48 protein-coding genes (1 of these 48 running past the window's edge) are annotated in these 57,671 nt (G+C 70.6%); 28 read left to right on the top strand and 20 right to left on the bottom strand.

Going from position 1 to position 57,671, the window contains the following annotated elements; genetic code table 11:
• A protein-coding gene (gene ppk2, locus ACY34J_RS06395) for a polyphosphate kinase 2 (protein ID WP_462725728.1) crosses the window boundary here: on the top strand, positions 1-616 show its 3' portion. It extends 224 nt beyond the left edge of the window; the window shows 616 of its 840 coding nt (coding positions 225-840); its start codon lies beyond the left edge, outside the window; the stop codon is at positions 614-616.
• A 25-nt stretch (positions 617-641) separates the two neighbouring features.
• Here ppk2 and ACY34J_RS06390 read toward each other — a convergent pair whose 3' ends face one another.
• From ACY34J_RS06390 to ACY34J_RS06380, 3 genes are all read right to left on the bottom strand, one after another.
• The gene (locus ACY34J_RS06390) at positions 642-1,109 is read right to left on the bottom strand and encodes a pyridoxamine 5'-phosphate oxidase family protein (RefSeq protein ID WP_462725659.1); all 468 of its coding nucleotides are present in this window, start codon (positions 1,107-1,109) and stop codon (positions 642-644) included.
• A 361-nt stretch (positions 1,110-1,470) separates the two neighbouring features.
• The gene (locus ACY34J_RS06385) at positions 1,471-2,835 is read right to left on the bottom strand and encodes a nicotinate phosphoribosyltransferase (RefSeq protein WP_462725658.1); all 1,365 of its coding nucleotides are present in this window, start codon (positions 2,833-2,835) and stop codon (positions 1,471-1,473) included.
• Positions 2,836-2,904: 69 nt separating this feature from the next.
• Positions 2,905-3,729, bottom strand: a complete 825-nt coding sequence (locus ACY34J_RS06380; protein ID WP_462725657.1) for a universal stress protein — start codon at positions 3,727-3,729, stop codon at positions 2,905-2,907.
• A 554-nt stretch (positions 3,730-4,283) separates the two neighbouring features.
• On the opposite strand from ACY34J_RS06380, the gene ACY34J_RS06375 reads away from it, so the two are divergent.
• From ACY34J_RS06375 to ACY34J_RS06325, 11 genes are all read left to right on the top strand, one after another.
• The gene (locus tag ACY34J_RS06375) at positions 4,284-4,766 is read left to right on the top strand and encodes a hypothetical protein (protein WP_462725656.1); all 483 of its coding nucleotides are present in this window, start codon (positions 4,284-4,286) and stop codon (positions 4,764-4,766) included.
• An 80-nt stretch (positions 4,767-4,846) separates the two neighbouring features.
• Entirely contained in the window at positions 4,847-5,698 is an 852-nt protein-coding gene (locus tag ACY34J_RS06370; protein ID WP_462725655.1) for a hypothetical protein, read from the top strand.
• Between the two features lie 19 nt (positions 5,699-5,717).
• Positions 5,718-7,091, top strand: coding sequence for a V-type ATPase 116kDa subunit family protein (locus ACY34J_RS06365; RefSeq protein WP_462725654.1), 1,374 nt, complete (start codon positions 5,718-5,720; stop codon positions 7,089-7,091).
• The gene (locus tag ACY34J_RS06360; protein WP_462725653.1) at positions 7,088-7,510 is read left to right on the top strand and encodes an ATP synthase subunit C; all 423 of its coding nucleotides are present in this window, start codon (positions 7,088-7,090) and stop codon (positions 7,508-7,510) included. The genes ACY34J_RS06365 and ACY34J_RS06360 overlap by 4 nt, the downstream gene beginning before the upstream one ends.
• Position 7,511: 1 nt before the next feature.
• Positions 7,512-7,733: a V-type ATP synthase subunit F gene (locus ACY34J_RS06355; RefSeq protein ID WP_462725652.1), complete on the top strand. Its 222-nt coding sequence runs from the start codon at positions 7,512-7,514 to the stop codon at positions 7,731-7,733.
• Positions 7,730-8,257 carry a V-type ATP synthase subunit E family protein gene (locus ACY34J_RS06350; protein ID WP_462725651.1) on the top strand — a complete coding sequence of 176 codons (528 nt, stop codon included), beginning with the start codon at positions 7,730-7,732 and terminating at the stop codon, positions 8,255-8,257. Before ACY34J_RS06355 ends, ACY34J_RS06350 begins: the two co-directional genes overlap by 4 nt.
• A complete protein-coding gene (locus ACY34J_RS06345) occupies positions 8,245-10,026 on the top strand; it encodes a V-type ATP synthase subunit A (protein ID WP_462725650.1) in 1,782 nt (593 codons plus the stop codon). Before ACY34J_RS06350 ends, ACY34J_RS06345 begins: the two co-directional genes overlap by 13 nt.
• Before the next feature lie 64 nt (positions 10,027-10,090).
• Positions 10,091-11,500 carry a V-type ATP synthase subunit B gene (locus ACY34J_RS06340; RefSeq protein ID WP_462725649.1) on the top strand — a complete coding sequence of 470 codons (1,410 nt, stop codon included), beginning with the start codon at positions 10,091-10,093 and terminating at the stop codon, positions 11,498-11,500.
• Positions 11,497-12,117, top strand: coding sequence for a V-type ATP synthase subunit D (locus ACY34J_RS06335; protein WP_462725648.1), 621 nt, complete (start codon positions 11,497-11,499; stop codon positions 12,115-12,117). Before ACY34J_RS06340 ends, ACY34J_RS06335 begins: the two co-directional genes overlap by 4 nt.
• A 191-nt stretch (positions 12,118-12,308) precedes the next feature.
• Positions 12,309-13,181, top strand: coding sequence for a universal stress protein (locus ACY34J_RS06330; RefSeq protein ID WP_462725647.1), 873 nt, complete (start codon positions 12,309-12,311; stop codon positions 13,179-13,181).
• A 206-nt stretch (positions 13,182-13,387) separates the two neighbouring features.
• Complete coding sequence (locus ACY34J_RS06325; RefSeq protein WP_462725646.1) at positions 13,388-14,566, top strand: CBS domain-containing protein; 1,179 nt, start codon at positions 13,388-13,390, stop codon at positions 14,564-14,566.
• A 61-nt stretch (positions 14,567-14,627) separates the two neighbouring features.
• Here ACY34J_RS06325 and ACY34J_RS06320 read toward each other — a convergent pair whose 3' ends face one another.
• Genes ACY34J_RS06320 through ACY34J_RS06310 form a run of 3 tightly spaced genes read right to left on the bottom strand, consistent with a single transcriptional unit; the run spans position 14,628 to position 18,851 of the window.
• On the bottom strand, positions 14,628-17,228 hold the full coding sequence (locus ACY34J_RS06320; protein WP_462725645.1) for a cation-translocating P-type ATPase: 2,601 nt from the start codon (positions 17,226-17,228) through the stop codon (positions 14,628-14,630).
• Positions 17,229-17,268: 40 nt separating this feature from the next.
• Positions 17,269-18,135: a universal stress protein gene (locus ACY34J_RS06315; protein WP_462725644.1), complete on the bottom strand. Its 867-nt coding sequence runs from the start codon at positions 18,133-18,135 to the stop codon at positions 17,269-17,271.
• Between the two features lie 35 nt (positions 18,136-18,170).
• A complete protein-coding gene (locus tag ACY34J_RS06310) occupies positions 18,171-18,851 on the bottom strand; it encodes a CBS domain-containing protein (RefSeq protein WP_462725643.1) in 681 nt (226 codons plus the stop codon).
• A gap of 213 nt (positions 18,852-19,064) precedes the next feature.
• Between ACY34J_RS06310 and ACY34J_RS06305 the strand changes: the two genes are divergently transcribed.
• The 8 genes from ACY34J_RS06305 to ACY34J_RS06270 all read left to right on the top strand — a co-directional run bounded on the left by ACY34J_RS06305 (position 19,065) and on the right by ACY34J_RS06270 (position 28,263).
• Complete coding sequence (locus ACY34J_RS06305) at positions 19,065-19,940, top strand: universal stress protein (protein WP_462725642.1); 876 nt, start codon at positions 19,065-19,067, stop codon at positions 19,938-19,940.
• 63 nt (positions 19,941-20,003) lie between these two features.
• On the top strand, positions 20,004-22,406 hold the full coding sequence (locus ACY34J_RS06300; protein ID WP_462725641.1) for a glycoside hydrolase family 65 protein: 2,403 nt from the start codon (positions 20,004-20,006) through the stop codon (positions 22,404-22,406).
• 108 nt (positions 22,407-22,514) lie between these two features.
• Positions 22,515-24,308, top strand: coding sequence for an acetate--CoA ligase (gene acsA, locus ACY34J_RS06295; protein WP_462725640.1), 1,794 nt, complete (start codon positions 22,515-22,517; stop codon positions 24,306-24,308).
• Complete coding sequence (pdhA, locus tag ACY34J_RS06290; protein ID WP_462725639.1) at positions 24,305-25,402, top strand: pyruvate dehydrogenase (acetyl-transferring) E1 component subunit alpha; 1,098 nt, start codon at positions 24,305-24,307, stop codon at positions 25,400-25,402. The genes acsA and pdhA overlap by 4 nt, the downstream gene beginning before the upstream one ends.
• A 2-nt stretch (positions 25,403-25,404) precedes the next feature.
• Positions 25,405-26,400 carry an alpha-ketoacid dehydrogenase subunit beta gene (locus tag ACY34J_RS06285; RefSeq protein ID WP_462725638.1) on the top strand — a complete coding sequence of 332 codons (996 nt, stop codon included), beginning with the start codon at positions 25,405-25,407 and terminating at the stop codon, positions 26,398-26,400.
• A 2-nt stretch (positions 26,401-26,402) separates the two neighbouring features.
• Complete coding sequence (locus ACY34J_RS06280; RefSeq protein WP_462725637.1) at positions 26,403-27,770, top strand: dihydrolipoamide acetyltransferase family protein; 1,368 nt, start codon at positions 26,403-26,405, stop codon at positions 27,768-27,770.
• Positions 27,767-28,009: an acyl carrier protein gene (locus ACY34J_RS06275; protein WP_462725636.1), complete on the top strand. Its 243-nt coding sequence runs from the start codon at positions 27,767-27,769 to the stop codon at positions 28,007-28,009. Before ACY34J_RS06280 ends, ACY34J_RS06275 begins: the two co-directional genes overlap by 4 nt.
• A 14-nt stretch (positions 28,010-28,023) precedes the next feature.
• Entirely contained in the window at positions 28,024-28,263 is a 240-nt protein-coding gene (locus ACY34J_RS06270; protein WP_462725635.1) for a hypothetical protein, read from the top strand.
• Between the two features lie 106 nt (positions 28,264-28,369).
• On the opposite strand, the gene ACY34J_RS06265 is transcribed toward ACY34J_RS06270, so the two are convergent.
• The 3 genes from ACY34J_RS06265 to ACY34J_RS06255 all read right to left on the bottom strand — a co-directional run bounded on the left by ACY34J_RS06265 (position 28,370) and on the right by ACY34J_RS06255 (position 31,287).
• Complete coding sequence (locus tag ACY34J_RS06265) at positions 28,370-29,587, bottom strand: MFS transporter (protein ID WP_462725634.1); 1,218 nt, start codon at positions 29,585-29,587, stop codon at positions 28,370-28,372.
• A 214-nt stretch (positions 29,588-29,801) separates the two neighbouring features.
• Positions 29,802-30,545: a CBS domain-containing protein gene (locus ACY34J_RS06260; protein ID WP_462725633.1), complete on the bottom strand. Its 744-nt coding sequence runs from the start codon at positions 30,543-30,545 to the stop codon at positions 29,802-29,804.
• A gap of 226 nt (positions 30,546-30,771) precedes the next feature.
• Positions 30,772-31,287 carry a hydrogenase maturation protease gene (locus tag ACY34J_RS06255; protein ID WP_462725632.1) on the bottom strand — a complete coding sequence of 172 codons (516 nt, stop codon included), beginning with the start codon at positions 31,285-31,287 and terminating at the stop codon, positions 30,772-30,774.
• A gap of 410 nt (positions 31,288-31,697) precedes the next feature.
• Between ACY34J_RS06255 and ACY34J_RS06250 the strand changes: the two genes are divergently transcribed.
• Complete coding sequence (locus ACY34J_RS06250) at positions 31,698-33,416, top strand: sensor histidine kinase (protein WP_462725631.1); 1,719 nt, start codon at positions 31,698-31,700, stop codon at positions 33,414-33,416.
• Positions 33,417-33,419: 3 nt separating this feature from the next.
• On the opposite strand, the gene ACY34J_RS06245 is transcribed toward ACY34J_RS06250, so the two are convergent.
• The 4 genes from ACY34J_RS06245 to ACY34J_RS06230 all read right to left on the bottom strand — a co-directional run bounded on the left by ACY34J_RS06245 (position 33,420) and on the right by ACY34J_RS06230 (position 37,843).
• Positions 33,420-34,109, bottom strand: coding sequence for a response regulator (locus tag ACY34J_RS06245; RefSeq protein WP_462725630.1), 690 nt, complete (start codon positions 34,107-34,109; stop codon positions 33,420-33,422).
• Between the two features lie 299 nt (positions 34,110-34,408).
• Positions 34,409-35,047: a hypothetical protein gene (locus ACY34J_RS06240; RefSeq protein ID WP_462725629.1), complete on the bottom strand. Its 639-nt coding sequence runs from the start codon at positions 35,045-35,047 to the stop codon at positions 34,409-34,411.
• A 186-nt stretch (positions 35,048-35,233) separates the two neighbouring features.
• Positions 35,234-36,430, bottom strand: coding sequence for a M20 metallopeptidase family protein (locus ACY34J_RS06235; RefSeq protein ID WP_462725628.1), 1,197 nt, complete (start codon positions 36,428-36,430; stop codon positions 35,234-35,236).
• Between the two features lie 81 nt (positions 36,431-36,511).
• Positions 36,512-37,843, bottom strand: a complete 1,332-nt coding sequence (locus ACY34J_RS06230; protein ID WP_462725627.1) for an MFS transporter — start codon at positions 37,841-37,843, stop codon at positions 36,512-36,514.
• A gap of 102 nt (positions 37,844-37,945) precedes the next feature.
• On the opposite strand from ACY34J_RS06230, the gene ACY34J_RS06225 reads away from it, so the two are divergent.
• Positions 37,946-39,028, top strand: a complete 1,083-nt coding sequence (locus ACY34J_RS06225; RefSeq protein ID WP_462725626.1) for an Lrp/AsnC family transcriptional regulator — start codon at positions 37,946-37,948, stop codon at positions 39,026-39,028.
• A gap of 182 nt (positions 39,029-39,210) precedes the next feature.
• Here the strand turns inward: ACY34J_RS06225 and oxc are convergent, their stop codons facing one another.
• A complete protein-coding gene (gene oxc / locus ACY34J_RS06220; protein WP_462725625.1) occupies positions 39,211-40,944 on the bottom strand; it encodes an oxalyl-CoA decarboxylase in 1,734 nt (577 codons plus the stop codon).
• Between the two features lie 299 nt (positions 40,945-41,243).
• Positions 41,244-42,092: a formate dehydrogenase accessory sulfurtransferase FdhD gene (fdhD, locus tag ACY34J_RS06215; RefSeq protein WP_462725624.1), complete on the bottom strand. Its 849-nt coding sequence runs from the start codon at positions 42,090-42,092 to the stop codon at positions 41,244-41,246.
• 531 nt (positions 42,093-42,623) lie between these two features.
• Here fdhD and ACY34J_RS06210 point away from each other — a divergent pair.
• Positions 42,624-43,307 (top strand): GntR family transcriptional regulator, encoded by a 684-nt coding sequence (locus ACY34J_RS06210; protein ID WP_462725623.1) that lies wholly within the window; start codon positions 42,624-42,626, stop codon positions 43,305-43,307.
• A gap of 102 nt (positions 43,308-43,409) precedes the next feature.
• On the opposite strand, the gene ACY34J_RS06205 is transcribed toward ACY34J_RS06210, so the two are convergent.
• From ACY34J_RS06205 to frc, 3 genes are all read right to left on the bottom strand, one after another.
• Entirely contained in the window at positions 43,410-44,798 is a 1,389-nt protein-coding gene (locus ACY34J_RS06205; protein WP_462725622.1) for an OFA family MFS transporter, read from the bottom strand.
• Positions 44,799-44,903: 105 nt separating this feature from the next.
• Entirely contained in the window at positions 44,904-47,060 is a 2,157-nt protein-coding gene (locus ACY34J_RS06200; protein WP_462725621.1) for an acetate--CoA ligase family protein, read from the bottom strand.
• Between the two features lie 3 nt (positions 47,061-47,063).
• Entirely contained in the window at positions 47,064-48,296 is a 1,233-nt protein-coding gene (gene frc, locus ACY34J_RS06195; RefSeq protein ID WP_462725620.1) for a formyl-CoA transferase, read from the bottom strand.
• Positions 48,297-49,000: 704 nt separating this feature from the next.
• On the opposite strand from frc, the gene ACY34J_RS06190 reads away from it, so the two are divergent.
• The 5 genes from ACY34J_RS06190 to ACY34J_RS06170 all read left to right on the top strand — a co-directional run bounded on the left by ACY34J_RS06190 (position 49,001) and on the right by ACY34J_RS06170 (position 55,119).
• Positions 49,001-49,750 (top strand): acyl-CoA dehydrogenase family protein, encoded by a 750-nt coding sequence (locus tag ACY34J_RS06190; RefSeq protein ID WP_462725619.1) that lies wholly within the window; start codon positions 49,001-49,003, stop codon positions 49,748-49,750.
• Between the two features lie 234 nt (positions 49,751-49,984).
• Positions 49,985-50,467, top strand: a complete 483-nt coding sequence (locus tag ACY34J_RS06185; protein ID WP_462725618.1) for a formate dehydrogenase subunit gamma — start codon at positions 49,985-49,987, stop codon at positions 50,465-50,467.
• Entirely contained in the window at positions 50,464-52,077 is a 1,614-nt protein-coding gene (locus ACY34J_RS06180) for a formate dehydrogenase beta subunit (RefSeq protein ID WP_462725617.1), read from the top strand. The genes ACY34J_RS06185 and ACY34J_RS06180 overlap by 4 nt, the downstream gene beginning before the upstream one ends.
• On the top strand, positions 52,074-54,890 hold the full coding sequence (gene fdhF / locus ACY34J_RS06175; RefSeq protein WP_462725616.1) for a formate dehydrogenase subunit alpha: 2,817 nt from the start codon (positions 52,074-52,076) through the stop codon (positions 54,888-54,890). Before ACY34J_RS06180 ends, fdhF begins: the two co-directional genes overlap by 4 nt.
• Position 54,891: 1 nt before the next feature.
• On the top strand, positions 54,892-55,119 hold the full coding sequence (locus tag ACY34J_RS06170; protein WP_462725615.1) for a formate dehydrogenase subunit delta: 228 nt from the start codon (positions 54,892-54,894) through the stop codon (positions 55,117-55,119).
• A gap of 461 nt (positions 55,120-55,580) precedes the next feature.
• Here ACY34J_RS06170 and ACY34J_RS06165 read toward each other — a convergent pair whose 3' ends face one another.
• Both ACY34J_RS06165 and ACY34J_RS06160 read right to left on the bottom strand, forming a co-directional pair.
• Positions 55,581-56,261 (bottom strand): carbonic anhydrase, encoded by a 681-nt coding sequence (locus tag ACY34J_RS06165; protein WP_462725614.1) that lies wholly within the window; start codon positions 56,259-56,261, stop codon positions 55,581-55,583.
• Between the two features lie 93 nt (positions 56,262-56,354).
• Complete coding sequence (locus ACY34J_RS06160; protein WP_462725613.1) at positions 56,355-57,368, bottom strand: 2-dehydropantoate 2-reductase; 1,014 nt, start codon at positions 57,366-57,368, stop codon at positions 56,355-56,357.
• Positions 57,369-57,671: the final 303 nt, after the last annotated feature.

Here is a 57,671-nt window from a genome sequence, read left to right as displayed (position 1 = left end):
ACTGCCGGTGCCGACCGAGCGTGAGCGCACCCAGTGGTACTTCCAGCGCTACGTCGAGCACCTGCCCGCCGCCGGCGAGATCGTTCTGTTCGACCGCAGCTGGTACAACCGCGCCGGCGTCGAGCGGGTCATGGGATTCTGCACCACCGATGAGCACCAGAGGTTCCTCCACCAGTGCCCCACCTTCGAGCGGATGCTCGTGGAGGACGGGATCCTGCTGCGCAAGTACTGGTTCTCGGTGAGCGATGCCGTGCAAGAGGAGCGTTTCCGCAAGAGGCTGGAAGACCCCACGCGGCGCTGGAAGCTCTCCGCGATGGATCTGGAGTCCATCACCCGCTGGGAGGCGTACTCCAAGGCCAAGGACGAGATGTTCGCGCACACCGACATTCCCGAGGCGCCCTTGTACGTCGTGGAGAGCGACGACAAGCGCGCCGCGCGTATCAACATGATCGCCCACCTGCTGTCGACCGTGCCGTACAAGGACGTCCGGCAGCCTGATCTCCGGCTGCCGCCCCGCCCGCCGTCCACCGGGTACAAGCGTCCCCCGAGGCAGCTCCAGACCTTCGTGCCAGATCACGCCGCCGCGCTTGTGAGCCAGTCCGAGCCTGCGCCGTAGCGCGGTCGAGCCCGGAGCGGGACGGTCACTGACCACTCTTGGGACGCCCGCCAGGGGCGGCCTGTCCCACATGGCTTCCCTGCCCGCTGCCGCCAAGGACGCGCCCCGTCACCAGGTCGGGAGCGATCCGGATGAAGGCCTCCTCCAGCGCAGGCACCCATGCGCGCAGTCCGACCTCCCGGAGCTGTTCCCGTTCCCGCTGATCCGTCACCAGGTCGGCCCGGCCGGTCACCAGCACGCTCCACCCGGTGTGCGTCGACTCGTCGAACCGGTCCGCCTCGAAGGCCACCGTGGCCCCGTCGACGGCACGGGCCATACGGGATGTGGCAGAGGTGCGCAGGACTACGGAGAAGTCATGGTCCAGGGCGAAATACACCGGCAGGGCGACAGGCAGCGCGCCGTCCGTGTAGACGATCCGACCGATGGGCACGAGCGTCAACAGGCGCAGGCACTCCTGCCGGCCCACTTCCCGCAGACCATGTTGGCGGTCCATGCCCTCATTGTCGGTACGGTCTGCCCGCCAGCGGTAGAAACCAACTGGGGGAAGCACAGAGCGTGTGCAGCAACGAGTGCCGACGGGTTCGGTGGCGGCCCGCCTGCCCCGGGCGGTGGAAGGCATGGTGGACGTCGAGTGCCATGTCACCGGTGAATACGGCGTCGCGGACCGGCCGGCGGGAAGCGTGTCCTTACGGCAACAGTGCCGATGTCCAGCCGGCGTGGATACGGCGTCCCGTGAGGCGTTTGGGTTCGATGGACACCCAGAGCGGGCAGTCGCCTCCGGCCCACGGCGGGGTGTGGGCTCGCTCGGCCAGCCGTCGCAACTTAGGCTCGGGCCGACGCGGTTCAGGCGCGGTTCACTCCCGGGCGGGGCTGTGCCGCCGTGCGGTGGCCGGAGCCAGGACTTCCTCCGCGATGCGCCGGCGTACCCGGTCGGTGAGTGCGGCCAGCCGCTCGGAGGGAACCGCCCGCGGGGCGACCGGGTCCTTGATCAGCCGGGCCGCTTGGGGAAGTTCGGTCAGATCGGCGGCGAACCGGGCCCGTGCCTCGTCCAGCGCGGGGCGCTCGCCGGTGCGCTGTCCCTCCCGCATCACCGTCTCCAGCAGCGGTCGGCCGCCTGGCGGCGGGTGCTCGTCGCTGAGGCAGATCACGTCGGCGTATCCGGGGCACCGGAAGACTTGTTTGGGCCCTGGTGCCGTCACCTTCGCAGCGGAAAGTTTCATCACCGGTCGGCCGTCGAATTCGACCATCTTGTAGGCCGAGTCCAAAAACGGGGCGTCAGCCGAGACACCGACCCGGGTACCGACGGCGTAGACGTCGATCGGTGCTCCGGAACGGACGAGCTCGTCCACGGCGAATTCGTCCAGGCCGCCGCTGGCGATGATCCGTACTTCGGGCAGGTCCGCGGCATCGAGGATGGCCCGGGCCCGTCTCGCCAGAGCGCCGAGGTCGCCGCTGTCCAGCCGGATGGCCGAGCCGGGACCGCGATCCAGGTCGCGTAGCACGCGCGCCGCTGTGCGGACTCCCTCGTCGGTGTCGTAAGTGTCCACCAGGAAGGTCAGCGGGCCGGGGTGAGTCCGGGCGAAGGCGCGGAACGCCTCCTCCTCCGTCCCGAAGGCCTCCACGTAGGAGTGGGCCATCGTGCCCACGGCCGACAGCCCCTCCGCGGTCGCCGCCGCCACGTTGCTTGTCCCGGCAAAGCCCACCATCCCGCCCAGCCGGGCGGCCTGGAACCCGGCCTGCGGGCCGTGGGTCCGCCGCAGCGAGAAATCCACGACCGGACGGCCCGCCGCAGCCAGGACGCACCGAGCCGCCTTCGAGGCGATCGCCGTCTGATGGCTGAGCTGATTGAGCACATACGTCTCGACCAACTGCGACTGCGGAAGCGGGGCGGTCACCTCCAGCAGCGGCTCGCCCGCGAGCACGATCCGGCCCTCCGGCACCGCTCGCACCTGCCCGGTGAATTCCAGGCCGAGCAACGGCTCCAGGTCGCGAGCCGGACGGTGCAGCGCGGCGGCGAAGGCCTCGACGTCTTCCGGACCGACGCGGAAGTCCGACAGGAAGTCCAGTGCCGACTCCAGCCCCGCGCTGACCAGGAAGCCGCGGTCGGGCGGCAGGGCGCGGACGAAGAGGCTGAAAGTCGCGGGAGCCGTCATCTCCTCCCGCAGATACGACATCGCCATCGTCACTTCGTACAGATCGGTGGTTGTCGCATCCGACATCAGCGGCACCTCCTCAGCACCGGTACGGAGTAACGCGCCGCGGAACCAGTCGGTCCACTGCCTCAACGGTCATATCCGTGGCACGACGGCTGTGGGGCACGGCGCGTGATGCAGCACGCCGTGATTGACCAGGCCCAGTTGCAGGCCGAAGTGGCCGCGCCGCCTGCGGGCTCCGACGACGAGCAGGTCGGCTTCGGACGCTGCTTCCAGGAGCGCCTGACGTGCCGGTCCCTCGACCGCCCTACGGCTCACCGGAACCCCCGGGTATCGCTCCGAGTGGCCGTGCAGGGCGTCGTCGAGGACCTGTGGCGGGGCTCGCCGACGGGATTCGGGAGGGATCCCCGAGACAGACAGTCGTTCAGAGGGACCGCTGATTGCGGTATGCCAGGCGTGCACCGCGACCAGGGCGCATTGCCGTACCTGAGCTTCGCGGAACGCGAACTGCGCGGCAGTGTCGCTGCCCTCCCCGTCCTCGATGCCCACGACGACGTTCCCGAATCGGGTATCCCGGTGCTCCACCGCGCCGCGCACCACGATCACCGGGCAGTCGGCACGGGCGGCCACGGCCAGGCTGACCGAGCCCAGAAGGAGCCCGGCGAGGTCGCCTCGTCCTCGGGCCCCGAGGACGAGGGCGAACGCGTTACGGCCCTGCCCCGCCAGGGCGGTCGCGGCATCCTCGTGCAGCACCTCACTCGACAGCTGCACCGCCGGGGCGCACGCACTCGCCCGCACCGATGCCGAGGCGATGATCCTGTCGGCTGACTCGCGGTTCGGGGCAGCAGCGTGCACGAGGCGCAGCGGCACCCCGTGGCGGACTGCCTCGTTGGCGGCCCACTCCACGGCCTCGAAGCTGGCCTCGGATCCGTCGACCCCGACCACCAGGGGGATCGCCACTGCTCCCAGCTCCTCCTCGTGCCGTTCTGCGCTCTCAGCACCTCTGCGGCACTGTCACACCGCGGACCGCATGAGCCGATGGGCGATTCGGGGTACTTCTGGATGTGGGCCGTCCTCGCCCGATGTATCGGCTCAGAAGCCGCGTACCCATTCCCGTCGGACCCGCACGGCCCCACACGGCGTCCCGCTGGCACCCACGGGACGACAGTACGCTCTTGAGGGCCGATCGACGGAGGCAGTCGTGACCGAGCCAAGGCGTCACCGTAGGCCTCGACGGTTCGGCCGAGAGCCTGGCCGCTGCCCACTGGGCCGCCGGCCAGGGCCCACCGGCGAGCCCGGCGGAAGCACGGACCCGCGATGGCACCGCGCCTTGGCCGTGTAACGCATGCGGCCGTACACCACGCGCCCTGCCCGGTCGCCGTGGTTCCGCACGACTGAGCCACCGGCAGGCGCGGGGGAAGGCCGCGCCGCGCCTGGAGAGCGCTTCCCTCCGGCGCGACACGGCCACTGCCCCTGTGGAGACTTGGATCAGAGGCTACCCCTGAGGAGCGCTCGTGGCCGGATTCCGGGATTTCCTGATGCGCTTCCGCCCAGTCGGCACGCCCGGCAGGGCGGCGCCCGGAGGTGTGCCCGTAGACCGCTCCGCGCAGTTGGCGGCCGAGGTTCAACTCCCGCTGTCCCTGCTGGAGCGGGCCGAAGCCGAGGCGGCGGAGATCCGTGAGCGGGCTGCCCGCACGGCCGCACAGAAGCGGCAGGAGGCCGAACGACAGGCCGAGGCGATCGTCGCGGAAGCGCGTGCCCGCGCAGGGGACGTACGAGCGCAGAGCACAGAGCGGGTACGCCAAGTCGCCGAAGCCGAGGCAGCGGAGATCCTCACTGCCGCAGAGCGCGAGGCGGTGGTGGTACGGCACCGGGCAGACACCCGGATGCCCGCCCTCCTTGAGCGCATCTCGGCGCTCGTCGTCGAGGAGATCGACGGCTCGAGACCCTCCACGCAGCCCGGCACCGGCCGGAAGCCGCGGAAAGGCGGCCGGTGATGGGCGCCGGATGGGTAGCGGGTGTCACCCGTTCCAGAGCCATGGCGTCCAGATGCCTGGGCCCCCAAGGCGTCCGGGAAGTGGCTGCCGCCCGGGCTCTTGACGACGCCCTGCACTATCTGGGCGCCACCGCCTACCGGCACGACCTCGATCCCCAGGCGTCGCTGGCCGACAGCCAGCGGGCCGTCGCAGCGACCCTGCTGTGGCACCTGAGGGTGCTCGCCGGCTGGCAGCCCCGCCCGGGCGCTGAGGCCATCCGCCTGCTCGCGGCCGGATTCGAGATCGCCAACGCGGAAGAACACCTGCGGATGGTGTCGGGTGCGCAGCTCCCCGGGCCTCGCCGGCCCTACCGGCTCGGTGCGCTCGCAATTGCCTGGCCCCGGGTGGCCCGGACCGGCTCGCCGCCGGAGCTGCGGGCCGCACTGGCCACCTCGGTCTGGGGCGACCCGGGAGCCGACTCCGCTGCTGCGGTGGGCACCGGCATGCGAGTCTCCGCCGCGGTGCGCACCGCTGCCGCCCTGCCGGAGGCCGTGCGCTGGGCGGCGGGCCGACTGGCCCTGCTGGTCGGCCGCGAGGTGTTCGTCCTCGGTCGCCTGCTGACGGAGCCGTCCGCCCTGCGCGCGGGCCGACTGCTCGGCTCCGAGGCCGTGCGCGCGGCCACGTTCACCGACTTCCGGCACCACCTGCCGGCCCCGGCGCGCTGGGTTCTGGACGGGATCGACGAACCGGCGGATCTGTGGCGCGCGGAGGCGCGGTGGTGGGACAGTCTGGGGCAGGACGGTTCCGAGCTGCTGCGCAGGTCCAGCTGGGGCCCGGCACCGGTGGTGGGCGCCGTCGCGGTGCTGTCGACGGATGCCTGGAGGGTGCGCGGGGCACTGGAGCTGGCCGCGCGCGGCGGCGGACCGACGGAGGCGTTCGATGCTCCGGGCTGACGTCGCAATCCCTGTTCGCATGCAGCGGGTGGCGATCGTCGCCCCGCACGAGCGCCTGCGCGAAACGCTCGTGCGGATCGCCGAGGCGGGCTGCGTCGAGATCGACCGGATCGACGACGGCGGACCGGCCACGCGGGCACCGGCGGCCCGGCTACTCCAGGGTCTGCACGCCGAGCCTCACACAGCGGTGCTCAGTGCCCGCCCGCCCGACCTCGCCGTACTCGAGCGCATGGGTCGTACGGATCTGCTGGCGGGCGAGGTACAGCTGGAGGAACGCCTCGGCAGCGCGGTCCGGCACGGAACCGTGGCAGCCCTGACCGGCTGGTGCCCTGCCGCCGAGGTCCCCGTGACCGCCGAGCGCATCGCCGACGCCGGGGGTGCGCTGGTGCCGCTGCGGGCACCGCGCGGCGTCGATCCACCGACCCTGCTGTGCAGCACCGGCGCGGTGCGCCGCTCCTTCACGCCCCTGGTCGAGACCTACGGAACCGTGCCGTACGCCGACCTCGATCCCACGGTGCCGGCTGGGGTCGTCTACGTGGTGATGTTCGGTTTGATGTTCGGCGACGCAGGGCACGGGGCGCTGTTGCTCCTCGCCGGGCTGCTGCTGCGTTTCGGGCGACCCCGCTGGGCGGCCGCGCTCCAGCCGCTGTGGCCGTTTGTGGCCGGGGCCGGACTGAGCAGCTCGCTGGCCGGTGTCGCCTACGGCGAGTTCTTCGGCCCGACCGGGGTGCTGCCGGTGCTCTGGCTGAACCCGCTGGACGAGCCCCTGCGACTGCTCGCCACGTCGGTCGGGATCGGCGCCGCACTGCTCGCGCTGGCGTACGGGGCCGGGATCGTGAACCGCTGGCGGGAGAACGGACCGTTGAGCGCCGTGTACTCGCCCTCCGGCATCGCCGGAGCGGCGCTCTTTCTCGGTCTCGCTGTGATCGTCGGCGCAGTCTCCATGAGTCACACCGGTTTCGCGCTGGTGGGCGCGGCGATCGCGCTCACTGGTCTGGTTCTGGCCGGTTCTGGGTTGTACGCGGCCACTGCCGGCGGTCCGGGCGGCGCCGTTCAGACCGGCATCCAGCTCTTCGACGTGGTGGTGCGACTCGGGTCCAACGTCGTGTCCTTCGCGCGTCTGGCTGCCTTCGGCCTCACACATGCCGCACTGGGCGAGATCGTGTGGCGCGGCACGACGGCCCTCGCCGGCACGGGGGCGGCAGCAGTTCCTGCTGCGATCGCCGTCTTCGCAGTCGGCAATGCCCTCGCCTTCGCGCTGGAGGCGCTGGTCGCCGCAGTGCAGGCGCTGCGGCTGGAGTTCTACGAGCTGTTCTCCCGTGTTTTTGAGTCCCAGGGCCGTCCCTTCCGGCCCTGGCACCTGCCCGTACAACGCACGGAGGTGGGGCCGTGATCACCTGGCTCATTGTGCTTCCCGTCATCGCGGTGGTCTTTCTTCTCACCCGGCTGCTGCTGCGCCGTTCGGGCAGGGCGGCCCTGCGGCTGGTGGTCGCAGCGGACGCGCTGCTGTTGGTGGGGGCGGTCGCACTGCTCAGCGTGGCGCTCAGTGACGGTTCCGCGCAGGCCGCCACCACGGCGGCGGCCGCGCAGCACTCCGGCTCCGGCTCCGCCGCTCTCATCGGGGCCGCGATCGCGGTGGCCGGGGCGTCGATCGGCGCAGCGATCGCGGTCGCCTACACCGGGGCCGCTGCGCTGGCGGCGCTCAGCGAACGCCCCGAGCTCTTCGGCCGGGCGATGGTCATCGTGGGCCTCGCCGAGGGCATCGCCATTTACGGCCTGGTCGTCGCGGTCATCCTCATCGGGAAGGCGTGACATGGGAAGCGTGGCCGCGATCGGGGAGCGGGTGCGGGTCGCCGGGCTGGCCCTCGCCGGGGTTACCGTACTCATCGCCGAGGAGCCGAAGGCGGTCCGCGAGGCGTGGCGGGGTCTGCCGGAAGACGTCGGGCTGGTCATCCTCACTCCGGCAGCGGCCGACGCCCTGGACCCGGCACTGCTGGAGAACATCCCGCCGCTGACGGCGGTGATGCCGCCATGACCAATCCCGTCCCCGACCCGGTGAGGGCGGCACTCGAACCTGTGCGCACCGAGTTGCTGCGCACTGCCCGTGCTGAGGCGGAGGATCTCCTCGCCCGGGCGAACCGCGAGGCGGCACTGCTGCTCGACACGGCCCGAGCGCAGGCACAGGAGATCCTCGACGAAGCCCGCCGGCAGGGCGAGGCGCAGGGCAGGGCCGCCGGCCGCCGCGTACGCATGCGGGCCCGCCGCACAGCCAGGGCACGCGAACTGGCAGTTCGCAGGGAGACCTACGAGCAACTGTGCCGCCGCGCCACCGACCGCATCCGGGAACTGCGGCACGCACCGGAGTACGCGACCGTGCTGGATCAGCTGGACCGACGTGCCCGTCGGCTCCTCGGGCGAGAGGCCGAGCTCACTGAACACCCCGGCGGGGGCGTTGTCGCCCGCGCCGCGGGCCGGCGTGTCGACTGCACGCTGGACGCCCTCGCCGCACGCGCGCTGGACCGGCTCGGTGCAGAAGCGGAGACACTGTGGACACCCTGAGACGGTGCCCTGAGGCAATCCAGCGGCCACCCCCGTCCCAGCAGCCGCCGGGGCGTTCCTGCCGCATCCTGCGGGTCGCCGGGCCGCTGGTGGAGATGGAATACACCGGCGACACCGCGATGTACGACCTGGTCGCACTCGGCGAGAGCGGGCTGCCCGGCGAGGTGGTGGCGATCAGCGGCGGCGTGGTCACCGCCCAGGCCTACGAGTACACGGGCGGGCTCGCTCCGGGGGACCTCGCACGCCCCCAGAGCCGCCCGCTCTTCGCCCGACTGGGCCCCGGGTTGCTCGGAGGGATCTTCGACGGCCTGCTTCGCCCGCTGTCCGGCAGCGGGGACTGGCTCCTGCCCGGTGCGGCCGGTACCGCCGACGAGGAACGCCTCTGGCCGTTCACGCCACTGGTGAGAGAGGGGACATCGGTCTCGGAGGGCGAAGTCCTCGGAGCGGTCAGGGGGCCGGGACCGGTACCGGTGCGGGTCCTGGTCCCTCCGGGCTGCGCCGGCGTCGTGGAGCGGATCGCGCCCGAAGGACAGTACGCACAGGACGCGGTGGTCGCCGTGGCGGGCGGCACGCAGGTGCGGATCGGCACGACGTGGCCCGTCCGGCGGCCGCGTCCGGTGCGCGAGCGCGGCGGCGAGCGGGAGGCATTGAACACGGGTCAGCGTGTGATCGATCTGCTCTTCCCGGTGGTCCGAGGAAGCACGGTCGCCGTTCCGGGCGGCTTCGGCACGGGGAAGACCGTGCTGTTGCAGCAGATCGCCAAGTGGTGCGACGCGGATGTGATCGTCTACGTCGGCTGTGGGGAGCGCGGCAACGAGATGGCCGACGTCATCACCGAGCTCTCCGCACTGGAGGACCCTCGCACCGGCGGACGGCTCGCCGACCGGACAGTGACCGTCGCCAACACCTCCAACATGCCGATGATGGCTCGCGAGGCCAGTGTCTACACCGGCGCAACGGTCGCAGAGTACTTCCGGGACATGGGACTCGACGTCGTACTCATCGCCGACTCCACCTCACGGTGGGCGGAGGCGCTGCGCGAGTTCTCCTCCCGCACCGGCGAACTGCCCGCGGAGGAGGGATACCCGGCACGCCTGGCCTCCGCGATCGCCGCGTTCTACGAGCGGGCGGGGGCCGTGACCACACTGGGCGGCGACCAGGGCTCGGTCACCGTGATCGGCGCGGTCTCCCCACCCGGCGGCGACTTCACCGAGCCGGTCACCGCGCACACCGAGCGGTTCGTGCGCTGCCTGTGGTCGCTGGACCGCGAACTCGCCTACGCCCGCCACTATCCCGCGGTCTCCTGGTCCGGATCGTTCTCCCGCGACGCGACAGGGATCGGCGCCCGGCAGGCGGCGACAGGCGACCCGGCCTGGTCCGCTCGGCGCGACCGGGTCGCCGCGCTGCTGGCCGAAGCCGACCGGCTGGCCGACCTCGTCGACCTGGTCGGCATCACCGCACTGCCCGCCCAGGAGCGCATCAGTGTTCTCGCCGGACGGCTCATGCGCGAGGCAGTGCTCCAGCAGAGCGCCATGTCCGCCCAGGACGCATACTGTGGCGCGGACAAAACCACGGCACTGGTCGACGCCGTGCTCATGGTCATCGACCAGTGCCGTGAGCTGGTCGACTCGGGCGTACCAGCGGCCACCGTCGAGGAGGTGGACTTCGGGCCGATTCTGCGCGCCCGCGAGGAGGTGGGCCCGCATGACGCCCGAGGGGTGGCCGAACGGCGGGACGCCACGCTCGCCAGACTCCGGGAGGTGCGGTGAGCGCATGCGGCGAGCCGGAAACCCCACTGCCGTCCGTGGACCGACGCAGAGGCGGGCAGCGGCCGTGACCACCTGGGGCGAGGTCGAATACACGACGGTACGCGAGCTGCGCGGCCCGCTCGCCGTCGTCGAAGGGGTGTCGGGGGTCGGCTGGGACGAATTCGTCCGGGTCACCCTGGAATCGGGCGAGCAGCGGCACGGCCTCGTCCTGGAGGTGGACCGCGAACTGGCCGTGGTGCAGATTCTGGAGGACACCGCCGGTATGGACCCGGCGGGCATCCGGGTGGCCTTCGCGGGAGGGCCGCTGCGCATCCCGGTCGGCCCCGGCTGGCTGGGCCGGGTCTGCAACGGCCGTGGCGAGCCCATCGACGGTGGGCCGCCGGTCTTCGGACTGACCCACGCGGCGGTCGGCGGCAATCCGATCAACCCCGTGCGGCGGGAACCGCCGTCCGAACCGGTGCTCACCGGGGTCGGCGTCATCGATGCGCTGACAACCCTGGTGCGCGGGCAGAAGCTCCCGGTGTTCTCCATGGCCGGCCTGCCCCATCTGGAGCTGGCGGCCCAGATCGCGGCCCAGTCCACGGCCGGTGGCGATCCGTTCAGCGTGGTCTTCGCCGGCATGGGCCTGACCCACCCCGATGCCTCCTTCATCCGCGACGTTTTGGAAGAGCGCTCCGCCGCGGAAGAGCTGGTGCTGCTGCTCAACACCGCCGACGACCCGGTGATCGAACGCATCCTCACCCCGCGCGTCGCGCTGACCGTCGCCGAGCACTTGGCCTTCACCGGCGGCCGCCACGTACTCGTGGTCATGACCGACATGACCAGTTACGCCGAGGCGCTGCGCGAGGTCTCCGCCGCCCGCGGCGAGATCCCGGCCCGCCGCGCCTACCCCGGCTACCTCTACAGCGACCTCGCCTCCCTGTACGAGCGCTGCGGGAGGATCCGTGGACGGCCCGGCTCCGTCACCGTCCTGCCGCTGCTCACCATGCCGGCGGGCGACATCACCCATCCGGTGCCCGACCTGACGGGTTACATCACCGAAGGGCAGATCGTACTTTCGCGCGAGACCCACGCCCGCGGGGTGTACCCGCCCGTGGACTCCCTGTCCTCGCTGTCCCGCCTGATGCGCAAGGGCGCAGGCCCGGGCCGCACCCGGCCCGACCACCTCGACGTCGCGGCGCAGCTGCTCGCTGCCCTCGCCCGGGCTCGACAGGTCCGCGAACTCGCGGACCTGGTGGGGCAGGCGGCGCTGAGCCCGACCGATCGCCGCTACCTCACCTTCGACGAGGCGTTCGTCCACCGCTTCGTGGACCAGCGGCGCGATGAACTGCGCTCTCTCGACCGAACGTTGGACTCCGCCTGGGAGGTGCTGCTCACTCTGCCCCGCAGCCAGCTCGGCATGCTGCCGACCTCCCTGCTGGATGCTCACGGCGCACAGGAGCAGCCAACCGATGGGAGGGAGACGGCCAAGTGACGACGGCATCCCACACCCCGCCCTCCCGCGCCGCCCGTCTGCGCTTGCGGCACAGGCTGGACGTCGCCCTGCGCGGAGCCGACCTCCTCGAACAGAAGCTCCGCATCCTGCATGCCCGGCACAAGCGCCTGTTCCAAGCCGAGCAGACCAGTGCCGGGCGGTGGCACAGCCAGGCGACGGAGGCCGAGACCTGGCTGCTCAGAGGGCTTCTCCTGGGCGGTGAGCATGCGCTGGCAGTCGCAGCGGCCGGTGTCGGCCCCGCACACATCACGGTCGATGAGGTGTCCACGATGGGGGTGCGCCACCCCTCGAGTGCCACCTGCACGACCCCCGACCGTGCCGCGACGTCAGCCGCACCGGGCAACACCGCTCTGGTGCATGCCGAGGCTGCCTACCGTGAGGCGGTGCGGGCGGCAGCCGAGTACGCCGCCGCGCGGGCAGCCGCCCGGATCGTCGGATCCGAGGTGCTGAGTACCCGTCAGCGGGTCCGCGCACTGCGGCGCCACTGGATCCCCCGCTTGGAGGAGGCGCTCGCGCGCGTCGGCCTTGGCTTGGAGCAGACCGAGCACGAGGACGCCGTACGGCGCCGGTGGGCGGCCAAGGTGCTCGGCATGTGACAGCCCGGGAGCTGCCGACGGATCGCCTCGCCCTGTGCAGGCCCCCCGGGCCGACGCGTCGAGGTGGTCGTGCCCGTTCGGGGCTACCGGTGCTTGGCTCAGCTTTCGGTGCTGTGTCGCGGTACGGCGCCTGCGGTGCGAGAGTGCACGGAGAGGCCCCACGACAGAGTCACGGAGGGATGGTGAGGAGCGTGGAGAGCCCGATCGTCGTCGGTGTCGACGGCTCCGACTGCAGTCTGCGGGCGGTGGACTGGGCCGTGGACGAGGCCGCTCGCCACGAGAAGCCCCTGCGGCTCGTCCACGCATCGCTGTGGGAACGCTACGAGGGAGGCGTGCCGTCCTCTGGCGCCGACCGTCCCCCTGAGCAAGTGCGGGTGGAGCACCTCCTCGCCGGCGCCGCGGAACGGGCCCGAAGCCGCAATCGCGATCTGAAGATCGTGACCGAGGTGCTGCCCGAGGATGCCGTGGCCGCTCTCTTGCGCGAGGGCCAGGTCGCCTTCGCGCTCGTCGTCGGGTCCAGGGGGCGGGGTCCCCTCGCCGGGCTGCTGCTGGGGTCGGTGAGTCTGTCCGTCGCGGCCCGTGCCACGTGCCCCGTCATCGTCGTACGCGGCCCGCAGCGGAACGGTCAGGGCACCTTCCAGCGGATCGTTCTCGGAGTGGGCGACACCGGAGAGACGTCGGCTGCTGCCCGGTTCGCCTTCTGTGAGGCCGAGCTGTCCGGCAGCGAACTCACCGCAGTACGGGCCTGGCGCTGCCCGGCCCATGAGGTCGTGGACCATCCGATGCTGACAGGCGATGCCGTGGTTGCCCGCCAGGCGCAGGCCCTGAGCCTCCTGGCCGACGCACTGCGCGAACCTGCGGAGGATCATCCCCGCGCCCGTGTGTTCCGAAAGACGGCCGAAGGCGCCGCCCAGAAGGTGCTCATCGACGCGTCGGCCACAGCCGATCTGCTCGTCGTCGGGGCCCTGAGACGGCATGGGCACGGCGGCCTACAACTGGGGCCCGTCACCCACGCCGTCCTGCATCACGCCGAGTGCCCGGTCGCGGTCGTCCCTCAGGCCTGATCACCCGCGCCCCTGGGCGGGCGACTGGTAGTCCACTGGAAGTGGGACCAAGGATCGGGCACCGGTCCCGGAGAGAGTGTCTGCCGGCGTGCACTGTGCGGCCAAGGGCTGAAGAGAGCGGGCGGTTCCCTGGGCGTTCTGGCACGCGGTGGCGATGCGCGCCGGCCGTCGAAGCCCGTGAGGGCCCGAGCGAAGGAGGCACAGGCATGCCGACGGTCCACAAGGTTCTCGAGGCTCTGCCGGCCGATCACCGCAGGCGCCTGATGGGACTCGCGCGGGAGGTGACATTCCCGGGTGGCAGCCGTGTCTTCGAAGAGGGGGGCGAGGCTGATCGGTTCTGGATCATTCGCTCGGGCACCGTCGCGCTCGAGCTGCAGGTGCCAGGGGTGCGTACGCCGGTCTTCGAGACGGTGGCTGAGGGCGAACTGCTCGGTTGGTCGTGGATGTTCGAGCCCTATCGGTGGACCTTCGGCGCGCAGGCGATCGGCCGCGTGGAGGCATACGAGTTCGATGCCGCTTCTGTGCGGGCCCTGTGCGAGGAGGACCGGGAGTTCGGGTTCGCCGTGCTGCGGGAGGTGGCCGGGACCATTGCGCATCGGTTGACCGTGGCGCGTGGACGCCTGCTCGCGCTCTACGGTTCCTTCGTCGGCGCCACGCCGGGTTTGACACCCACGCCGGCTCGGGCCGTCCGGCCGAGGGAGGTCCCTGAGAGGAGGGGCCCTTCGGCTGTGGGCGATGTGATGACGCACGCGGTGGTCGCCGTCGACCGCTCCGCATCGTTCAAGGAGACCGTCCAGACACTTCACCGTTGGGGGGTCAGCTCTCTTCCGGTGATCGAGGGGAATGGGCGCCTGGCGGGCCTGATCTCCGAGGCCGACCTGCTGCGCAAGGAGGAGTTCCGCGACAGCGGTGACTTCTCGACCGAGCGGTACGGCCGCGCCGACGACGTGGCCGAGGTGGGCGCGCTGACCGCGGAACGGCTGATGACAGCCCCGGCCGTGACGGTGCGGGTGGACGCTCCTGTCGCCGAGGCGGCGCGGATCATGGCACGGCACCAGGTCAAGCGACTGCCGGTTGTCGATTCGGCGGGGCGGCTGAGCGGAATCGTCAGCCGCAGTGACTTGCTGACCGTCTTCCTCCGCTCCGATCAGGAGATCGCAGCGGACGCACGGCACGAGCTCGCCGCGATCCCGTTCCTGGCAGGCAGCCCCGTGGAGGTACACGTCGAAGAGGGTGTGGTCACCCTGCGCGGGGAAATTGACGATCCCGCGCACGTTCCCTTGGCCGTCCGGCTGGTCCGCACGCTTGAGGGGGTCGTGGATGTCAAGCCCACGTTCAGGACGACGGGAGCCGGCCCGACCGCGCGGCCCGGTGATGATGACTGAGCCCGACACAACGCAGGCAGCCCGACGGGGGAAGGTTCGGGAATACGGTTGATCTCTCGATTCACCGAGCTGTCGCCGAGGCGGCGGGCGGGGGTCGTTCCGGGCGCAGCCGCGTCTGCAGGCGCATGACGACGTGGCCGAGGCCGGACAGCGCGGCCGCGACCGCCAGGTCGGACAGCGGGAGAGGTTCCGTGCCCAGGAGCGCCTGCAGGGGCGGCAGATAGATGCCTGCGACCTGCAGGCCGAGCGCTGTTCCCACGGCGAGGAGCAAGAAGGGATTGGCCAAGGTTCCCGGGCGTGCCCGGGAGCCGAGGGCCACGCCGAGCTGTGTGGCCCCGAGGACCAGGAAGATCACGGACTGCCACGGGCGGCCGGTCTCTCGCGCCCAGACCCCTGCCACCAGGGTCACCGTGGCGACGATGGTTCCCATGGCCAGGATGCGTGGCCACAGGCCGGCGCCGAGCACGCTTTCGTCGGGAGGCCGCGGCGGGCGGCGCATCACGCCGGGGTCGACCGGTTCCGCGCCCAGCGCCACGCCGGGCAGGCCGTGGGTGAGCAGGTTGATCCACAGGATCTGCGCGGGCAGCAGCGGCAGTGGCATGCCGAGGAAGGGGCCGAGGAGCATGACCAGGATCTCCGCCGTGCCGCCGGCGAGGGCGTAGAGCAGGAACCGGCGCACATTGGCGTAGACCCGGCGCCCTTCCTCGACGGCGGACACCACCGTGGCCAGGGCGTCGTCGGCGAGCACCAGATCGGCTGCCTGGCGTGCGACTTCGGTGCCGCGGCGGCCCATGGCGACGCCGATGTCGGCGCGGCGCAGGGCCGGGCCGTCGTTGACGCCGTCGCCGGTCATGGCCACCACGTGCCCGGCCTTGCGCCAGGCCTGGACGATGTCGAGTTTCTGCTCGGGGGTGGTCCGCGCGTAGACCCGTACGTCGTTCAGCGGGCCCGTCGTGTTGTCCCTGATGCGGTCGCCGGTGGTGATTGCCTCGTCGGCAGCCGCGATGCCCAGGCGCTCCGCGACCGCCCGCGCGGTCAGGGGGTGGTCGCCGGTGACGACCACGGAGGTGATCCCTGCGGCCCGGCATGCGGCGACGGTGCCCTGCGCTTGGGCGCGGGGTGGATCCAGGATGCCGACCAGACCGAGCAGCGACAGGCCCGATTCCCAGGACTGGTCGTCATATGGCTGCTGGGCGCGGTCGGCCCCGGCGACGGCGAGCACACGGTAGCCACGCCGGGCCAGCTCCTCCGCTCGGGCAGCTGCCCGAGCCAGGAGATCCGGGCAGTCGTCCAGGACACCGGGCCGGAGCATTGACTCCGGGGCTCCCTTGCACATCACGCGCAGCCCTCCGTCGGGCCGGCGGTGCACGGTCGTCATGCGCTTGCGATCGCTGTCGAAGGGAACTTCGTCCACCCGCGGCAGCTTGCGCTCCAGGAGTGTCCTGTCCAGGCCGAGCTTGGCCCCCGCCGAGAGCAGGGCCGCCTCCGTAGGATCACCCAGCGCGTGCCATGCCGTGCCGTCTGCCGTGGGCGGCTCCAGCCCCGCGTCGTTGCACAGCATTGCCGCACGCAGCAACGCGGCGAGGTCGGGGGCGTCGACCACGGTGACCGTTTCGCCGGCGCGCACGATACGGCCCTCCGGCGCGTAGCCGGTTCCGGTGGCGGTGGCCTCGCCGAGGGGTGTCCACAGGTGTTCGGCGACCATCCGGCCCTCGGTCAGGGTCCCGGTCTTGTCGGTGGCGATCACGGTGACGGACCCCAAGGTCTCAACCGCGGCCAGCCTGCGGACGATGGCGTGCCGGGCCGCCATCCGCCGCGCCCCCAGCGCGAGGGCGAGTGTCACGACGGCGGGCAGGGACTCCGGTACCGCCGCGACGGCCAGGCTGATCGCGGCCACCACCATCAGCTCCACGGGCTGACCACGCACCAGCCCCAGAGCGAGGACAACCGCACACAGCGCCACGGTGACAGCGGCCAGAACCCGGCCGAACCGCGCCAACCGGTGCTGCAGCGGCGTAAGTCCGGGCGCGGCGACCATGAGCGACGCGATCCGCCCGAGTGCGCTGTGAACCCCGGTGGCGGTCACCACCACATGTCCCCGCCCCCGGACGACGACCGTGCCCGCCGACACCGTGCCCAGCGACCGGTCGGCGCCGGGTGCCTTTTCCACCGGTACGGACTCGCCGGTCAGTGAGGACTCGTCGACCAGCAGCAACGTCCCGTCCAGTACGTCAGCGTCGGCGGGCACGATGTCGCCCTCGCCGAGCACGACCAGGTCGCCAGGCACCACATCGGCTGACGGTACGGAGCGTTCCTCCCCGTCGCGGATCACTCTGGCGGCGGGCGCGCTCAGCGCTGCCAGGGCCGCCACGGCGCGTTCGGCCCGTACCTCCTGAACGACGCCGACCACGGTGTTCACCGTGATCACGAGAAGGATGACGGCAGTGTCGGCCTGATCGCCGGTGGCGATGGTGAGAGCGGCGGCCACAAGGAGCACCAGGATCAGCGGGTCGCGCAACTGCTGCAGCACGCGCCGCCACACCGGCGTGCGGGGCTGCGTCGCGAGCGCGTTGGGCCCGTAGGCCTCCAGCCGCCACGCGGCCTCGTCCTGCGACAGGCCTACTGCTGTGAGTGTCGCGTTCCCGGGGTCGTCAACGCCCACGTCCGGCCTCCGATGACCACTTCGCGCGCCCGCCTACGGCTCAGTTGTGGGGAACCACTGCGACCGGGCACGGCGCATGGTGCACGGCCGCATGCGCCACGGGGCCGAGACGCGGCGGCAGGGCGCCCTCGTGCTTCCGCCGTCCGACCACGAGCAGATCGGACTCTTCGGCGGCCCGTACGACCGCGCGAGCAGGGCTTTCGAGACGGACGGTGTCGATCACCTGCACGCTGGGGTACTTCTCGCGCCACGGCTGGAGCAGCTCGTGCAGCTTCTTCCGGGCGTCCTCCGTGACCTCTTTGGCCACGTCGGGGGCCACGCCCCAGGGCAGGTGGGCGTGGACCGGCAGGTTTCGCCCGTATACGGCTCGCAGGGGTGCGCCGCGCGCGGCGGCGGTGTCGAAGGCGAACTCGAGAAGGTGGTCGTAGGAACCGTGGAGTCCGAGTCCGACGGCCACGCCTCCTGCGTGGCGGGCGGACACCGGCTCGCGCATGCCGGCGCGGACCAGTACCACCGGGCGCTCGGCCCGCGTCACGACGTGCATGCTGACGTCGCCGAGGAAGAAGCTCTCAACGGCCTCCAGTCCGCGCGATCCGAGCACGAGCATGGCGGACTCCGATGCCGCTCGCAGCAGCGCGGTCGCCGGCTCCTCAGCGACCAGGTCTTTGGTGATGGACAGATCCGGACAGCGCTCGTTGAGTTCGGCTTGTGCGTCATCCACGATGCGTCGTGCCCAGTAGTTCTGGTCCGCTTCGGGCAGGGCGCCGGCGTCTGCCGAAGAGAGAAGGATCCACGCATGCAACAGGCGCAGCCTCATCGTGCGCCGCTGGGCTTCGCCGGCGGCCCAGTGGGCAGCGGCGAGGCTCTCGGCTGATCCGTCGAGACCTACGGTGGCGACTGGCTCCATCGCGACTGCCTCCCTTTCCAAGAAGCTGGAAGGTGTCAGGACGCGCTTTCCGCCCCCGTCGGCCGGTCCTCGTACTCACCGGTGACATGGCACTCGACGTCCACGACGCCCTCCACGGCGCGGGTGAGGCGGGCCGCCACCGAAATGAGCGAGGTGTCGCGGATCTGACCGCTGATCGTGACGACACCCTCATTCACTCGCACCGAAAGGGACCTGGCCAGTGCGGGGAAGAGGGTGGCCACCACGGTGCGGCGGACCTCGTCCTCGATCTCCTCGTCCGACCGTAGGAAGACCTTCAGCAGATCGCCGCGGCTGACGACGCCCTGCAGCATCCCTTCGTCATCGACGACAGGGAGTCGCTTGACGTGCTTCACGGCCATGATCCGGGCCGCCTGGGCCAAGGTCGCGTCCGGATGGACGGTGACGGCGGGGGTGCTCATGAGCTCTTCCGCGGTCAACGCTCCCGCTTTCGCCAGGTCGGGCAGGCGCCGGAGCTGCTCGTAGCGGTTCGGGTCGCTGTCCCGGAACTCCTCTTTGGGGAGCAGGTCCGCCTCGGAGACCACACCGATGACTCGCCCTTCGCCCTCCAGGACCGGCAGCGCGCTGACCTTCCACTGCTCCATGGTCTGCACGATCTCCTTGAAGGGCGCGTCGCGCCCGACCGCCACGACGGTCAGAGTCATCACGTCGCTCACGATGTGCGGTGTCTCAGCCACGGAGACCTCCTCCTCTCGGCGAATGCCCTCTGTCTCCATCGTCCGCCGCGAGCGCCGCTGCGGTTCAGGGGCCGAGTGGCCCAAACACCGGCCCACCCGGCCCGGCCGTGACGCGTTCCTGAAGAACTGTCGCAGTTCCGCCGGCGGTGCAAGCGTTGCTCACCGGGGTACCTCGAATACCTGGAGTCAGTCGCGGGAAGGCGGTGAGGGACCATGGAGCTTCCGCTGGTCGTGGGTGTCGACGGATCGGAGGCGAGCCTGCGGGCTGTGGACTGGGCCGTGGACGAGGCGGCCCTCCACGGGGTACCGCTGCGCCTGGTCTATGCATCCCTGTGGGAGCGTTACGAGGGCCACCTCCCGTCGCTCCGTACAGGCCGCCCATCTGAACAGGTGATGGCCGAGCACATTGTTGCCTCCGGCGCTGAGCGGGCCCGGCAGCGCAACCCCGATGTGCAGGTGTCGACCGAGATACTGCCCGAGGAGCCCGAGACCGCTCTGCTGAACGCGGGCCAGAGGGCCTCCGCACTGGTCACGGGCTCGCGCGGCCGAGGCGAGGTTGCCGGTCTGCTGCTCGGATCCGTGAGCGTCGCGGTGGCGGCCCGGGCCACCTGCCCGGTGATCGTGATCCGCGGCGCGGAGCAGAGGCGGCAAACGGCCGGGCAGCGCGTGGTGCTCGGCGTGGGCGACAACACTGAGAGCTCGGCCGCTGTGCAGTTCGCCCTTCGCGAGGCTGAGGCGCGGGGCTGCGCGCTCCATGCGGTACGGGCCTGGCGGTGCCCGGCCCGTGAGCGGGGGGACCCCCACCTGGCGGATGATGAAGCTGCCCGGTTCCATCGGGAGCGGGCGTCGGACACCCTGTCCGGCGCGCTGCACGGGGCTGTAGAGGAACATCGCCAGGTTGAGGTCCGCCGCGAGGTGATCGAGGGGCCCGCCCAGAAGGTCCTGCCGGATGCGTCGGCTGACGCCGCCCTGCTCGTCGTCGGCGCCCAGAGGCGACATGGCCACTTCGGTCTGCAGCTCGGCCGGGTCAACCACGCCGTATTGCATCGCTCCGACTGCCCCGTCGCCGTCGTGCCCGAGCCGGCATGAACAGGCAGCGAGCCTGCCGCGCCGCTGCGCTGCTCGTGAGGGACGAGGAAGTGAGGGCGGCGGATGCCGGAGTGGGCTTGGGAGTACGAGGGCTATGACCCCGATGCTGAGCGGGTGCGCGAGGCGCTGTGCACGCTCGGGAATGGATACTTCGCGACCCGTGGCGCGGCTCCGGAGTGCAAGGCGGGGCTGGTGCACTACCCGGGCACCTACGTTGCCGGGTGCTACAACCGCCTGGAGTCGACCGTGGCCGGGCGGCGGGTGGAGAACGAGGACCTGGTCAATCTCCCGAACTGGCTGGACCTGCGCTTCCGCGTCCGTGCCCCAGATGGCTCGGTCGGTCCCTGGTTTTCGCCGGACAGGTGCGAGCTGCTCGACTACCGGCAGACGCTGGACCTGCGGCGGGGCACGCTGATCCGCAGATTCCGGTACCGGGCCGGCGTCGAGGGCGGCCTGGTGGGCGTGGAGCAGAGCCGTCTGGTGCACATGGGAGTCCCGCACCTGGCCGCGCTGCGGACGGTCTTCACGGCCGAGGACCGGGCGGCGGCGGAGATCGAGATCGAGTCCGCCATCGACGGAGAAGTGATCAACGCGAACGTGCACCGTTACCGGTCCCTCAGCCGCAACCACCTGGCTCATGTGCATACGGGAGCCGAAGATCCCGACACGATCTGGCTGGGCTGCCGGACGAGCGGCTCTGATATCAGTGTCGGTATGGCGGCGCGCACTGTCACCGGGCAACCGCCGGTCTCGTCGAGGCTTCATCCCAGTCGCCGGCGCGTCGCACACCGCCTGGTGATCCCGATGGTTCCGGGCCGGCCCACCGTCGTGGACAAGACCGCCGCACTGCACACCTCCCGCGACCACGCCATCACCAATCCGCTGACGGCGGCAGTCGACCGCGTGGCGGAAGCGCCGGACTTCCCGGCGCTCCTGGATTCCCACGTTGCCGCCTGGGAGCAGTTGTGGCGGCGCGCGGACATCGAGGTGCCTGGGGAAGCCGGCCGCGTGCTGCGGCTGCATCTGTTCCACGTTCTGCAAACTCTGTCGCCGCACACCGCAGAACTGGATGTGGGGGTTCCGGCGCGCGGTCTGCACGGTGAGGCCTACCGGGGGCACGTGTTCTGGGACGAGCTGTTCGTCCTGCCCTATCTGAACCTGCACTTCCCGGAGGTCTCGCGGGCGCTGCTGAACTACCGCTACCGCCGGCTACCGCAGGCCTGCCGGGCGGCCCGTGAGATCGGCCGGGCGGGGGCCATGTACCCGTGGCAGAGCGGCAGCGACGGACGCGAGGAGACGCAGCGGCTGCATCTGAACCCCCGATCGGGCCGCTGGCTGCCCGACAACTCCCGGCTGCAGCACCATGTCGGCTCGGCGATCGCCTACAACGTTTGGCAGTACTGCGAGGCGACCGGCGACACCGAATACCTTCAGACCAAGGGCGCGGAGATGCTCTTGCAGATCGCCCGGTTCTGGGCGGCCACCGCGACATACGACCCAGGTCTCGGCCGGTATCGCATCCGCGGCGTGGTCGGGCCGGACGAGTACCACGACGCCTACCCGGGCGCCCAGCAGCCGGGCCTGGACGACAACACGTACACCAACGTGACCGCTGCCTGGGTCCTCGGCCGGGCCCTCGACCTTCTGCGGCGCCTTCCCGAGTGGCGCAGGCATGAACTGTTCGAGCGCATCGGGCTGGACAGGGGCGAACTGCAGAAGTGGCAGGAGGTGTCCCGGCAGCTGAGAGTGCCGTTCCACGACGGCGTCATCAGCCAGTTCGACGGCTATGGCGACCTGGCCGAACTGGACTGGGACGCCTATCGCGCGCGGTATGGCAGCATCCGACGGCTGGATCGGATCCTGGAGGCCGAAGGTGACACGGTCAACCGGTACCGGGCGTCCAAACAGGCCGATGTGCTGATGCTCGGCTACCTCTTCTCACCGGCCGAGCTGTCGGCCCTGTTCCGGCGGCTGGGCTACGAGCTGAACGACGAGATCTGGCGCAGGACCGTCGACTACTACCTTCGCCGTACCAGCCACGGTTCCACCCTCAGTGGCCTCGTCCACGGCTGGGTGCTCGCCCGGGTCAACCGGACCGAGGCGTGGCGGTACTGCCAGGAGGCACTCGAAGGAGACATCGCTGACTTGCAGGGCGGTACGACCGGGGAGGGCATCCACCTCGGGGCCATGGCCGGGACCCTCGACCTGGTGCAGCGTTGCCTGACGGGCCTGGAGACACGGGAAGGCGCGCTGTGGGTGGACCCGGTTCCGCTCCCGGAACTGTCCGAGTACGGATTCTCCTTGCGGTACCGCGGCAACTGGGGGATCGGCGTCCGTCTGCACAGCGGACGGATGCGGATCAGCGTGCCTGCCTCGGAGGAGACCCCGATCCGTGTGGTGATGACAGACCGCGCGGTCACCGTCGCACCGGGAGACACCTGCGTGCTCGTCCTCCCGCGCAGTTGATCCGCACAGGGCCTGCCCGGCCCCCGGCACCGGGGCCCTTCGGCCCCATGCGACCCGGGCCGGTCTCCGCGACCCTGGAGGTAGCGGCAAGGCGTCGGAAGGACTGCCATGACCTGGGAGACGATCCGCAAGGACGCGACACCGAGCGTCACGCCGAATCTCACCGACTACGACCGAGCCCGCTCCGATTTCACCTGGTCGCGGGCGCGTGCCGCGCTCTCCGGGCTGCCTGGTGACAGCGGACTGAACATGGCTCACGAGGCCGTCGACCGGTACGCGAAACCTGGCCACGGCGACAAGATCGCGTTGCGCTGCGTGGCGTGCGACGACAGCGTTTCGAGTGTCAGCTACGCCGAACTGGCCGACCGTACCGCCCGCTTCGCAAACATCCTGAGGTCGCTCGGTATCGGTCGGGGTGATCGGGTGTTCACCTTGCTCGGCCGGTGCCCGGAGCTCTACACGGTGGTGCTGGGCACGCTGAAGAACACCAGTGTGCTGTGCCCCCTGTTCTCCGCGTTCGGCCCGGACCCGGTGGAGCAGCGGCTGCGCCTGGGCGAGGCCCGGGTGCTGGTCACCACCGCGGCCCTGTACCGGCGCAAGGTGGCGGACCGCCGGGCGTCGCTGCCCGAGCTCAAGCATGTCCTCATCGTCGGGCCCGGGGCCGAGCAGCTGCCCGGTACGGACTCGTTCGAGGAGCTGACGGCCGTCGCCTCCGCCCAGTTCACCATCCCGCCGACATCGCCCGAGGACATGGCCCTGCTGCACTTCACGAGCGGCACGACCGGCGCTCCGAAGGGGGCGATCCACGTCCACGAAGCGGTCGTCGCCCACCACGCCACCGCGGCATACGCACTCGATCTGCACCCCGAGGACGTGTACTGGTGCACCGCCGACCCCGGCTGGGTCACCGGCATGTCGTACGGCATCATCGCCCCGCTCGTCCACGGTGTGACGGTCGTCGTCGACGAGGGGGAGTACGACGCCCGGCGCTGGTACCGGATCCTGGACGAGGAGCGGGTCAGCGTCTGGTACACCGCGCCCACGGCTCTGCGGATGCTGATGCGGGCCACGCCCCGGCAGGGTCCCCACGACCTGCCGGCCGCCTACGACCTGTCGGCGCTGCGCCTCGTGGCCTCTGTCGGCGAGCCGCTCAACCCTGAGGCCGTGCTGTGGGGCCAGGAGGTGCTGGGCCTGCCGGTGCACGACAACTGGTGGCAGACCGAGACCGGCTGCATCATGATCGCGAACCTGGCGGCCTGCGAGATCCGGCCCGGCTCGATGGGGCGGCCACTGCCGGGCGTCGAGGCGGCGGTGCTCCAGCGCGGCGAGGACGGCCGGGCGCTGATCACCGACGGCCGGGTGACGGTGCTGGAGACGCCGGATGTCGAAGGCGAGTTGGCGCTGCGGCCCGGCTGGCCGTCGATGTTCCGCGGCTATCTGCACGACAAGGAGCGTTACGAGGCGGCCTTCGCCGACGGCTGGTACCTGACCGGGGACCTGGCCAAGCGGGACAAGGACGGCTGGTACTGGTTCGTCGGGCGCGCCGACGACGTCATCAAGTCGGCGGGGCACCTGATCGGCCCGTTCGAGGTGGAGAGCGCCCTCATGGAGCATCCGGCGGTCGCCGAGGCCGGCGTGATCGGACGGCCGGACCCCGTCGCGGGGAACATCGTCAAAGCCTTCGTGTCGCTGGGCCCCGGCATCGAACCGACCCCGGCTCTGGAGCGCGAGCTACTGGCCTTCGCCCGCCGGAGGCTGGGTCCCGCCGTCGCACCCCGGGAGGTCGCCTTCGACCAGGACCTGCCCAAGACCCGGAGCGGCAAGGTCATGCGGCGGCTGCTGAAAGCCCGCGAGCTCGGCCTGCCCACCGGAGACCTGTCCACCCTGGAAGGATCCACATGAGCCCCGCCCGTGGCACCGGTGCACGAAAGACCACGACGACTGCGCACACAACGGCCACCGCGTCCCCAGCACGGACCAGAGCCACCGCGCGGACCACGGAAAGGCCGTCCCCGCCCGACCAGACGGCGGCCGGACACCGGATCGCGCTGCTGGACGCCATGCTGCGCATCCGGCGCTTCGAAGAGCGGTGCGTCGAGCTGTACAGCGCCGCGAAGATCCGTGGATTCGTCCACCTCTACATCGGAGAGGAGGCCGTAGCCGTCGGCGTCAACGAGGCGCTGAGCCCGGACGATGCGGTGGTCTCCACCTATCGCGAGCATGGCCATGCGCTGGCGCGCGGCATCCCGGCCGAGGCCGTCATGGCCGAGATGTACGGCAAGGCCACCGGCTGCAGCGGCGGTCGCGGCGGGTCCATGCACTTGTTCGACGCGAGCCGCCGCTTCTACGGCGGCAACGCGATCGTCGCCGGCGGGCTCCCGCTGGCCGCCGGACTCGCGCTGGCCGACCGGATGCGCGGGCAGACCCGTGTCACGTGCTGTTTCTTCGGCGACGGAGCCTTCGCGGAAGGCGAGTTCCACGAGACGGCCAACCTGGCCGCCCTGTGGAATCTGCCGCTGCTGCTCGTCTGCGAGAACAACCTCTACGCCATGGGCACGGCCCTCGAGCGGCACGAGGCGCAAACCGACCTGGCCATGCGCGCCGCCTCCTACGGCATGGTGGCCTGGGCCGTGGACGGCATGGACGTCGAGGCCGTGCAGCAGGCCGCCCGCCGGGCCGCCGAGGGCATCCGGGCCGGCGTGGGACCGCACTTCCTCGAACTGCGCACCTACCGCTTCCGGGCGCACTCCATGTATGACCCGGACCGCTACCGCGACAAAGCGGAGGTCGAGCAGTGGAAGGTCAGAGACCCGATCAAGAGGCTCATCGACCGCATGCGTGAGGACGGCGAGCTGGGCGACAAGGAGTTCGCCGCGATCGAGCGCCGGATCACCGACGAGGTCGACCGTGCCGTCGAAGTGGCGGAGCAGGCCCCCGAAGAGCCGGTCGAACACCTGCTGCGACATGTCACCAGCGCAGCCGTGGGAGTGAGCTGACCATGGAGACTGGCAGGTCCGAAGACCGGAAGACGACCTACCGGGAGGCCCTGCGCGAGGCCCTGCGCGAGGCCCTGCGCTCGGACGAACGCGTCTTCCTGATGGGCGAGGACGTGGGCCGGTACGGTGGGTGCTTCGGCGTCAGCCTCGGCCTGCTGGAGGAGTTCGGGCCCGAACGGATCCGCGACACACCACTGTCGGAGTCGGCGTTCGTGGGTGCCGGTATCGGCGCGGCCCTGTCCGGGATGCGGCCGATCGTCGAGATCATGACGGTGAACTTCAGCCTGCTCGCTCTCGATCAGATCCTCAACAACGCCGCCACCCTGCTGCACATGTCGGGCGGCCAGCTGCCCGTCCCGCTGGTGATCCGTATGACGACCGGGGCGGGTCGCCAGCTCGCCGCGCAGCACTCGCACAGCCTCGAGGGCTGGTACGCGCACATCCCCGGCATCCGCGTGCTCGCTCCGGCGACCATCGAGGACGCACGCTACATGCTGGCCCCGGCCCTGGCCGACCCCGACCCGGTACTGATCTTCGAACACGGCAGCCTCTACAACGCCGCCGGTGAACTCGCCCCCCGCACCGCTGCTGTGGATCTGGACCACGCCGCGGTGCGCAGGCCCGGCACCGACATCTCCCTGATCACTTACGGGGGTTCGCTGCCCAAGGTGCTCGCGGTCGCGGACGAGCTGTCCGCCGAGGGCATCAGCGCCGAGGTCGTCGACCTTCGCACGCTGCGGCCCCTGGACGGTGAGGTCATCGCCGCGACCGTAGCCCGTACGCACCGCGCCGTGGTCGTCGACGAGGCCTGGCGCACGGGCAGCCTCGCCGCCGAGGTGTCCGCCCGTATCGCCGAACGATCGCTCTACGAACTGGACGCGCCCGTCCAGCGGGTGTGCAGTGCGGAGGTCCCCATTCCGTACGCCCGGCGGTTGGAGGAGGCCGCCCTGCCGCAGACCGACGACATCATCGCGGCGGCGCACCGGGCGGTGGACTGACCATGGCCGAGTTCACCATGCCCTCGCTGGGCGCCGACATGGATGAGGGGACACTCCAGGAGTGGCTGGTCCATCCCGGCGACCGAGTCCGTAAGGGGGATCCGGTCGCGGTCGTCGAAACCGCGAAGGCCGCGATCGAGGTGGAGTGCTTCGAGGCCGGGACAGTGGGGCAGCTGCTCGTCGAGCCGGGCGTGACGGTGGCGGTGGGCACACCACTGGCAGTGATCGAACCGGCGGCACGAGAGCCGGCGAGGCCGAAGCGGCCCGAGGAAGCACGGCCGGAGCGGCGCACGGCGGAGCGCCCGCGGACACCGGCCCCGTCCGAGCCGGCCGCCGTCGGTACTCCGGTGCCTTCGGTCGAGCCCGCCCAGGAGCCCGTCCACAGCGAGACGGGCCCGCTGATCCGGCATCTCGCCGAGCGGAGCGGCATCGGCTTGGAGACTGTCCACGGATCCGGACGCGGAGGGCGCATCACCCGCGCCGACGTCGAGCGAGCCGCCGCGGCCACCACGCCTTCGCGGGTCCGGGCCACCCCGCTGGCCCGACGGCTGGCCGCCGAACTGGACGTCGACCTGGCGGCGGTGACGGGTAGTGGCGAACGTGGCGCCGTCCGTGCCGTGGACGTCCGCAACGCGGCCCCCGGCCCGGCGGCCGCGACCGCACCGACGCGCGGCAGCGTGGCTCCGGCACGTCCTTCCGAGGAGCGGACGGCGGCGATGCGTCGCTCGATCGCAGACCTGATGGCCCGCTCCAAACGGGAGATCCCGCACTACTACCTGTCCACGACGATCGACATGGCCACCGCGATGGACTGGCTGCACGAACACAACAGGCGCAGTCCGGTCGGCGAACGGCTGCTTCCCGCGGCCCTGCTGCTCAAGGCCGCCGCTCTGGCGGCTGGGGAGGTTCCGGAGCTCAACGGCTTCTGGACCGGCGGCCGCTTCGTCGCAGGCGGCGGAGTACACCTGGGGGTGGCGGTGTCCCTGCGCGGTGGCGGGCTGGTGGCCCCCGCGCTGCACGACGCCGACACCCTCGGACTCCCGCAGCTGATGACCGCTCTGAAGGACCTGGTTGCCCGCGCACGTACGGGCCGGCTGCGGGGATCCGAGGTGTCCGACTCCACGATCACGGTCACCAATCTCGGTGACCAGGGAGTGGAGAGCGTTTTCGGTGTGATCTACCCGCCGCAAGTGGCCCTGGTGGGCTTCGGACGGGTCGTGGACCGGCCGCGCGCGGTCGACGGCCTCCTCGGCGTGCGGCCTGTGGTCACGGCCACGCTCGCGGCGGACCACCGAGCGACCGACGGTGCCGTAGGGGCCCGCTATCTGACGGCGGTCGACCGCCTCTTGCAGAACCCGGAGGAGCTATGAACCGCGCAGAAGCACTGGAGGTCGTCAGGGATTCGATCGCCCGGGTCATTCCCGGCGCCGAGGTCACCGTTCTGGGGCCCGACGACACATTCCGGGACGCTCTCGACATGGATTCCCTGGACTTTCTGAGCTTCGTCGAGACCCTCACCGAACGCACTGGCATACGCGTCGAGGACGAGGACGCGCCGCAGCTGACCACGCTGTCCCGCAGTGCCGACTTCCTCGTCAACCAGACGTAGTTGGGAGGCAACTGATGACTGAGAACACCGAGCCGGGCCGCGACGTAGGTGCGACCGGAGCAGCCGACCGGGAACCGGTCAGCGTGCATGGACGCCTGAGCCTCCTGGAGTCCCAGGTGCAGACCCTGGCCCAGGCCGTTCGTGCACTCGCCGAAGGTCTGGAGGAAGCCCCCTCCGAAGACGTCGACATGCAGGAAAGGACAGCCCGAGGGGCGCGCCTGGCACACGAACTCCTGCTCTCGCAAGGGCTGTAGCCCGGGAGTAAGGGCCGGCCGCCGCCTCTGTGTACCTCGGCGGACAGGCCCTCTCACGGGGCCGGAACCCGACGGACCCGACGGGCAACGCGCGAGCAGCGATGGGTCAGGTCTGTTCGGTCGCATGGGCGTGTCTGCGCACGACGGTTGCGGTGAACGCGCCGGCGGCGGCCGCGGTGACGGCTAGCAGTACGTATCCCCAGGAGTAGTCGTTGGTGACGCTCTTGATCGCGCCCATCACCAGGGGCGGGAAGAAGCCGCCCAGCCCGCCGGCGGCGCCGACGACACCGGTGACCGAGCCGACCCGCTCCGGGGGCACCAGGCGGGCGACGAGGGCGAAGACGGCGCCCGCGCCGGCGCCCAGACCGGCGGCCATCCCCAGGAAGGCGGCCGTGCCGATTGGGATCAGGGCCGTCTCAAGGGCCGCCACCAGCGCACATACGGACACCATGGCGTAGGCGGTCACGAGCACCGGAACGGGATGCGTCCGGTCGGACAGCCACCCGCCGAGGGGACGCATGGCGACGGCCAGCACCACGAAGCCAGCGGTTCGCAGCGCGGCGTCGGAGCGCCCGAGCCCGTACGCGGTGGTGAGGTAGCTCGGCAGGTAGACGCTGAACGCGACGAAGCCACCGAAGGCCACGGCGTAGAGAAATGCCAGTTGCAGGGTGGCGGGCATGCGCAGCGTGGCCGCCGTACGGGTCAGCAGCGAGCCAGCCGCGACCTTACGGCCCGGCTTGTCGCGGAGAAGGAGGTGGGCGGTGAGGGCATAGCCGGCCAGCAGGCCGGCGACCAGGTCGAAGGGGAAGCTTCGCCCGACGGCTTCGGCGAGCTGGACGGTGGTGAAGGACGCCAGGGCAGTGCCACCAGTGCCGATGCCGAAGATACCAAGAGCCAGTCCGCGCCGCTCAGGCGGATACCAGGCGTTGACGAATGGCACGCCGATGGCGAACGTCGTGCCGCCCAGGCCGAGGAAGAAGCCGCCCACGAGCACCTCGGCCAGGGAGTCGGCCAGGTGGCCCAGATAGAGCACGGCCAGGATCGTCAGGGCGGCGACGAGGGGGAACATCCGGCGGGCGCCCACGCGGTCGGTGAGGGCGCCGGCAGGGATCCGGCCGAGCGAGCCGACGATCACCGGCACGGCCACCACCAGAGACTGCTGGAAGGCGGTGAGATCAAGCTCCTCCCGGAGCGCCGGGCCGAGCGGCGCCAGCAGAGCCCACGCCCAGAAGCAGAGCCCAAACCCGGCCGTGGCCAGCGCCAGCATCAGTGCCGGCTGCGGGGACGCCGCCGAATCCGGTCGCCGCGCGGTGCTCCGCGTCATGCTGCCTCCTTATCCACGAGGAGGCTTCCACGGCCGCCGGCTCGCTGACATCGCGGTACATCCGAACGGGCTGGTCATCGTCCCCTCGCGCCGCGGGCGCCCCTCCCCGGGTGCGGCTTCGTCCGGGTCCACGCGGCCTTTCAGCGAGACGCGGGTCGGTACACGGAAACCACTCGGACGGCTCGACCTGGTCCGAGGGTGAGAGCACGCCCCATTACGGCGGGGTGGGGGAGCCGCCGGCGATGCCGTACAAGGTCTGTTCGACCGGCCGCAGATGGGAGTCGTCAATGCGGTAGGTAAGCCTGTCGACGACCGCGACCACGCCATCCAGTTCCTGCGTCAGCCGGACCGCGATCGGGACTTCACTGCGGCGTTCCAGCTGCCCCTTCAGCGTCACCACGCCCTCGAGCACCTGTACATCGATGGTGTCCGGAGTCAGCCACAGAGCCTCGACGAGTACCCCGTCGATCACCTCTCGGCGGATCTCCGCATCCGGTCGCAGGAAAACCCCCAGAAGATCACGTCGGGTGACGATGCCGACCAGACGGTCCTCCTCGTCGACCACAGGGAGGCGCTCGACGCGATGCTGGACCATCGTACGGGCCGCAGCGGCGATGCTGTCGTCGGCGTGGACGGTGATGGCAGGAGCTGACATCAACTGCTCGGCGGTCACAGCGCGCTTCTTGACGATCGTCGGGCCCGCTGCGCGGCGAAGCCGGGCCAGCCGGCTCGGCAGGTGACGAAGGCCGCGTCCGCCCCCTCCTGCCTCCAACGCGGCCTGCCGGAGCATGAGATCGCTTTCGGAGATCACTCCGACGACCCTGTCCTCGGGGTCGACCACTGGCAGTCCGCTGATGCGGTGCTCAGCCAGCAGCCTCGCCACCTCCTTGAACGGAGTACCCGGGGTCACCGACACCACATCACTGACCATCACAGTGCCGAGCTTGCGATGCTTCATCGCTGTTCCCTTCAACCCTCGGTGCCGGGGGCGCCGACTCTGTGACACTCCCGCGGCACGGCCAACGTCCGCTCTCAGCGTGCGACCGGCCGCCCGCCGCTCCTAGGGCCTCCAGGGGCGTCCGTATGGGCCGACCGGCCCTTCTGCGACAGCGGCGGGAGATGCGGGCACCCCCACCGGTAGTGCCTGCCGCTGAGCAGCCGCTGCTGTTGTGCCTGCAGCGCTCTCAGCCGCCTGGTCGAAAACCGAGCGCGGCGGCAGCCCGATGCCGGACGATGTCTGCCTCGATGCGCTCGGCGAGCGGTTCGACCGCGGCCGCCACAGACGGGGTCAGGCCGGTGCCCAGCGAGTTGTCAGCGCCTTCCACGGCGTACACGATCAGGTGGCCCGGCAGTCGGCCCAGGGCTCGTCCAAGGTCCACGGCTTCTCCGAAACCGAGCCCGTGCGAATCGACAGGGCCGGATTGCCATAGCTTCTGCCGGTCCATCTCCAGCCGGTGGACACGCCCCGGATGGGCCGGGCGGGCATGGGCAGTGTCGACGATCAGAACGAAGTCGGCGTTCTCCCACAGTCCGATCAGCCGCCCAGGGTCCTCGTCGCATTTGGCGAGTGAGGTGCCAGGGGGTAGCGGTCGTGCGGTCGCCCGTTCCTCCAGTTGGGCGATCACGTCCAGGCCCACGCCGTCGTCCCGCCGGAACTCGTTGCCGACGCCTATGACCGCGATGTGTGCGGAGACAGCCATAACTCCCTCTCCCTCCCCGCGTTACGACTCCACCGTGACCGACATCCGCGGTCCGAGCGTTGGGCCGAAGGTCCCCGAGGCGGCCCGACAGGCCCACGGCGGCTCCCGGTGGCCCGGGTCAGCCCAGTCGGCTCAGGGCGGGTGCATGGCGGGAAGGCAGCCGCACCCGGACGTCCCAGACCTCGTCGGCGACGCCGCGACCAGGGTCCGCCGCGGGAAGGTCTCGCCAGGTGTTGCCACCGGCGTGGCCCGTTGTGGCCGGCGCGGCCGGGACGCTGTCCCCCGGGGTTGTCGGGCGGTGGCCCGGCCGGTCGGCCCCTGGTGCCCGCATCGGCTGGCGCTCGAGCGGACCCGCCGGATACTGGTGAGGTAACAGTCACCGACTCCGCACAGGGTCTGGCGAGCCACCCATGGGCATAGAAGGCGTGAGGGGTGCCGAGCACCTGCCCCGCTTGCGGCTCGATGAGCTGCTGGACGAGCTGCAGATCCGCATCGACGAAGTGCGCGGAACGCAGGAAAGGCTGCACAGCCTGCTCGAGGCGGTCCTGGCGATCGGACGCGAGCTCGATCTGCGCCATGTGCTCCAGCACATCGTCGAGGCGGCTGTGGCTCTGGTGGATGCCGAGTACGGGGCCCTCGGCGTGATCGGCGAGGACCAGAAGCTCGCCCAGTTCCTCCCCGTCGGTATGACCGAGCAGCAGATCCGGGCCATCGGACATCTACCGGAAGGCCACGGAATCCTGGGCGAACTCATCCGCCACCCCGACCCGCTACGGCTCCCCGAGCTGTCGGACCATCGGGCCTCCTACGGCTTCCCGGCCCACCACCCGGAAATGCATTCCTTCCTGGGCGTGCCGATCCGCGTGCGCGACAAGGTCTTCGGAAACCTGTACCTCACGCAGAAGCGCGGAGCGAAGGAGTTCGACGCCGAGGACGAGTCGGTGATCTCCACCCTGGCCGTCGCGGCCGGCGTGGCCATCGAGAACGCCCGGCTGTACGAGGAGGCGCGGCGCCGCGAGCAGTGGCTGCAGGCCAGCCGCGAAGTCACCGCCAGCCTGTTGTCGGGGGCACCGCAGGCGCAGGTACTCGGACTGATCATCGACAATGCGCGGCGCATCAGCTCGGCGGACCTGGCCGCTGTCGCGGTGCCTCTGGAGGCTGCCGATGAGTTCCAGGTGGCCTTCGCCGTCGGCGCCGGCGCGGACTCGCACATCGGCCTCGTAGTACCCCGCGACAGCTCCTTCCTCGGAGCAGCTGTCACCACGGGTGAACCGGTCACGAGCGGCGACATCGCGCACGACCCCCGGACCACCTCACCTCCGGCGCGCTGGGCCGGCCTGGGCCCTGCTGCAGCGGTGCCGATGGGTACCAGCGACGGGGCGCGCGGCGTACTGCTGCTGGCCCGGCAGTCGGGAGCGGACGAATTCTCCGATTCCGAGACCGCGGCCCTCCTCGGTTTCGCAGGACAGGCGGCAGTGGCGCTGGAACTGGCCGAGCGGCGCAATGACGCCGAACAGATCGCTCTGCTGCGGGACCGGGACCGCATCGCCCGTGATCTTCACGATCTGGCCATCCAACGATTGTTCGCCACGGGGATCACGCTGCAGAGCCTGCAGCGCTTCGTGGCGCACCCCGAGGCGGCCGAGAGGCTGCTGCGGGCCGTGGACGACCTGGATTCCACGATCAAGATCATCCGTTCGACGATCTTCGGCCTGCGCTCACGGCCGGGGACCGGTGCTGCGCCGGGGCTCCGGGTACGCATCGCCAAGACAGTCGAGGAAGCCGTCCCTTCCCTCGGATTCACCCCTGCGCTGCGGATGGAGGGGCTCGTCGACACCGACGTGCCCCCGGTCGTCGCCGACCAGGTAGTTCCCGTCCTGGGCGAAGCCCTGACGAATGTCGCACGGCATGCGGACGCCACGTCCACCGACATTTCCCTGGTGGTGGGGGCAGATGGCCTGGAGCTGGTCGTTACGGACAACGGGCGCGGCATGCGGGGCGGCGGCCGGCGCAGCGGCCTGCGGAACCTTGCCGAGCGGGCCCGCAGCCTCGGCGGCGAGCTCACACTTGAAGCGCCGTCTGGCGGGGGCACACAACTCGTCTGGAGTGTCCCACTGCCGGACCGGTGAGCATCAGGCGTGATCCCTGGAGTCCGAGGTCAGGCCTGCGGCCAGTACGGCAGCCTGGACGCGGCGCTCCACACCCAGCTTGGACAGCAAACGAGAGATGTGGTTCTTCACTGTCTTCTCGGAGAGGAACAGCTGCTTCCCGATCTGCCGGTTGGTGAGCCCCGTGCCGATCAGATCAAGGATCTCCCGCTCGCGCGGCGACAGCCCGGACAGGGGCTGACCCTCCTCCTTGGGCTCGCCTTCGTGACGGAGGCTGCGCATGAGCCGGGCGGTGGTCGCCGGATCCAGCATGGACTGCCCGGATGCGACGGTCCGCACCGCGTCGACCAGGTCGGACCCCTTGATCTGCTTCAGTACGTAACCGGCCGCGCCCGCCATGATCGCATCAAGCAAGGCATCGTCGTCATCGAACGACGTGAGCATGAGACAGGCCAGCTCAGGCATGCGCGACCGCAGCTCCCGGCACACAGAAACGCCGTTGCCATCCGGCAGCCTCACATCGAGCACGGCCACGTCGGGGCGCAGGGCAGGCCCGCGGGCGACGGCATGATCGATGGTCGCGGCCTCGCCGACCACCTCGATGTCCGGTTCCGCGTCGAGCAAGTCCTGCAGACCACGCCTGACGACCTCATGGTCGTCCAGCAGGAACACCCTGATCGGCCTCTCCTCGGAGAACACCCGGACCTCGTCCATCACGGCCCCCTGACATCGTGCGCGGTGACCTTGTCACCACCATCGCGCATGCCGCGCCGTGCGCATAGGCCGAACGGCCCCACCAGAGCTTGAAGCTCCCGACGCCGTGCGATTCGGCCGGTCCTCGGACTGAGCGGTTCGGTTGCATGCCAAGGCGAGCCGCACGACGACCACCTCTGCTGCGGACCACTGGGCGGCTTCCGCGGCTACCAGCGGCTCCACCGCCCCCGGCACCGGCGCAGCCGGGTTGCCGTTCGATCGGCCGGCCGTGCACAGCAGTGTCGTGGCGCGGCGGACCCTCAGGGGTACTCGCTGTTCGCCTTCTCGAGGTCCTCGACGGCGAGGGTGGCCATCCTGCGGACCGTCCTCTGCATCTGCTCCTGTTCCTTGCTGCCGGCCCGCACCCCGTAGATCTCGTACCTGAGGTGGACCGTCGCGTTACCGCTGCAGACGTACACCTCGTATCCGGCGGTGTCCGTCCAGATCTCCGCCGCCTCGTCCCCGATCTCCCGAAGGTGGGCCACGTCCACGTCGAACATGTGGGCACTTTCGATCTGGTTGCGTTGCCAGTTCGCGGCCGCATCCCGCCCCGAGGCGCTGGTGGTCGCGGCGTGCAGCTCGTACTTCAGGTCCAGCTCAATGTCCGCCACGTCGTCCGAGGTCCACCGTGCCCAGCGCCTCTGGGGCGTGTTCTGCTCGGACTCCTTGCGCAGGAGCTCGCGGAGGTGGTTGATCCCCTCATCATCGCTGTTGAGGATGGCGTCGCCCCTGGGCAGCACGGTGTACGGGTCGGTGCGGCCGTTGTACGTCGGCATGAAGTAGGACCACGCGGCCCACCCGCCCAGGCCCACGATGGCCAGTACGGCGACGAGCGCGGCGACGAGCGCGGCGACGAGTTTCCCGCGCCCCTTCCGCCCCGTACTGGGCGCAGGCGGCACCGCTCCCCAAGGGTGATGGAAAGTCACCGCACTCCCCCACTTCCCCGGATCCCGCAGCCGTCCCCTGGCAGGCGAGACCGTCCAGGTCCCGGCACTCTGCTCTCGGCTGGAACATGCCAAATATTAGCGTGCCTGGCGCGCCGCCGCCCCGCTGAGGATCGACCAGGAACACCTACCGGGTGGGGGTCACCCGGCCGTGAGCCGCAGCCGGTCCATCGCGAGCCGGGCGTAGAGCGCGGCGCCGTCGGCCAGCACCGACTCGTCGAAGACGGCCAGCGGGGAGTGGTTGTTGGGCGCGTCGGCCGGGTCGGCGCCGCGCGGGGTCGCGCCGAGGATGACCATCGCGCCGGGCACCTCGTCCAGCACCCGCGAGAAGTCCTCCGAACCGTGCAGCGGCTGGGGCATGGTGCTGAAGCGCTCCTCACCGTGCAGTTCGGCGACCGTACGGGCGACGAAGTCGGCTTCCCCGGTGTCGTTGACGGTCACCGGGTAGAGTTCGGCGAACTCCGCGTCGGCCTGCAGGCCGTGAGCTGCGGCGATCCCGCGGCACAGCTGTACGGTGCCGTCCTTGACCCGGGCTTGTGCCTCGGCGGAGAAGGTGCGGACGGTGGCCTCGAAGGTGGCGCTGTCCGGGATCACGTTCTGCCGGGTGCCCGCATGGAAGGTGCCGACGGTGAGCACCACCGGGTCGAAGACGTCGAAGGTGCGGCTGACCCAGGTCTGCAGCGCGGTGACCATCTCGCAGGCGGCCGGAACCGGGTCCTTCGCGCGGTGCGGCATCGAACCGTGGCCGCCGGCACCGCGTACGGTCACGGTCAGGACATTGGACGCGGCGAGCGCCGGGCCGGAGCGGGTGGTGAAGTGCCCGGCCTCGTGGCCCGCCGACATCACATGGATCGCGTACGCGGCCTCGGCCCGGCGGCCGGAGGCGTCCAGCACGCCTTCCTCGACCATGTACCGCGCCCCGTCGAAGCCCTCCTCCCCGGGTTGGAACATGAAGACGACGTCACCGGCCAGCCAGTCGCGGTGCTGGGCCAGCAGCTGGGCCGCCCCGGCGAGCATGGTGGTGTGCAGGTCGTGGCCGCAGGCGTGCATGTTCCCGTTCTCGGAGGCGAAGTCCAGCCCGGTGCGCTCGGCTACGGGCAGCGCGTCCATGTCGCCCCGCAGCAGCACGGTCGGGCCGGGCCGGGCGCCGCGCAGCACAGCGGTGACGGAGCTGAGCCGCGTGCCGGTGGACACCTCCAGACCGAGGCCGTCGAGGGTGGTCAGCACGGTCTCCTGTGTGCGGGGCAGGTCGAGGCCGGTCTCGGGGGCACGGTGCAGGGCGTGGCGCAGCTGGACCAGATCGCCCTGCAGGGAGTGGGCGTCCTCGAGCAGGTTCATGGGGGTGGTGCTCCTCGTCGGGGGAATCGGTGCTGAGGGCCCCGAGCCGGGGTGATGGCTCGGGGCCCGGGCGACGGTGGCTCAGGGCCGGGGTTCGCGGACCAGGAAGGTCGCGACAAGGGAGATGACAGATGCGCCGGCGGCGACCCACGGCACCAGACCGATCCGCCCGGCGGCGGCGAGGGCCTCGGCGAGCAGCGGGAACGTGCCGCCGAAGAAGCCGACCGCCAGGGTGAAGGGAAGGCCCATCGCGACGACGCGGATCCGGACCGGGAAGAGCCGGGCGAAGAAGACGTTGGCGAGGGCGAGCGGGGCGGCCAGACAGAGCAGCAGAAGCAGCGTCGCCACCCAGACCGGCAGGGCGCCGGAGGCCATGGCCTCCATGAGCGGGACCGTGCAGAGCGCGAGCAGCGCCATGCCCGCGCGGAAGGTGTTGGCCGCGCCGAGCCGGTCGCCGAGCAGGCCCGAGCAGACCATGGCCAGGATCAGGCCGACCAGCGGAACGATCATGGACGCCGTACCCAGGGCGCCGGAGATGACGCCGAGATTCTCGGCGTACTGCGGCAGGTAGGTCGTACCCAGGTAGTAGCTGACCGTGGTGCCCAGCGTCATCAGGAAGACGGCGATCATGTTCGGCGTCGCGGCGCGGTAGAGGGCCCTCCGCTCGGCCTTGTCGACGGCCTGGTCGTCGGCGGGCCGCGCGTCGCGCTCGAACTCTTCGGACTCGTCGGCCGTACGCCGCACCCACAGCGACAGCAGCCCCATGAGGCCCGCGATCACGAAGCCGATGCGCCAGCCGCCTTCGGTGACCCCGTCCTTGCCGAGGACGGTGAGCAGGAGCGTGAGCACGCCGAAGCAGAGGATGTTGCCGATCACGACTCCGCTGTAGGAAATGCCGCTGTAGACGAAGCGCAGCCTCCGTGGCGCGGTCTCGGTGACGTACGCGGCGACGCTCGGGTTCTCCCCGCCCATGGACAGCCCCTGGACCAGCCGGATGGCCACCACCAGGACGGGCGCGAGGACGCCGATGGTTGCCGCGGTGGGCAGCGCGGCGAGCAGGAACGACGCGGCGGAGATCAGGCCCATGGACAGCATCAGCCCGAAGCGGCGGCCGCGCCGGTCGCTGATCCGGCCAAGGATGTAGGAGCCGAAGGGGCGAACCACGAAGCCGACAGCGAAGCCGAGGTAGGCGCCCAGCAGTTTGGCGACCGGGTCGTCGCCGGGGAACATCTGGGCTGCGAAGTAGGGGGCGAGAACGGCGTAGATCGTCCAGTCGAACGACTCGACGACACCGCCGACGGTGGCGGCGAGGAGTTCCCGCCGGCCATGGCCGTGGGATACGGCGGGCGCGGCCGGTGCCTCCGGCGCGGCGTCACGGGCAGTAGGGCTGGTGTCCAGCGATTCGTGGGCCATGCGAACCTCCTCCTGGGGCTGGCGGACAACCTGCACTGGAAGCCGGTTCTGTAGAAGAGATACCCTGCAAAATGCAGGATTCGGCAATGAAGGACCCGCATCATGCAGGATTCGACGACGGCAGTACACGGTTCGGAGGACAACGGTGCCTTCCCCGAACCGCTCACCCCGCTGGACGAGACCCTCGTCCACGCCTTGCAGATGGCGCCGCGGGCGTCGTGGAGCGTGCTCGGCCAGGTCCTGGGGGTCGACCCGGTGACCGTCGCCCGCCGCTGGGAGCGGCTCCACTCCTCAGGTAGGGCGTGGGTCACCGCGTACCCGGGGATTCGGCTCCAGCAGCTGATCGAAGTAGCGCTGGTCGAGATCGACTGTCGGTCCGGCGAGGTGGAGTCGGTCGCCGACGCCCTCAGCGCCGAGCCGCAAGTCGTCACCGTCGAGCACATGGCGGGCGGCCGCGACCTGCTGGTCACGGTGTTCACGCCGGATCTGGGCGAGCTGTCGCGACTGATCCTGGAGCGCATCGCCCGGCTGCCCGGCGTGGTCGCCACCCGGGCGCAGCTGACCACGCGGGTGTTCGGGGAGGGCAGCCGGTGGCGGCTGCGGGCGCTCACCGGGGCGCAGCAGCAGCAGTTGGCCGGCGCCACGCCCGCGTCCCGTAAGCCTCCGTATGCCACGGCCCGCAAGCCCGACGCCGCCGACCGGGCCCTGATACGGGCCGTCGCTGCCGACGGCCGCCGCACCGCCTCCCAACTCTCGGAGGAGACCGGCCTGAGCCCCGGGACCGTACGCCGTCGCCTCAGCCGGCTCATCGGCGAGGGCGAGCTGGTGCTGCGCTGCGAGGTCGCCCGCGAGCTCACCGAGTGGCCGGTGTCCGCCACTCTGTGGGCCCGCGTACCGGCCGATCGCCTCGAGTCCACGGCCCGCGGGCTGCTGTCCCTCGCCGAGGTCCGGCTGTGCGCCTCGATCACCGGCCCGCACAACCTGCTGTTCACGGTCTGGCTGCGGTCGGTGGCCGACGTCCAGCGGCTGGAGGCCCAACTGGCCGAGCGGCTGCCCCATCTGACACTGCTGGACCGGGCCATCGCACTGCGGCAGGTGAAGCTGATGGGTCGGCGGTTGGGGCGGGGCGGACGTGCGGTCGGGGTGATCCCCTTGGACGTCTGGGCCCTCCCGCCGGCCCTGTAGGTGCGTGCATCTCGTCCGCACTGGTTACGCGGCATGTCGGAGGCGATTCTGGAGACCCCCGATGTCACGGCACGCACACGGTCGTCGGGGGCCTCGGCGATCACGCGGTGGCCGCTTCCGGCCGTATCGGGCCCGGCACGGGGATCACGTGCCGGGCCGTACGATCAGCAGCCGCTGAGTGCTCAGCTCTTGGCGGAGACGCCCTTCGGGTTGAGGTGGGCGATGTTGCCGCTCTCCGTCCCGTCCGCAGGGTCGATCACGCAGTCGATGAGAGCAGGTCCGCCCGCTGCCAGGGCCTCCCGGAGGGCTGTGGCGACCTCCTCGGGCGTCGTCGCCTGGTAGCCCTTGCCGCCGAATGCCTCGATCATGATGTCGTGGCGGGCCTTGAGGGCGGTCGGCGCCGGGTCCCCGGAGGGGGAGGCCTCGTCGCCGCGGTAGACACCGCTGTTGTTGAGGACGACGGTGACGACGGGCAGGTTGTAGCGGCAGATGGTCTCCACCTCCATGCCGCTGAACCCGAAAGCGCTGTCCCCCTCGATGGCGACGACCGGCTGGCCGGTCTCGACGGCGGTGGCGATTGCGAAGCCCATGCCGATGCCCATGACGCCCCAGGTACCGCTGTCCAGCCGGTGGCGCGGCACCTGCATGCCGATCGTGTTGCGGGCCAGATCGAGCGCGTTGGCCCCTTCGTTGACGACGTAGGCCCGGGGGTTCTCCTGCAGGACATCGCGGATCGCCTGCAGCGCACCCAGGAACTTCATCGGGTGCGCGGTCTTGGCGGCCTCGAGACGTCCGGCCATCTTGCCGACGTTCTTTTCCGAGCGTGTGGCGAGCTCCTCCCGCCACTCGGCCGCAACCGTGATCCGGCCGGGCTTGCTCCGCTCGAGCAGGGCCTCCATCACCGAACCGATGTCCCCTACGAGCGGGGCCGCGATGGGCTGGTTGCTGTCCATCTCGGCGGCCGCGATGTCGACCTGGATGAACGTGGCGTCCGGGCTCCACTGCGGCGCGTCGCCGTGGCCGAGCAGCCAGTTCAAGCGTGCGCCGACGAGCATGACGACGTCCGCCCTGCGCAGCGCCAGCGACCGGGCGGTGGCCGCCGACTGCGGGTGGTCGTCGGGCAGCAGGCCCTTCGCCATCGACATGGGCAGGTACGGCACACCGGTGCTCTCGATGAACTCCCGGATCTGCTCGTCCGCCTGTGCGTACGCGGCCCCCTTGCCGAGCACGACGAGCGGGCGCTCGGCGGTCGCGAGCAGGTTGATGGCGCGGTCCACGGCCTCGGGTTCGGGCAGCTGGCGCGGCGCCGGGTCGACGACCCGCCACAGCGACGCGGCGCCCTTCTCCGCGTCGATGACCTCGCCGAGCACCGCAGCCGGGATGTCGAGGTAGACGCCCCCGGGCCGTCCGGACACCGCGGTGCGGATCGCGCGGGCTATGCCGCGGCCGATGTCCTCGGCCCGATGTACTCGGTAGGCCGCCTTGGCGAAGGGTTTGGCCGCCGCCAGCTGGTCCATCTCCTCGTAGTCGCCCCGCTGGAGGTCGACGAGGTGCCGCTCGCTCGATCCCGAGATCTGGACCATCGGGAAGCAGTTCGTGGTGGCGTTGGCGAGGGCCACGAGCCCGTTGAGGAAGCCCGGCGCGGAGACCGTCAGGCAGATGCCCGGCTTCTTCGTCAGGAATCCGGCCGCTGCCGCCGCGTGCCCGGCGTCGCTCTCGTGGCGGAAGCCGACGTAGCGGATGCCTGACCTCTGCGCGACGCGAGCAAGGTCGGTGATCGGGATGCCGACGACACCGTAGATGGTCTCGACGTCGTTGAGCTTGAGCGCATCGACGACCAGATGGATCCCGTCGGTGAGAGCGGCCGAACCGCCAGCGTCGCCTGCACCCGAGTCCGGTATGGAAGCGTCGGTCATGGTCAGGATCCCTCCCTGGGATGTCACGCCTCTGATGCGAATACTGTATCCAGTATCCTCAGTGCAGAGTCCGGGAGCAAGGATTCGTAGGGCTGGGTTCGGGTCGCCGGTCCGATCCCCCGCGGGGGCGGTGTGTGCCGGGTGTGACAGGCTCACGCCGTGCCCAACGGCGTGCATTGCCGCAACGCCGGTAGCGCGGCGAGCCGCTGCGCGTGCAGCGTTCGTACGACGCTGGGGACCGGCCGGCCCAGGGGGCGCACCCGCCGGCCGGTCCCGCGTCCGTGTCACGGGCTGTGCCGTCAGCCCAGGGCGGCCGCCGTTCGCTGGGCCAGGCGGTGTTCGCCCGCGTACACGTTCATGGAAGGGCCGCGAAGGAAACCGATGAGGGTGAGTCCCGTCTCCGCGGCCGGCTCGACGGCGAGGGAGGAGGGTGCGGAGACCGCCGCGAGCACCGGGATCCCGGCCATGACCGCCTTCTGCACGAGCTCGAAGGAGGCGCGTCCCGATACGAGGAGCACGGTGCGGGAGAGCGGTAGGCGGCCCTGCTGGAGTGCGTGACCGACGAGCTTGTCGACAGCGTTGTGGCGGCCGACGTCCTCCCGCACGTCGAGCAGTTCGCCGTCAGGAGTGAACAGCCCCGCGGCATGCAGCCCGCCGGTCCGGTCGAAGATCTTCTGGGCGGCACGGAGCCGGTCGGGGAGGGCGGCGAGCACCTCCGCGTCGACGCGGACCGGCGGATTGTCGCTCACCGGCCAGCGGGCGGTCGTGCGGACGGCCTCGAGGCTCGCCTTGCCGCACAGGCCGCACGAGGAGGTGGTGTAGACGTTCCGTTCCAGTGTGATGTCGGGAAGTGGCACACCGGGTGCCAGGCGTACGTCCACCACGTTGTAGGTGTTCGCGGCGTCGCTGGTCGCACCGGCGCAGTAGACGATGTTGGCCAGCTCCTCGGCGCTGCCCAGGACGCCTTCGCTCACCAGGAAGCCGGCGGCCAGGGCGAAGTCGTCGCCCGGGGATCGCATGGTGATGGCGAGCGGCCTGCCGTTCAGCCGGATCTCCATCGGCTCCTCGACGGCCAGCGCGTCCGCCCGGTGCCCGGTGCCCGCGCCCCTGATCCGCAGCACCCGCCTCCGCTCGATGATCCGTCCCATGTCGATCAGTCCCGGTTCTGTAGGCGCTGGAATTCGATGGTGCGGTGATCCGTCAGGAGGCCCGGTGATTCCGTCCGCCCGGCACCGGCGCGATCGGGGCCGCGCCGGTCCTCCGGCGGCAGGTGCCGCAGGTCCGCGCAAACGGCGACGCACGGGGAGCGGGCGCCGCGTCTTCCGCGCGGAACGAAGGCCGCCCGGACCGGCAACGGCACCCTGCACCCCTGAAGGCTCCGGTTGGAGTGGTCGGACAGCGAAGTCGACGTAATTCTGTCTACAGTATGTCCAGTGAGCGCGGCAAGAGTCCGTACACGCGGTGACGCGATCCGGCGCCGGCCGGCCGCCGCCGGGGGAGCGTGCGGCGTCGTTGGTTGTCTGCCGACGGCCCAACTCGCTTGCCGGACGGGCTCTTGAGCGATGCGCGAGCACCAGGTGTGAGTGGGGCCACGTCGGTGCCGGGCCTGAACGGCTCAATAGGTCGGTACACTGTAGACGAAAGTCAATCTCCGGAGAGCCGCCGACGAGGGGTGTGCCATGCTGTCCGCTGGACTGCCGTCCGGAACCGTGCCGAGGCTTGAGCGGCCGGGTCCGCTGCGCGAGCGAGTCTACGAGGCGCTTCTCGAGCTCATCATCTCCAGGGCGCTCAAGCCCGGTCAGCACCTGGTCGAGACCGAGCTCGCCGGGCAGCTCGGCGTCTCCCGCCAGCCCGTACGGGAGGCTCTCCAGCGGCTCAACACCGAAGGATGGGTGGACCTGCGGCCCGCCCAGGGCGCCTTCGTGCACGAGCCCACCGAGGACGAGGCCGACCAACTGCTCGCCGTGCGCGGTCTGCTGGAGGCCGAGGCGGCCAGGCTCGCGGCGGCGAACGCCACGACGGAGGCCGCGGCGCGGCTGCGCGAGCTGTGCGACGAGGGCGAGCGGGCCCTGAAGTCCGACGACGTCGATGCCGTGGTCGCGGCCAACGCAGCCTTCCACGCGTACGTCATGGAACTCGCGGCGAACTCGGTGCTCGCCGAACTCTCCGATCAGGTGGATCGCCGCGTGCGCTGGTTCTACACGCCGATCGCCCGCACCCGCGGTGCGCTCTCCTGGGACGAGCACCGCGAACTGATCGACGCCATCGAGGCGGGCGACGAGCAGCGTGCGCAGCAGACGATGCGGGCCCACACCGAGCACACCCGCGTCACCTACCACGAGCACACGGACACCGAGGAGTGAGGACGCCACGGCCGGGCCGGGGACAGGCGGAAGCCGGCCCCGGCCCGCAGGGAGCGGGCCGGAACCGGCGTCGTGCAGGGAAGGGGGTCTTCCTGGGCTCTGTTACACCGCCTCGCGGCTGATGGGCTGCGGGTTCGGCTCGATCCCCCGGATGCGGGGCCGCCCAGGCGCTCGCAGGAACAGCGCGAGCACGGCCGAGGCCAGACCGATGGACCCGGCCAGGACGAACGCGCCCTCGTAGTCCCACGCGGAGACCACGACCGCGCCCATGCCCGATCCGACCAGGCCGGAGATCAGCTTCGAGCTGTAGACCATGCCGTAGTTGGTGGCGTTGTTGTTCTCCCCGAAGTAGTCCGCGGTCATGGCGGCGAACAGCGGGAAGATCGCGCCGCCGCCGAAGCCCGAGACCATCGAGCAGAACAGGAAGAACGGCATGTTGCCCATCGAGCCCGAGACGAGCACGCCGAACTGGGCCGAGCCGAGCACCAGGCACACGATGATGAGCGTGTTGCGCCGCCCGTAGCGGTCCGAGATCCAGCCGATCACGCCTCGGCCGGTCCCGTTCACGATCGCCTTGAGCGACATCGCGGTGGCCACGATCCCGCCCGCGAAGCCCATGTCCTTGCCGAACGGCACCTGGAAGGCGATGCCGAAGATGTTGATGCCGGCCGTGCACAGCAGGCAGAACCACATCATCCACAGCACCGGTGTACGCGCCGCCTCCCTCGGCGTGTACTGCTTCACGGCCGGCGGGTTCTTCTCCAGCGCCCGCAGGATACGCGGGTCGGTCGGGGCCTTGAGCGGGTCCACGTGCTCCGGCCACCAGTTCTTCGGCGGGTCCTTGAAGAACCAGCCGGAGATCGCGACCGCCAGGCAGCAGATCACGCCGACGGAGACCAGAACGACCTGATAGTTGCTCAGGTCCAGATAGGAGGTGAAGAGGAAGACGAACGGCACGGAGCCGTACGCGAAGCCGCCGTTGACCAGCCCGGTCTTGCCGCCCTTGCGTTCCGGATACCACTTGCCGACCATGTTGACGCTGGTCGCGTAGACGAGACCGGCGCCGATGCCGCTGAACATGCCGAACCCGATGTACGCGAAGATCACGTTCGGGGCGAAGGCCAGCGACAGATAGCCGAGGAAGGTGCCCAGCGCGCCCAGCATCATGGCGTTCCGGGCGGGCAGCCGGCCGCTCTCGCGCAGCTGCCCGGCGGGGAAGGCGACGGCCGCCTGGAAGAACACCCAGACACCCATCAGCCAGAAGATGTGCCCGCTGGACCACAGATGGGCCTCGTGGAGGGTGTCCTCCGCGGAGGTGAAGGCATACTCCGCGGAGGAGATGCCCATCATGGCGATCCATGGGTAGAGGACCATGGTCCAGCGCGGCCGGCCCATGATGTCCCGGTCGGACTCACCCATCCGGTATGTCCGCCCGTTGCGGTCCGTCACCTCCCTGTAGGCGACGGACGTTGGGACGTCGGTTGTTGTCATGTCGAACCCCTTGCGTCGAAAGAGCCTGGCCAGCGCCCCCTGTCCGGTTCTCTTCGTGCTCGGAAGGCCCGAGGCCTCCGGTGGGACTCGCCCCTGCGTCTCACGTCATCGGCGGCCTCCATCCGGTTGCGAGGGCAGCAGGCCCGCCGCCCGTGCCCAGCGGTACTTGGCGCCCAGCGCCGCCACCGGCTTCTCCGTGGTGTACGGGTAGGCGACGACGCCGCGCTCGAAGAGGTACGCCGACGCCGTCTCGACCTCGGTGTCGCCCGCGAGCGACGCGACGACCGGCTTGTGGACGCCCTTGGCCCGGAACTCCTCGACGATCCGGGCGGTCAGCTCGGCGAAGACCATCGGCGGGGTGACGATCGTGTGCCAGTAGCCGAGCACCAGCGCGTGGATGCGCGGGTCCTCAAGACCCAGCCGGATCGTTGCCTCGTACGTCGACGGGGGCTCGCCGCCGGTGATGTCCACCGGGTTGCCCGCCGCGCCGAAGGGCGGGATGTGCTTGCGGAACGCCTCGTCAAGGTCCGGCGGGATCTCCATGAGCGACAGGCCGTTGTCCACGATCGCGTCGGACAGCAGCACGCCCGAGCCGCCCGCACCCGTGATGATCACGACGTTGTCGCCCTGCGGAGTGGGGAGCACCGGCAGCGCTCGCGCGTACTCCAGCATCTCGTTCAGGCCCGGCGCCCTGATCACCCCGGCCTGCCGCAGGATGTCGTCGTAGACGGCGTCGTCGCCGGCGAGGGCGCCCGTGTGCGAGCCGGCGGCCTTCGCGCCCGCGGCCGTGCGGCCCGCCTTGAGCACCACGATCGGCTTCTTGCGAGTGGTCTCGCGCGCCGCCTCGACGAAGGCGCGGCCGTCCTTGAGGTCCTCCAGGTGCATGGCGATGCACTGGGTGTTGGGGTCCTCGCCGAAGTAGGTGAGCAGGTCGTCCTCGTCGACGTCCGACTTGTTGCCGAGCCCGACAATCGCCGACACACCGGTCTTGGTGGTCCGGGCGAACCCGAGGATCGCCATGCCGATGCCGCCGGACTGGGAGGAGAGGGCGACCGGGCCCTTCACGTCGTACGGGGTGCAGAAGGTGGCGCACAGGTCCTGCCACGGCGAGTAGTAGCCGTAGATGTTCGGCCCCAGCATCCGTACGCCGTGCTCCTCGGCGATCTCGACGATCCGCTGCTGGAGTTCGTGCTCGCCGGTCTCGGCGAAGCCGGAGGGGATGAGGACGGCGTTGGGGATGCCCCGGCGGCCGACCTCCTCGAGGGCCACGGGCACGAACTTGGCCGGAATGGCGAACACCGCCACATCGACCTCGCCCGGCACGTCCATCACAGTCTTGTACGCCTTCCGGCCCAGAATGTCATCGGCCTTGGGGTTCACCGGGTGGATCTCTCCGGGGAATCCGCCGTCGATGAGGTTGCGCATCACCGAATTGCCGATTTTGCCCTGTTCGTTGGACGCGCCGATGACGGCGATCGACTGAGGCTGCATCAGCCGGCGCATCGAGGTGAGGATCTCCTCGCGCGAGTGGCGGCGCCGCTCGGCCGGCTGCCCCTCGCTGAGCAGGATGCGGACATCAGCGGCCATGACGCCGTCGGCGGATGCGAACACGGGGTTGAGGTCGATCTCGGCGATCTCCGGGAAATCAGCGGCGAGTTGGGAGACGCTCACGATGAGGTCGGCGAGCGCGTCCCGGTCCGCCGCCGCGCCGCCGCGCACGCCCCGCAGCACCTCAGCGGCCTTGATGCCGTCGAGCATCGACAGGGCGTCGTCGCGCGTCGCGGGGGCCAGCCGGAACGTGATGTCCTTCAGCACCTCCACCAGGACGCCGCCGAGGCCGAAGGCGACGACCTTGCCGAACGTCGGGTCCGTGACCGAGCCGACCAGCACCTCCTGACCCGCGGGCACCATCTGCTGCACCTGCACGCCGGTGATGGTCGCCTTGGGGTCGTAGGCCTTGGCGTTCTCGACGATCTCGGTGAAGGCGCTGCGCACCTCGGATGCGGAGGACACGCCGATCCGCACCCCGCCCGCGTCCGTCTTGTGCAGGATCTCCGGAGAGACGATCTTCATGGCGACGGGAAAGCCGATGCGGTCGGCCAGGGCCACCGCCTCGTCGCAGGTGGTCGCCAGCCCCTCGCCGGGCGTCGGGATGCCGTAGGCGTCGGTGATCCGCTTGCCCTCGGGCGCGGTCAGGGCCGTGCGCCCCTCCGCGCGGGCGGCGTCCAGCACCTCGCGTACGGCCGCTGTGTCATACGCCATCAGTCAGATCACTCCGTTCGCCTTGAGCAGTCGTACTTCCTCGTCGCCGAGCCCGAGCTCGCCGATGTACACCTCTTCGTTGTGCTCGCCGAGCAGGGGCGAGCTGGTGATCTCCACGGGGGAGTCGGAGAGCTTCAGGGGAGAGCCCACGGTGGTGAACCTGCCGCGCTCGGGGTGCTCGACCTCGACGACCATGCCGTTGGTGGCCAGGGACTCGTCCTCGATGATCTCCTTGGTGGAGAGGATCGGCCCGCAGGGAATGTCGTGGGCGTTGAGCGCCTCCAGCACCTTCCACTTGGGCAGGGTGCTGGACCACTCCTCGATCAGCTGGAACATCTTGTTGAGCTTCGGCAGTCGCGCCTCGGGGGTGGCCCACTCGGGGTCGTCGGCCAGTTCCGGCCGGCCGATGAGCTCGGTGATCGGCTTCCAGCCGACGGGCTGCACGATGACGTAGACGTAGTCGTTGGGGCCGCCGGGCGCGCACTTGACGGCCCAACCGGGCTGACCGCCGCCGGAGGCGTTGCCCGAACGCGGCACCTCGTCGCCGAAGTCCTCGTTCGGGTACTCGGCCAGCGGGCCGTGGGCCAGCCGCTGCTGGTCACGCAGCTTGACCCGGCACAGGTTCAGCACCGAGTGCTGCATGGCGACGTTGACCCGCTGGCCGCGCCCGGTGCGGGTGCGTTGGTAGAGGGCCGCGAGGATGGCGGCGACGGTGTGCACGCCGGTGCCGGAGTCGCCGATCTGGGCGCCGGTCGCAGTGGGCGGGCCGTCCTCGAAACCGGTGGTCGCCATCGAGCCGCCCATGGCCTGCGCCACGACCTCGTACGCCTTGAACTTCGTGTACGGGCCCTCGCCGAAGCCTTTGATGGAGGCGTAGATGATGCGGGGGTTGATCTCGCGGATACGGTCCCAGGTGAAGCCCATCCGGTCGACCGCGCCGGGCCCGAAGTTCTCCACCATGACGTCGGAGCGGCGGATCAGCTCGGTGAGGAGCTCCTTGCCGCGTTCCGTCTTGGTATTGAGGGTGATGCTCCGCTTGTTGCAGTTGAGCATCGTGAAGTAGAGGCTGTCGACGTCGGGGAGGTCCCTGAGCTGGCGACGGGTGATGTCGCCGGTGGGTGCCTCCAGCTTGATGACGTCCGCGCCCAGCCACGCGAGGAGCTGGGTGGCGGAGGGCCCGGACTGAACGTGCGTCATATCGAGGACGCGCACTCCGTCGAGCGCTTTGGTCGTCACGGTGGTCACCTCACTTGTCCGTGGTCTGGTTCGTGGTTGTGGGGGCGCGGGCGTCTCAGTCGATCAAGACGTTGGTCGGCGACGCCTCGCCGGACTCGCGGACGCTGCGCGGCACCGGGCCGATGCGGTCCGGGGCGCGGACCTGCTCGCCGTAGCCGCCGGGCATCCGCGCGGCCCCTCGTGGGGCACCGCGAGGGATGGCCGATCGCTCGGGTGCCTGGTCGGGCTCCGCCCCCCGGCCGCAACGGAACCGGTTCGTCGGGACGTTGCTGCCGACAACGGGCAGGCCGAAGCGGACGAGGGTCGCGGAGCCTCAACGCCTCGGCCACACAGTGACCACCGGAGACAAGATCGGACGTACCGTCAGACATGGTGTCCATCAGCCCTTCGGTTCCTGCTTCCAGGGCGTGCCTCCCCTTGAGGACGGCCCTTGCTGCATACAAGCAACGAATACTGTATGCAATGAGAGACCATAGTGCGCATCGGGCGGCGGATGTCCAGGCGTGTGCACGAGGTTTTTTGCCGGAGGGTGCGACCAGTTGCCGCTCATGGCGGCGGGACGGGGTGCGACCGCGCCCGTTGTGCGGCTGACCCGCCGCCCGCCAGAGGGTGGCCTGAGGCCGAGGGATGGGATACTGTATGCAATTACTGAAGATCAGATCGGGCGCATAGCCGTTTCCTGCAGAGACTTCAGGGGGATGCCCATGTCGTACCGCACCGCGCTCTCCTCCGTTCTGAGCCGCGTGATCGAGCCTTGCGCCGAACTGGCCGGTGGACGCGAGAAGTTCCCCCGCGCCTCGGTGGCCGCGCTGGGCCGTGCCGGCCTGCTGTCGCTCACCGTCTCCGCCGATGTCGGCGGCGGCGGTCTCGGTCTGGCGGAGGCCGCCGAGGTGGTGACCGAGGTGTCCCGGGCCTGCCCGGCGACCGGCGCCGTGCTCAGGTCCCACTACGCGGCCGTCGCCATCATCGAGGCGTACGGCATTCCCTGGGTGCGCCGCGAGATCGCCGCGGGGCGTCACCTGAGCACGCTCGCCCTGGCGGAGGCCGGCGAGGGCGAGGCGGGCGTCGCGGCTGCCCGGTTCCGTTCCGCGGCGACGTGCGCGGGGGGCGTGGTGGCGCTGCGCGCACGTAAGCGGGATGTGGTCGGGGCGGGGGAGGCCGACAGCTACGTCTGGTCATCCCGGCCGGCCGGCGCGCGCGACGGGCTGACGTTCTGGCTGGTCCCGGCGGACGCCCCCGGCCTCTTCGTGCCTGCCCGGCCGGACGGGGCCGGCCCGCGCGGCAGCGCGACCTCCACCGTCAGTGCCGACCCCGTCCTGGTCCCGGCGTGCGCCATGCTCGGGCCGGACGGCAGCGGGCTCGACACCGTGCTCGGAACGGTCCTGCCGTGGTTGGCCGCACTGCCGGTCCCGGGTGCGACCGTCCGGCCCGTGAAGGCCGGCGCGCACGCGTAGTGGGCACCTGAGCAGGCGCAATGGCAGAAGTGAAGACTGTATTCAAGTTGTGTGTATATGACTATGCTGAGGGGCTGTTTGTTATCGACGGAACGACCGGTACGACGAGGCGGCTGTGCTTGTCGGTGATCGCCCCTGCGCATCCGCACGAGGAGGGTCGAAGGGGTTGTATGTGTGTCAAACCAAAAGCCTGCGGCAGTGGTGAGGAGCTCGCGGCAGAGAGTGGGAGCGCTCATGACGACGAGCGTGAGTGAAGCGACGACGGAAGCCACGATCAGGGCGATCGTGGCCGCCCATCGCGGCCAACGCGGCCCGCTGCTGCCGATATTGCACGCCATCCAGGCCGAACTCGGCCACGTGCCGCACGAGGCCGTTCCGCTGCTCGCCCAGGAGCTCAACCTGTCCCGGGCGGACGTGCACGGTGTGGTCTCCTTCTACCACGACTTCCGCCGCGAGCCGGCGGGCCGCACGACGGTGCGAATCTGCCGTGCCGAAGCCTGTCAGGCGCTCGGTGCCGACGACCTGGTCGCCTGCGTCCGCGACCACGTGGGCATCACGCCGGGGGAGACGACCGCGGACGGTTCGGTCACCGCGGAACAGGTCTTCTGCCTCGGCAACTGCGCGCTGGGGCCGTCCGTCCAGGTGAACGGCGAGGTGTACGGGCGAGTGAGCGCGGATCGCCTGCGCTCGATGCTTGACGAGGCGGTCTCATCGTGACAGTGGCTTCAAACTCTCCGGTGACGGTGTACGTCCCCCGCGACTCGGCGGCCCGGTCCGTCGGTGCGGACGCGGTCGCGGCCGCCGTTCAACGGGCCGCCGCCGCTCAGGACCGGCCGGTCGATGTGGTGCGCAACGGGTCGCGCGGCATGCTCTGGCTGGAACCGCTCGTCGAGGTGGTGACTCCCGGCGGCCGCGTCGGCTACGGGCCGGTGGCCCCCTCCGACGTGGAGGGCCTCCTCGCCGCGGGCATGCTCGACGGGGCGGACCATCCGCTGCGCCTCGGTGTCGTGGACGAACTCCCGTGGCTGGCCCGCCAGACGCGGGTCACGTTCTCCAGGGTCGGGATCACCGACCCGCTCTCCACGGAGGACTACCTCCGTCATGGTGGCCTCGCCGGGCTGCGCTCGGCGCTGCAGCTCCCGCCCGCCGACGTCGTCGCCGCGGTCACCGAGTCCGGCCTGCGCGGCCGGGGCGGCGCGGGCTTCCCGGCCGGCATCAAGTGGAAGACCGTGCTGGACTGCGGCGACGAGCTGAAGTTCGTCTGCTGCAACGCCGACGAGGGCGACAGCGGGACCTTCGCGGACCGCATGGTCATGGAGGGCGATCCGTTCATGCTCATCGAAGGCATGACGATCGCCGCGCACGCGGTCGGCGCGCGCGAGGGCTACATCTACATCCGGTCGGAATACCCGGACGCGGTGGCCATGATGCGCTCGGCGATCGAGATCGCGCGCGAGAACAACTGGCTCGGCGAGCGGATCCTCGGCTCGGAGCTCTCCTTCGACCTGCACGTCAGGGTTGGCGCCGGCGCGTACATCTGCGGCGAGGAGACCTCCATGCTGGAGAGCCTGGAGGGCAAGCGCGGCGTGGTCCGCGCGAAGCCGCCCATCCCCGCGCTGCAGGGGCTCTTCGGCAAGCCGACCGTGGTCAACAACGTCCTCACCCTCGCCACCGTGCCGGTGATCCTCGCGAACGGCGCCAAGGCGTACCAGGACCTCGGCGTGGACCGCTCGCGCGGCACGCAGGTCTTCCAGCTCGGCGGCAACATCGCGCGCGGCGGCATCGTGGAGACGGCGTTCGGGGTCACCCTGCGCGAGCTGATCGAGGACTACGGCGGCGGCACGCTCTCCGGACGCCCGGTGCGCGCGGTGCAGGTCGGGGGGCCGCTGGGCGCCTACCTGCCGACGTCGATGTTCGACCTGCCGATGGACTACGAGGCGTTCGCTGAGGCCGGCGCGATGGTCGGCCACGGCGGCATCGTGGTCTTCGACGACACCGTGGACATGGCCGCACAGGCGCGCTTCGCGATGGAGTTCTGCGCGCTGGAGTCGTGCGGCAAGTGCACGCCGTGCCGGATCGGTTCGGTGCGGGGCGTCGAGGTGATCGACCGGATCGTGGCGGGCGAGGAACGCGACGACAACCTCGCGCTGCTCGAAGACCTCTGCGAGACGATGACCGAGGGCTCCCTGTGCGCCATGGGCGGGTTGACCCCGATGCCGGTGCGCAGCGCCATCACACACTTCTCTGACGACTTCCTCGCCCGCGACGCACGCGGAGCGGCCCAGCCCGCGCAGACGGGCGGCCCGAGGACGGAGGGCACGGCATGACACTTCTCAAGGAACCCGACTTCGGCACCCCGGCCCGGTCCGGTGAGGCGACGGTGTCGGTCGAAGTGGACGGACTGGCCGTCAAGGTGCCGGAGGGCACCTCGGTGATGCGCGCGGCAGCGCTCGCCGGCATCGACATCCCCAAGCTGTGCGCCACGGACAGCCTCGAGCCGTTCGGATCCTGCCGGCTGTGCGTCGTGGAGATCGACGGCCGCAGGGGAACCCCGGCGTCCTGCACCACGCCGGTCGCGGAAGGGATGCGGGTGCGGAGCCAGACGCCCAAGGTGGAGAAGCTCCGCCAGGGCGTCATGGAGCTGTACATCTCCGACCATCCGCTGGACTGCCTCACCTGCTCGGCCAATGGCGACTGCGAGCTGCAGGACATGGCCGGCGTCGTCGGGCTGCGCCAGGTCCGGTACGGGTACGAGGGCGAGAACCACCTCGACGCCCAACCCGACCGGAGCAACCCGCACTTCGACTTCGATCCGTCCAAGTGCATCGTCTGCTCCCGCTGCGTCCGCGCGTGCGATGAGGTGCAGGGCACCTTCGCGCTGACCATCGAGGGCCGCGGGTTCGACTCCAAGGTCTCACCGGGCGCCGGGGAGTCGTTCCTGGACTCCGAGTGCGTCTCGTGCGGGGCATGCGTCCAGGCCTGCCCGACGGCGACGCTCCAGGAGCGGTCGGTCGTCGAACTCGGCATGCCGTCCCGTTCGGTGATCACGACCTGCGCGTACTGCGGCGTCGGCTGCTCCTTCAAGGCCGAGCTGCGCGGTGACGAACTGGTCCGGATGGTGCCCTACAAGGACGGTCACGCGAACGAGGGCCACTCCTGCGTCAAGGGCCGTTTCGCCTTCGGATACGCCACCCACCCCGACCGGGTCCTCAAGCCCATGGTGCGCGAGAAGATCACCGATCCGTGGCGCGAGGTCGAGTGGGACGAGGCCATCCGCACCGTCGCCACGAAGCTGCGCGGGATCCAGGAGCGGTACGGCCCCGGCTCGATCGGTGCCATCTCGTCATCCCGGTGCACGAACGAAGAGGTCTACGTCGTCCAGAAGATGGTCCGCGCGGCCTTCGGCAACAACAACGTCGACACGTGCGCCCGGGTCTGCCACTCCCCGACCGGCTACGGGCTGAAGCAGACCTTCGGCGAGTCGGCCGGTACGCAGGACTTCCGCTCGGTGGCACAGGCCGACGTGATCATGACGATCGGAGCCAACCCCACCGACGCCCACCCGGTGTTCGGCTCCCGGATGAAGCGCCGGCTGCGCGAGGGCGCGAAACTCATCGTGATCGACCCGCGCCGCATCGACCTGGTGCGCTCGCCGCATATCGAGGCCGCGCACCACCTGCAGCTCAAGCCGAGCACGAACGTCGCCGTCATCAATGCCATGGCGCACGTGGTGGTCACCGAGGACCTGGTCGACAGGTCTTTCGTGACGGCACGGTGCGAAGGGTTCGACGAGTGGGCGGAGTTCGTCGCCCGCCCGGAGAACAGCCCGGAGGCCACCGAGCCGATCACCGGTGTGCCGGCCGAGGAGCTGAGGGCCGCCGCCCGGCTGTACGCGCAGGCGCCCAACGGGGCCATCTACTACGGCCTCGGTGTCACCGAGCACAGCCAGGGCTCCACCATGGTCATGGGGATGGCGAACCTCGCGATGGCGTGCGGCAATATCGGTCGCGACGGCGTCGGTGTCAATCCGCTGCGCGGCCAGAACAACGTACAGGGCTCGTGCGACATGGGCTCCTTCCCGCACGAGCTCAGCGGCTACCGCCACGTGTCCGACGACGCGGTGCGCACCGTGTTCGAGGAGCTGTGGGGCCGCACGATCCTCGCCGAGCCCGGACTGCGGATCCCGAACATGTTCGACGAGGCGATCGGCGGGTCCTTCCGGGGCCTGTTCGTCCATGGCGAGGACATCGCCCAGTCCGACCCGAACCTTCAGCACGTCACCGCGGCGCTGGAGGCCATGGAACTGGTGGTGGTGCAGGACCTCTTCCTCAACGAGACGGCCAAGTTCGCGCACGTCTTCCTGCCGGGCGCGTCCTTCCTGGAGAAGGACGGCACCTTCACCAACGCGGAACGCCGGGTCAACCGGGTGCGCGCGGTGATGAAGCCGAAGACGGGCAAGCACGAGTGGCAGATCGTCTGCGAGATCGCCACCGCCATGGGCTACCCCATGGCATACGACCACCCCAGCCAGATCATGGACGAGATCGCCCAGGTCACGCCGACCTTCCGGGGCATTTCCTATGAGGTGCTGGACAAGCTGGGCAGCGTCCAGTGGCCATGCAACGAGGAGGCGCCGGAAGGCACACCGACCATGCACGTCGACGAGTTCGTCCGCGGCAAGGGGCGCTTCATGGTCACCGCGTATGTGCCGACGAACGAGCGGACGACCTCGCGCTTCCCGCTGGTCCTCACCACGGGACGGATCCTCAGCCAGTACAACGTCGGGGCGCAGACCCGCCGTACCGGCAACGTGGCCTGGCACCCCGAGGACATCCTGGAGCTGCACCCGCACGACGCGGAGGTCCGCGGCATCGGCGACGGTGACATGGTGAGGCTGGCCAGCCGCGTCGGGGAGACGACGCTGCGGGCCCGCGTGTCCGACCGGATGCCGCCGGGGGTCGTCTACACCACGTTCCACCATCCCGTGACCGGTGCCAACGTGGTGACCACGGAGAACTCGGACTGGGCGACCAACTGCCCCGAGTACAAGGTGACGGCCGTGCAGGTCGGGCTCGCCCGCCCGCTCGACCGGCACGACGCCGAGTCCGTCCAGGACGAGCGACTCGCGGTGGTGGAGTGAGATGACCGTCACCGTGCCACCGGAGTGCCGGATGGCGAACGCCATCGCCGCGGCCTTCCAGCACCTGCCGGAGGAGCAGGCCGCCGAGGCGGTCGCGGGACACATCGGCAGGTTCTGGGACCCGAGGATGCGCGCCCGGCTGTCGGAGCTGGTCGACGCGGGAGCGGAGGGACTGGTCCCCGTGGTCATCGCCGCGGTGCAGCGCATCGGCCGGCCGGGCACCGGCTGACCGGCGGCCTCCGTCCCCGCCGGTCCCGCCTCCGTCCGCCGGCGGTGCCGGACGCCCCGCGTGAGGGGCGTGTCCGGCACCGCCGGCGGTGAGGAGGCGCCACGGGGGCCGATGCCGGTCGCCGGCCGGTCGCCAACGGCGACGACGTGGGGCGGAGAGCCACCCGGGCAGGCCGCCTGGCAGCGGGGGAGCCGGGGCGACCGCCCGCGGCCGCCTGGCCGTTCCACAGCTCAGCACACCGCCTCGCTTCCGTCGTGGTGACGGGGGACGAGGCGGTGGCGTGTACGACCCGGCGGCCGGCGACGGCCGGCTCCCGGGTGGGTCCTTCCGCCGAGCGCCCTCCCGGCCCTTCGCCCGCCGTGGCGACGGGCGAAGGGCCGGCGCGCGCGGTGGCGACGGGCGAAGGGCCGGCGCGCGCGGTGGCGACGGGCGAAGGGCCGGCGCGCGCGGTGTCCGCCGCCTCAGCCGACGCTGCCCGCCGGTGCGTCGATGTCCGTGCGGGACGCGGAATCGGCGGCCATGCCGTCCAGGCCGCGGCTGGTGACCAGCCGGGCCCGTCCGTCGTGCAGCTGGTAGGAGAGGCCGACGATCGCCGCCCGGCCGCCGGCGACCGGCCCGGCGAGCGCTGGAGAGCGGTCCAGCAGCAGGTCCACCGTGTGCCGTACGTGCTCGTCCACCATGTCGCGCTCCGCGCTGAGCCCCGCGGCGCGGGCGGCCAGCACGCTGGGCGTGACCCGTTCGACGACATCGCGCACGTATCCGGGCGGGGCCGTGCCGTCCTCCAGTGCCGCACGGGCGGCACGGATCGCACCGCACGAGTCGTGCCCGAGCACCACCACAAGGGGGCAGCCGAGTTGGCTCACCCCGTACTCGATGCTGCCGAGCACTTCGGGTCCCATCACGTGGCCCGCTGTGCGCACCACGAAGAGGTCTCCCAGCCCGCGATCGAAGATGATCTCGGCCGCGAGCCGGGAGTCGGAACAGCCGAAGAGCACGGCGAACGGGTGCTGGACGGGGGCGAGAGCGGCCCGGCGGGCGGCGTCCTGGTTCGGGTGCTGCGGGACGCCGTCGACGAAGCGTTGGTTGCCCGTCAGCAGAAGCTCGAGGGCCTGGGCCGCAGTGGGTGTCTGGATGAGGTTCATGCGTTCCGTAAAGAGCGTCACATACCAATAACTGGCTGGGAATGTGCTGCCGACCGAGGCGATCCGTGGGGTGAGGACGCCCCGGCCGCAGATTCACGTCGGCACGGACTCGGGCGTGACGCGATCCCCCGGTGTGTCCTCCGCGCCGCATCGGGCCAGCAGATCCGTGGCCGCGTGGATGGAACGCAGTGTGGGCGCCTCGGCGCCGGTGATGTCGGCGATCTCCACCACCGCCGTCACGACGGCGTCGAGCTCGAGCGGCTTGCCGGCCTCCAGGTCCTGGAGCATCGAGGTCTTGTGGTGCCCGACGCCCTCGGCGCCGCGCAGCCGCTTCTCGATCGATATGTCCGGCGTGCTGCCGACCCTGGCCGCGATGTCGAGGGTCTCCTCCATCAACTGGGTGACCAGTCGCCGCGTTCCGCGGTGCCGGCACATCTCGACCATCGTGGCTCTGGTGAGGGCACTGAGCGGGTTGAACGCTACGTTGCCCATCAGCTTGATCCAGATGTCGTCGCGCAGGTTCGGTTCGACCGGCGCCTTCAGTCCGCCGGCGACCATGGCCTCGCTCAGCGCCGTGCAGCGTGCTGAGATGTGGCCCGCCGGCTCCCCGAGGGAGAACCGGGTGCCCTCCAGGTGCCGGATCACCCCGGGGGCTTCGATGACGGTGGCGGGGTAGACGACGCAGCCGATGGCGCGCTCCGGCGGCAGCACGGCGCTGGTCGCGCCGCCCGGGTCAACCGCCTCGACCCGCCGGCCCTCGTAGGGCCCGGTCAGCCGGTGGAAGTACCACCACGGAATGCCGTTCTGGCCGGCCACGACGGCGGTGTGGTCGGCGAGCAGAGGCTCGATGAGCGATCCGCAGGACGGGTAGGAATGGGCCTTCAACCCCAGGAACACGTAGTCGACCGGGCCGATCTCGGTCGGGTCGTCCGTAGCGTGCGGCCGCGCGGTGAAGTCACCGCGCGGGCTCTTCACCTGGACTCCGTTGGCCTGCATGGCCCGCAGGTGCTCACCTCGGGCGATCAGGTGCACCTCGGCGCCACCCCGGTGCAGTGCCGCCCCGACGTACGCGCCGATCGCACCGGCTCCGAGGACTGCGATCTTCACGAGGGCTCCTCTCGTTGGGGGAGGCTGGATACTGTATGCAGATTCGCCTGGCGTGTCCAGTGTCCACGCAGAAGGTGTTCATGCGCGCCCCGGCGGTTCCGCGGCGCTCGATCGCGGCGTGTGGACTCGCGTACAGGAGGAAGTGAAGGAGTATTGCATACAGTATTCCGCCCGCCTATCCTCGCTGTGCCGCAGAGATTTCCGGGAGCGGCTTGTCGTCCGGTCCGCACGCACGCGGGCGCGGGCCGGTTGGTTTCTCCACTGTTGCGAGCCGCGCCAGTGGCTGGGAGGCGTGTCATTTCA

Source organism: Streptomyces sp. HSS9-12 (assembly GCF_054963655.1).
Note: the sequence above shows the minus strand (reverse complement) of the source record. Positions and strands in the feature narration are given on the sequence as shown.

What these genes read in the sequence shown, in the direction of transcription:
- ACY34J_RS06390 (WP_462725659.1), bottom strand. Translation starts at nt 1,109, where the DNA reads ATGGACCGCCAACATGGTCTGCGGGAAGTGGGCCGGCAGGAGTGCCTG.
- ACY34J_RS06385 (WP_462725658.1), bottom strand. Translation starts at nt 2,835, where the DNA reads ATGTCGGATGCGACAACCACCGATCTGTACGAAGTGACGATGGCGATG.
- ACY34J_RS06365 (WP_462725654.1), top strand. Translation starts at nt 5,718, where the DNA reads ATGCAGCGGGTGGCGATCGTCGCCCCGCACGAGCGCCTGCGCGAAACG.
- ACY34J_RS06355 (WP_462725652.1), top strand. Translation starts at nt 7,512, where the DNA reads ATGGGAAGCGTGGCCGCGATCGGGGAGCGGGTGCGGGTCGCCGGGCTG.
- ACY34J_RS06350 (WP_462725651.1), top strand. Translation starts at nt 7,730, where the DNA reads ATGACCAATCCCGTCCCCGACCCGGTGAGGGCGGCACTCGAACCTGTG.
- ACY34J_RS06325 (WP_462725646.1), top strand. Translation starts at nt 13,388, where the DNA reads ATGCCGACGGTCCACAAGGTTCTCGAGGCTCTGCCGGCCGATCACCGC.
- ACY34J_RS06315 (WP_462725644.1), bottom strand. Translation starts at nt 18,135, where the DNA reads ATGGAGCCAGTCGCCACCGTAGGTCTCGACGGATCAGCCGAGAGCCTC.
- ACY34J_RS06305 (WP_462725642.1), top strand. Translation starts at nt 19,065, where the DNA reads ATGGAGCTTCCGCTGGTCGTGGGTGTCGACGGATCGGAGGCGAGCCTG.
- ACY34J_RS06300 (WP_462725641.1), top strand. Translation starts at nt 20,004, where the DNA reads ATGCCGGAGTGGGCTTGGGAGTACGAGGGCTATGACCCCGATGCTGAG.
- acsA (WP_462725640.1), top strand. Translation starts at nt 22,515, where the DNA reads ATGACCTGGGAGACGATCCGCAAGGACGCGACACCGAGCGTCACGCCG.
- pdhA (WP_462725639.1), top strand. Translation starts at nt 24,305, where the DNA reads ATGAGCCCCGCCCGTGGCACCGGTGCACGAAAGACCACGACGACTGCG.
- ACY34J_RS06285 (WP_462725638.1), top strand. Translation starts at nt 25,405, where the DNA reads ATGGAGACTGGCAGGTCCGAAGACCGGAAGACGACCTACCGGGAGGCC.
- ACY34J_RS06280 (WP_462725637.1), top strand. Translation starts at nt 26,403, where the DNA reads ATGGCCGAGTTCACCATGCCCTCGCTGGGCGCCGACATGGATGAGGGG.
- ACY34J_RS06275 (WP_462725636.1), top strand. Translation starts at nt 27,767, where the DNA reads ATGAACCGCGCAGAAGCACTGGAGGTCGTCAGGGATTCGATCGCCCGG.
- ACY34J_RS06270 (WP_462725635.1), top strand. Translation starts at nt 28,024, where the DNA reads ATGACTGAGAACACCGAGCCGGGCCGCGACGTAGGTGCGACCGGAGCA.
- ACY34J_RS06265 (WP_462725634.1), bottom strand. Translation starts at nt 29,587, where the DNA reads ATGACGCGGAGCACCGCGCGGCGACCGGATTCGGCGGCGTCCCCGCAG.
- ACY34J_RS06260 (WP_462725633.1), bottom strand. Translation starts at nt 30,545, where the DNA reads ATGAAGCATCGCAAGCTCGGCACTGTGATGGTCAGTGATGTGGTGTCG.
- ACY34J_RS06255 (WP_462725632.1), bottom strand. Translation starts at nt 31,287, where the DNA reads ATGGCTGTCTCCGCACACATCGCGGTCATAGGCGTCGGCAACGAGTTC.
- ACY34J_RS06250 (WP_462725631.1), top strand. Translation starts at nt 31,698, where the DNA reads ATGGGCATAGAAGGCGTGAGGGGTGCCGAGCACCTGCCCCGCTTGCGG.
- ACY34J_RS06245 (WP_462725630.1), bottom strand. Translation starts at nt 34,109, where the DNA reads ATGGACGAGGTCCGGGTGTTCTCCGAGGAGAGGCCGATCAGGGTGTTC.
- ACY34J_RS06235 (WP_462725628.1), bottom strand. Translation starts at nt 36,430, where the DNA reads ATGAACCTGCTCGAGGACGCCCACTCCCTGCAGGGCGATCTGGTCCAG.
- ACY34J_RS06230 (WP_462725627.1), bottom strand. Translation starts at nt 37,843, where the DNA reads ATGGCCCACGAATCGCTGGACACCAGCCCTACTGCCCGTGACGCCGCG.
- ACY34J_RS06225 (WP_462725626.1), top strand. Translation starts at nt 37,946, where the DNA reads ATGCAGGATTCGACGACGGCAGTACACGGTTCGGAGGACAACGGTGCC.
- oxc (WP_462725625.1), bottom strand. Translation starts at nt 40,944, where the DNA reads ATGACCGACGCTTCCATACCGGACTCGGGTGCAGGCGACGCTGGCGGT.
- fdhD (WP_462725624.1), bottom strand. Translation starts at nt 42,092, where the DNA reads ATGGGACGGATCATCGAGCGGAGGCGGGTGCTGCGGATCAGGGGCGCG.
- ACY34J_RS06210 (WP_462725623.1), top strand. Translation starts at nt 42,624, where the DNA reads ATGCTGTCCGCTGGACTGCCGTCCGGAACCGTGCCGAGGCTTGAGCGG.
- ACY34J_RS06205 (WP_462725622.1), bottom strand. Translation starts at nt 44,798, where the DNA reads ATGACAACAACCGACGTCCCAACGTCCGTCGCCTACAGGGAGGTGACG.
- ACY34J_RS06200 (WP_462725621.1), bottom strand. Translation starts at nt 47,060, where the DNA reads ATGGCGTATGACACAGCGGCCGTACGCGAGGTGCTGGACGCCGCCCGC.
- ACY34J_RS06190 (WP_462725619.1), top strand. Translation starts at nt 49,001, where the DNA reads ATGTCGTACCGCACCGCGCTCTCCTCCGTTCTGAGCCGCGTGATCGAG.
- ACY34J_RS06185 (WP_462725618.1), top strand. Translation starts at nt 49,985, where the DNA reads ATGACGACGAGCGTGAGTGAAGCGACGACGGAAGCCACGATCAGGGCG.
- fdhF (WP_462725616.1), top strand. Translation starts at nt 52,074, where the DNA reads ATGACACTTCTCAAGGAACCCGACTTCGGCACCCCGGCCCGGTCCGGT.
- ACY34J_RS06170 (WP_462725615.1), top strand. Translation starts at nt 54,892, where the DNA reads ATGACCGTCACCGTGCCACCGGAGTGCCGGATGGCGAACGCCATCGCC.
- ACY34J_RS06165 (WP_462725614.1), bottom strand. Translation starts at nt 56,261, where the DNA reads ATGAACCTCATCCAGACACCCACTGCGGCCCAGGCCCTCGAGCTTCTG.